The following is a 56181-nucleotide window of genomic DNA, read 5'->3' on the forward strand; positions in this document are numbered from 1 at the left end:
GATCGGTGAGCTCCCGGCACAGGTACATGGCGATCTGGCGCGCCGTCACCAGGACCCGGCTGCGCGAGGATCCGCAGAGGTCTTCCACGGTGAGGCCGAAGTAGTCCGCGGTGGCCGCCATGATGGCCGGTGCGGTGATCTCCGGGGCCGACTCCTCGCCGCCCGGGATGAGGTCCTTGAGCACGATCTCGGTCAGCCCGAGGTCCACCGGCTGCCGGTTGAGGGAGGCGAAGGCCGTCACCCGGATCAGGGCGCCCTCCAGCTCACGGATGTTGCGGGAGATCCGCGAGGCGATGAACTCCAGCACCTCCGGCGGGGCGTTGAGCTGCTCCTGCACCGCCTTCTTACGGAGGATGGCGATCCGGGTCTCCAGCTCGGGCGGCTGTACGTCGGTGGTCAGGCCCCACTCGAACCGGTTGCGCAGCCGGTCCTCCAGCGTCACCAGCTGCTTGGGCGGCCGGTCCGAGGAGAGCACGATCTGCTTGTTCGCGTTGTGCAGCGTATTGAAGGTGTGGAAGAACTCCTCCTGCGTCGACTCCTTGCTCGCCAGGAACTGGATGTCGTCGACCAGGAGGATGTCGACGTCGCGGTACCGCTTGCGGAAGGTGTCGCCCTTGCCGTCGCGGATCGAGTTGATGAACTCGTTGGTGAACTCCTCCGAGCTCACGTACCGCACCCGGGTCCCCGGGTAGAGGCTGCGCGCGTAGTGCCCGATGGCGTGCAGCAGGTGGGTCTTGCCGAGCCCCGACTCCCCGTAGATGAAGAGGGGGTTGTACGCCTTCGCGGGGGCCTCGGCGACGGCGACGGCCGCGGCGTGCGCGAACCGGTTGGACGCGCCGATGACGAAGGTGTCGAAGAGGTACTTCGGGTTCAGCCGGGCGTGCGGCTCGCCGGGTCCCGGCGCGGGAGCCGGCTGGGCGCCCATCGGCCCGGGCGCCGAGCCGCCGGTGCGCCCGGGACCCGGGCCGCCCTGGCGGTGCTGCGGCTGCTGGTCGTGCCGGTCGCGCTGCTGCTCGTACCCCTGGCGCTCGGGCGGCTGCGACCGGTAGTCGTGCTGCGGCTGCTGGGGGCGGCCCGTGCCGTACGGCTCGCGCCACTGCTCGGGCGGCTGCTCGCGGTACGGCTCGCTGTCGCGGTAGGTGTCGGAGGCGGGCTGCTCGCGGTCCTGGTAGCCCCCGTGGCGCGGCTGCTGCCAGGAGAGGTCGTCCTGGGTGCGCGGCCAGGCGCCCGGCTCGGGGCGCTGCTGCTGGTAGTCGGGGTAGGCGGGGCGGGCCGTGGGCATGCCGTCGTCGGAGGGCCGGTGACCGTAACCGTCGTACCCGTCGTCGCGGGCGTCGTCGCGCGGCTGCCCCTGGTAGCGGTGGCCCTGCTGGCTCTGGTGCGACGGGTGCATCGGGGGCGCCGGCGGGGAGGGCGGTTCGCCCGCGGAGTCGTCGACGGTGATCGCGATGCGGATGGGACGGCCGCACTCGCGGGTCAGGGTCTCGCTGATGAGCGGCGCGAGGCGGCCTTCCAGGACGCGCTTGCCCCATTCATTGGGGACGGCCAGCAGCGCGGTGTCCGCGACGAGCGCCAGCGGCTGGCACCGCTCGATCCACTGCTTGTCCTTCGGCTCGATGCCCTGCTGGCCCTCCCCGAGGAGTTGTTCCAGCACTCGTGGCCACACTGCGGCAAGATCGGCAGGTACGTCAGCCACAAGGCACGCTCTCTCGCATGTCCCACGAATGTGTGGTTCTCGGGACGGGATGGGTCGGGATGGGTGAGGCCCGGCAGTCGGGAAGGAAAAGAACCGGAGTTCAGCCACGGTAGTCAGGCCGGGCCGCGCGGTTCAAGTTGTTGTCCACAGGCTGTGCACAATGGGGGGTCGCGCGGAGCCGGTTTGACCGGATGGCGTAGCCGCGCGTACCGTGACCAGGTCGAGTTGTCGATGGCTGCTGCCGCCTGCCTCCGATGGGCAAAGATCACGATCTGTGATTGTGAAGCGGTGCACTAAGGCGTTTACGCGAGTTCCTCGTGGGCGCACGGTGACAGCCAGGCGATGTCCCGCCAAGACACGAATCATTTCTGGAGCCCCCGAGTGAGCAAGCGCACCTTCCAGCCGAACAACCGCCGTCGCGCCAAGACCCACGGCTTCCGTCTGCGCATGCGTACCCGTGCCGGCCGTGCGATCCTCGCGAACCGCCGCGGCAAGGGCCGCAGCAGCCTGTCCGCCTGATCGCTTACAGGTCCATGACGTGCTGCCTACCGAGAATCGGCTGAGGCGGCGCGAGGACTTCGCGACCGCGGTACGACGAGGACGTCGAGCCGGACGTCCGCTGCTCGTCGTCCATCTACGCAGCGGTGAAACGGACCCGCACGTGACTGGGGAGACTGTTCCCCCGCCGCGTGCGGGTTTCGTCGTCAGCAAGGCGGTGGGCGGCGCTGTCGTCCGCACCTCGGTGAAGCGGAGGCTTCGCCATCTGGTCCGCGACCGGCTGGCGCTGTTGCCCCCCGGTAGCCTTGTTGTCGTACGAGCGCTGCCCGGTGCGGGCGACGCCGACCATGCACAGCTGGCCCGAGACCTGGACGCCGCCCTTCAGCGGCTGCTGGGAGGGGGCGCGCGATGAAGTACCCGCTGCTTGCTCTCATCAAGCTGTACCAGTGGACGATCAGCCCACTGCTCGGGCCTGTCTGCCGCTACTACCCGTCGTGTTCCCACTATGGATATACGGCTATCGACCGGCACGGTGCGATCAAGGGAACAGCGCTGACCGCCTGGCGCATCCTGCGGTGCAATCCGTGGTCACCCGGCGGTGTGGACCATGTCCCGCCGCGCAAGCGTCCGCGGTGGCACGAACTGCTGCGCAACGGCCTGCGCGGTGGCAAGGGCGGGGAGCCCGCCGCTGATGTGCCGCCCGGGGGGTCGGTCTCCGAACCCCCGAGCCCGGCCACAGAGACCTCGCCCAATGCTCAAGGAGCCTGATTAGTGGACACGATTGCCAGTCTGTTCAGCTTTATCACCACGCCCGTCTCGTGGATCATCGTCCAGTTCCACAAGGTCTACGGAGCGCTGTTCGGCGATGACTCCGGGTGGGCCTGGGGCCTGTCGATCGTGTCCCTGGTGGTGCTGATCCGGATCTGCCTGATCCCGCTCTTCGTGAAGCAGATCAAGTCGACCCGCAATATGCAGGTGCTCCAGCCGAAGATGAAGGCGATCCAGGAGCGCTACAAGAACGACAAGCAGCGTCAGTCCGAAGAGATGATGAAGCTGTACAAGGAGACGGGCACCAACCCGCTCTCCTCGTGCCTTCCCATCCTGGCGCAGTCCCCGTTCTTCTTCGCCCTGTACCACGTGCTGTCGTCCATCGCCTCGGGCAAGAAGATCGGCGCGATCAACCAGGACCTGCTGGACAGCGCCCGTGAGGCCCATATCTTCGGCGCGCCGCTGGCCGCGAAGTTCATGGACAGCGCCGACAAGGTCACCTCGCTCAACGCCGATCTGACCGATGTCCGCATCGTCACCGCGCTCATGATCGTGCTGATGTCGGCCTCGCAGTTCTTCACCCAGCGCCAGCTGATGACGAAGAACGTCGACCTGACGGTGAAGACCCCGTACATGCAGCAGCAGAAGATGCTGATGTACGTGTTCCCGATCATCTTCGCCGTGATGGGCATCAACTTCCCCGTCGGTGTCCTCGTCTACTGGCTGACCACCAACGTCTGGACCATGGGTCAGCAGATGTACGTGATCAACCAGAACCCGACTCCGGGCAGCAAGGCGCAGGACGCCTACCTCCAGCGGGTGCTCAAGCGCGTGGACTCCAGCGGCCAGGTCCGCGGCCGGACGCAGCGCAGGACCGTCAAGGCGATCGTGGCCAAGGGACCCGACCGCAATGACATCGAGCGCAAGTTCATCACCGGACTGAGCAAGATGGGGCTGGCCGCTCAGGAGGACGGCACCGTCGAGAAGAGCGAGACGGCCGTCGCCGAGGCCGAGGGCGGTGCGCCCAAGCGTCAGCAGCCCAAGCGCCAGACCAAGGCGAAGCGCCAGACGGCCGCCACCGCCGGCGGGGCCAAGGAGGAGCCCGCGGCTGCCGGCTCCAAGACCTCGCTGCAGAAGCGGGACGCATCGCAGGACGACCAGCCGAAGCCGGCGGGCAAGCCCGCCTCCGGCTCCTCACGCCAAGCCAAGTCCGGACAGCGCAAGGGCCCGCAGCGGCCCAAGCACCCGTCCAAGAAGTAAGAAGGAGTCCACCCGTGACGGAAGGCACCACCTCCACGGCCGCCGCTGAGGGCAGCGACACCCTGAGCCGCCTGGAGCAGGAGGGGGAGATCGCAGCCGACTACCTCGAAGGTCTGCTCGACATCGCCGACCTCGACGGCGACATCGACATGGACGTCGAGGCGGACCGGGCCGCGGTTTCGATCATCAGCGACTCCGCGCGTGAACTCCAGAAGCTCGTGGGCCGCGACGGTGAGGTGCTGGAGGCGCTCCAGGAGCTGACCCGGCTGGCCGTTCACCGGGAGACCGGTGACCGCAGCCGTCTGATGCTGGACATCGGCGGCTTCCGGGCCAAGAAGCGCGAGATCCTCGCCGAGCTGGGCGCCAAGGCCGCGAACGACGTCAAGACCTCGGGCCAGCCGGTCAAGCTGGACCCGATGACGCCGTTCGAGCGCAAGGTCGTGCACGACGCGATCGCCGCAGCCGGTCTCCGGAGCGAGTCGGAGGGCGAGGAGCCGCAGCGCTTCGTCGTCGTACTCCCGGCCTGACCGGATCCTTGTACTGTCGGCCCCGTCTGTTCGCAGGCGGGGCCGATCTTTGTCAGCCTGATAGTCAGCCACCCACAGTGCGCTAGTCGGTACGGAAGGACGGTCCCCGTGACGGACGCTGCAGAGCTCCCCCAGGCACCTGAAGAGGCGCAGGCGGTGTTCGGAGAGCTCTTCCCGGAGGCTGTCCGGTACGCGGAGCTTCTTGCGGATGCCGGTGTGAAGCGCGGCCTGATCGGTCCGCGTGAGGTGCCGCGGCTGTGGGAGCGGCATCTGCTCAACTGCGCGGTGCTCTCCGAGGTGGTGCCGGAGGGCGTCACGGTCTGCGATGTGGGCTCGGGGGCGGGTCTGCCGGGCATCCCGCTGGCCCTGGTGCGCCCCGACCTCAAGATCACCTTGCTGGAGCCGCTGCTCCGGCGCACGAACTTCCTCCAGGAGGTCGTGGAACTGCTCGGCCTGGACCATGTGACGGTGGTGCGGGGGAGGGCCGAGGAGGTCCTCGGGACGTTGCAGCCCGTGCATGTGGTGACGGCCCGGGCCGTGGCGCCGCTGGACCGGCTGGCGGGCTGGGGTGTGCCTCTGCTGCGGCCTTACGGAGAGATGCTGGCGCTGAAGGGCGACACCGCCGAGGAGGAGATCAACGGCGCCAGGGCCGCTCTGAGCAAGCTCGGTGTGCTGGAGACCGAGGTGCTCCAGGTGGGCGAGGGTGTCGTCGATCCTCTGTCCACGGTGGTGCGCGTGGTGGTGGGCGAGAGCCCGGGCGGTGTGAGGTTCGCCGCAAAGAGGGCCAAGGCGGCACGGGTGGGACGGACGCGCAGGCGTCGCTGAGTGGCCGCCCCGCGCGTCGCGGAGGCCCGGTCGAGTGGGGCCCGACAGCCGGCCGGCTTGGCCCTTTCCGGATGATCTCCACCGTCTAGCAGCGATATGCCGGGGAGGCGGCCATATGCACCCCCTGCGGAGTGTCGTGGCCTGGTAGTTGCCCTGCGGGGGCATCGTGTTTCACGTGAAACGTCGCTCTCTGCTGCAGGGAATCATCGGCCGCGGTCGTGCGGCTGCCACACCGCGCGACCGCAAGCCCGCAAGGGTTGCCGAGTTGTCCACAAGCGCGGATTCATCCACAGAACAGCGGGCCTCGCTGGTTCACGACCCCGAAAGCATGGCAGGCTCTGCTCATTGCGAGCCTGAAGTCGAGGAGAGTGAATCCTTGCGGTCCGACGCCAACATCGCGGGACCGATGACCGATCCGGTCCCCGGTCCCCGAACCGAGTCCGCGGCGGACGGTGTTTCACGTGAAACACCGCCACCGATGGACGACACACCCATCGGTCGTGCCGCCCAGCTGGCGGTCGAGGCCCTCGGCCGCGCCGGCGAGGGGCTGCCTCGCCCTGACCGGACACGCGTCATGGTGGTGGCCAACCAGAAGGGCGGGGTCGGTAAGACGACCACGACGGTCAACCTCGCCGCTTCGCTGGCGCTGCACGGTGCCCGTGTTCTGGTGGTCGACCTCGACCCGCAGGGCAATGCCTCTACGGCCCTGGGGATCGATCACCACGCCGATGTCCCCTCGATCTACGACGTTCTGGTGGAGAGCCGCCCGCTTTCCGAGGTGGTGCAGCCGGTCCCGGACGTCGAGGGTCTCTTCTGCGCCCCCGCCACGATCGATCTCGCCGGTGCGGAGATCGAACTCGTGTCGCTGGTGGCGCGTGAGAGCCGGCTGCAACGGGCCATCCAGGCGTACGAGCAGCCCTTGGACTACATCCTCATCGACTGCCCGCCCTCCCTCGGCCTGCTCACGGTGAACGCGATGGTGGCCGGGGCCGAGGTGCTGATCCCCATCCAGTGCGAGTACTACGCGTTGGAGGGCCTGGGCCAGTTGCTGAAGAACGTCGACCTGGTGCGGGGCCATCTCAACCCGGAGCTGCACGTCTCGACGATCCTGCTGACGATGTACGACGGCCGGACCCGGCTCGCTTCCCAGGTCGCCGAGGAGGTGCGGACCCACTTCGGCAAGGAAGTGCTGCGCACGAGCATTCCGCGATCGGTGCGTATCTCCGAGGCGCCGAGCTACGGGCAGACCGTGCTGACCTATGACCCGGGATCCAGCGGCTCGCTGTCCTACCTCGAAGCCGCCCGGGAGATCGCCCTGCGGGGCGTCGGGGTGCACTACGAGGCCCAGCACGCCCACACGAGCAGTCAGAACAGCCAGCAGAACGTTTCGGAGGGCATTCAGTGAGTGAGCGACGTAGAGGGCTGGGGCGTGGACTCGCCGCACTGATTCCCGCCGCTCCCCAGGAGAAGCAGGTGTCGGGGCCAGGGAGCGGTGCGTCGGCATCCGGCAGTGGGCCGGTGCTGACGGCGGAGCGTGGCGTGGCCGCCGCGAAGGTGACCGCGCTTCCGGCGTCGCCGGTGGTGCCGGAGCCGGCGTCCGCGCCGGAGGACCGGCCGGAGCAGGAGGTGGGGGCGACCGGTGCGTACTTCGCCGAGCTGCCCATCGGGTCGATCACGCCGAACCCCCGGCAGCCCCGTGAGGTGTTCGATGAGGACGCCCTGGCCGAGCTGGTCACCTCCATCAAGGAGGTCGGTCTCCTCCAGCCGGTCGTCGTGCGCAAGGTGGGAACGGACCGCTACGAGCTCATCATGGGCGAGCGCCGCTGGCGGGCCTGTGAGGAAGGGGGCCTGGAGCGGATCCCGGCCATCGTCCGGGCCACGGACGACGAGAAGCTCCTCCTGGACGCGCTGCTGGAGAACCTGCACCGGGCTCAGCTGAACCCGCTGGAAGAGGCCGCCGCCTACGACCAGCTCCTCAAGGACTTCAAGTGCACCCATGACCAGCTGGCCGACCGGATCGGGCGGTCCCGGCCCCAGGTGTCCAACACGCTGCGGCTCCTGCGGCTCTCGCTTCCGGTGCAGCGCCGGGTGGCCGCGGGCGTTCTCTCGGCCGGTCACGCGCGGGCCCTGCTGTCGGTGGACGACTCCGAGGAGCAGGACCGGCTGGCCCACCGCATCGTCGCGGAGGGACTGTCGGTCCGGGCGGTCGAGGAGATCGTGACGCTCATGGGCTCGCAGCCCACGAGCTCGTCGAAGCCGAAGGGCCCCCGGGCCGGTGCGCGGGTGTCGCCCGCCCTGTCGGACCTGGCGACCCGGCTCTCCGACCGCTTTGAGACCCGGGTGAAGGTCGACCTGGGCCAGAAGAGGGGAAAGATCACCGTCGAGTTCGCCTCGATGGAGGATCTGGAGCGGATTCTCGGCTCCCTCGCCCCGGGCGAGGGACCCGTGCTGGAGCGTCGACTGTCCGAGACGTCCGACGAGGACGACGAAGGCTGAGTGCGGCAGGGCCCACTCGACTGGGCAGGACCGCGTCGAGGGCGGGCGGTGTACCGGTGCTCACCGGAACACCGCCCGCCCTTTGCCGTCTCTCGGTGTCCGCTTCACCTCTGGGTGGATACGATGCGTTCTGGGATGGTGCATCCACGGTGATCGACCTCGGAGGAGGGCGGGGACCTTGCGAACAGTGAGCCGCAGCCGGCTGGTGACGGTCGGGCTGGGCCTGGGAGCCGTCGGGGGATTCGTCGGCAGTCTGTTCCACGAACGGAACGCGCTGACGGCCGCCCGAGATGCGGCGGGCGAGAGAAGTGAGGAATCGCCGCCATGGGGCGTCGGCTTGTACCGCTCACCTTGGACAACCTTCAGGACCTTCCCGAGCGCTGCCGTTCGTGCGTCTTCTGGGAGCTTGACCCGGTCAGCGGAGAAGCAGCGGTAACGGCGGGAAAGCCGCAGCTGGAGAAGGAAGCCTGGATCTCCGGGGTGCTTCTGGAGTGGGGCTCCTGCGGCCGGGTGGCCTATGTGGATGATGTGCCGGTCGGGTTCGTGCTCTATGCGCCGCCCGCCTATGTGCCGCGCTCCACGGCCTTCCCGACCAGCCCGGTCTCCCCCGACGCCGTTCAGCTCATCACCGGGCTGATCATTCCGGGATACCGGGGTCAGGGACTCGGTCGCGTCCTGGTGCAGACGGTGGCCAAGGACGTACTGCGCCGGGGATTCAAAGCGATCGAGGCGTTCGGCGACGCCCGCGCGGAGGAGCTCGGCTGTGTGCTCCCGGCGGACCATCTGCTGGCGGTCGGCTTCAAGACCGTGCGGCCCCACTCCCGGTACCCGCGTCTGAGGCTCGAACTGAGGACGACGCTCTCCTGGAAGGAGGACGTCGAGATGGCGCTCGACCGGCTCCTGGGCGCGGTCCAGAAGGAACCCGCACTGCGTCCGCTCTGACGACCGCTCCTCGGGCTGACGCCTCACGACATACGGAACGGGCCCACCCCCGGAGCGGGGGTGGGCCCGTTTCACGTGAAACATCGCGCCGGGGCGCGCGTGACTACTTGGCGCTGATGAAGCCTTCGAGGTCGCGGAGGATCGCGGCCTTCGGCTTGGCGCCGACGATGGTCTTGGCGACCTCGCCGCCCTGGTAGACGTTCAGGGTGGGGATGGACATCACGCCGTACTTGGCGGCGGTGGCCGGGTTCTCGTCGATGTTGAGCTTGACGATCTCGATCTGGTCGCCGTGCTCTGCGGCGATCGCCTCCAGCGAGGGGGCGATCTGCCGGCACGGGCCGCACCAGGCAGCCCAGAAGTCGACCAGAACGGGCTTCTCGCTCTTGAGGACGACCTCGTCGAACGTGTCGTCGGTTACGTGCTTCAGGTCGCCGGCCACGGCGGCCTCCTTAGTCTCTCGGGGTGGGCGTGCGGTGGGGGAAGCTCAGACAGCCGGGGTCTTCTCCGGCTCGGCGGGCTCGGCGTCGGCCAGCGCGGCGAGGAAGCGCTCGGCGTCCAGGGCCGCGGAGCAACCGGTGCCCGCGGCGGTGATCGCCTGCCGATAGGTGTGGTCGACCACGTCTCCGGCACCGAAGACACCGGGGAGGTTGGTGCGGGTGGAGGGCGCCTCGACCTTGAGGTACCCCTCGTCGTCGAGCTCCAGCTGACCCTTGAAGAGCTCGGTGCGCGGGTCGTGTCCGACAGCGATGAACAGTCCGGTCACGGGGAGCTCGGAGGTCTCACCGGTCTTGGTGCTGCGCAGGGTCAGGCCCGAGAGCTTCTGGTCCCCCTTGACCTCGGCGACCTCGCTGTCCCAGGCGAACGTGATCTTCGGGTCGGCGAAGGCCCGGTCCTGCATCGCCTTGGAGGCGCGCAGGGTGTCACGGCGGTGGACGATCGTGACGGACTTGGCGAAGCGGGAGAGGAAGGTCGCTTCCTCCATCGCGGTGTCGCCGCCGCCGATCACGGCGATGTCGTGGTCCTTGAAGAAGAAGCCGTCACACGTGGCGCACCAGGAGACGCCGCGTCCGGAGAGGGCGTCCTCGTTGGGCAGGCCCAGCTTGCGGTGCTGGGAGCCGGTGGTCACGATGACGGTCTTGGCGCGGTGCACGGTGCCGGCGGTGTCGGTGACGGTCTTGATGTCACCGGTGAGATCGACCGCGACGACATCGTCGGGGACCAGCTCGGCGCCGAAGCGCTCGGCCTGGGCACGCATGTTGTCCATGAGCTCGGGGCCCATGATGCCGTCCTGGAAGCCGGGGAAGTTCTCCACGTCGGTGGTGTTCATCAGAGCGCCGCCAGCCGTGACCGCACCCTCGAAGACCAGCGGGCTCAGTGAGGCACGGGCGGTGTAGAGCGCGGCGGTGTACCCGGCCGGTCCGGAGCCGATGATGATCACATTACGGACGTCGCTCACGGGTTTCTTCCTCGTCTCTGCAGACTGCCTACTGCCTACGGGGTCGGTTCAACGACTCTCACCCCACCCAACGGATCCTACGGGTGATGCATTCCCTGTGTTGCAACCCCGTGTCGCAACAGCCGACGTGCCGTAGCGGTCCTCAGGGGCGGTCGTAGACCTTGGTGAGCAGCAACTGCCCTGTGGACTTGGGCGCGGTGTCCACGCAGGAGGCGGCGACGACATAGGCGTTGACGCGCGAGGGGTCGTTCGCGTGCGGGAGGACGACGAGGAAGGTGTCCGTCCCCCGGTAGGTCCCCTCGTCGAGGGCGAGAGCGGGCGTCGTACGGCCGGTCGCCTTCTGGACGCACGGCGGTACGGCGACGGCGGGGGCGCTCAGCGGGCTTTCGGGCGTCGCGACCTCCGGCGACGCCGCCTCGGACGCCGATGGATCGTCCCTCTGCGGTGACACCTTCTTCCCGCCGAAGTCCTCCTTGCCCACGCTCCCGGTCAAGAGCTCGTCGACTCTGGCTTCGAGCGTGTCCGCGGAGTAGCGGTGCGCCCCGCTCTCGTCGGCGCTGACCGCCCGGTCGGAGGCTTCGCTCAAAGCGCCCGGGGAGGACGAGAGGTTCTGGAGGAGAAGGACGCTCATACCGAGGAGTGCGGCACCGCACGTCGTGCCCAGGATCGCCGCACGGCGTCGGCGACGGGCGGAGCGGCGGCCGGGACCCGTGGCGGCCTGAGGGCGGCCTGCCGGACGGTCCGGGGAGGACGCGTCGATGCGCCGGTCGGCGACGGAGTCGGCGCGGGGAGGCACGAGGGGCGCCCCATCGGGCTCGACGGCCTCTGTTTCACGTGAAACATCGGTTTCACGTGAAACATGAAGCGGTTCATCGGCTGCGGGATCATCCGTACGGGCCTCGGCCGCGAGAGCCGCGTCGATGCGGGCGGCGATGTCCTCGGGCATCGGCTCGGGATCCGGCAGGGTGCCGAGCAACCCGCGGATCTCCTCCAGCGAGTCCCGTACCTCCGCGCAGAGGGCGCACCCCGCGACATGGCGGCGGACTTCCGCCGCACGGGGGTCGGGGAGCAGCCCCTCGGTGAGATCGGAGATCTCGGAGACCTCCGGATGCTGAGCCGTGTCGGTCGTCGATGTCACGGGCGTCCACCTCCTCCCTTCGCAGCGGCAGGGTTGCTTGCTCCCGCGTCCTTCGGTCCGGACGCAGGTGGGACGGATGCCCCGGGCGTCCGGTTCCTTCCAGTGGTGCGGTCCTCCCCGCCCGGACTCTCGTCCCCGGTCCCGCCGCGCAGATGGCGGACCAGGGGCGCGAGTCTCGCCCGGCCCCGGGCGCACCGGCTCTTCACGGTCCCGGTCGGCACGTCCAGGACGGCGGCGGCCTCTGCCACGGGGTATCCCTGCATGTCGACCAGGACGAGGGCCGCGCGCTGTTCGGCGGGGAGCGTGGCCAGGGCGGCGATGAGCTGGCGGTGCAGCTCATGCCGCTCGGCCGGGACCTCGGCCGACTCGTGGGGTTCCAGGAGCTGGTCGAGGCGTTCCGCGTCGTCCACCGGTGACGTCTTGCGGGAGGCGGCCTTGCGGATCCGGTCGAGGCAGGCGTTCACGGTGATGCGGTGCAGCCAGGTGGTGACGGCGGACTGGCCGCGGAAGGTGTGGGCCGCCCGGAAGGCGGAGACCAGGGCGTCCTGGACGGCGTCGGCGGCCTCTTCCCTGTCCCCGAGGGTGCGCAGCGCCACGGCCCACAGCCGGTCGCGGTGGCGGCGTACGAGCTCACCGAAGGCGTCGGGATCACCCGCCACATGCAGGGCGATCAGGTCCGAGTCGCTCGGCGTCTCTGGTGGAACGGAATCCACCGTGCTCCCCCTCCGAACCGGATCCGATGTCAGGTGCCACATTAACGGGCCCGCTCGCGGTCATCACGGGTCGGTGCGGATGGTCCGCACCGACCCGTGGATCAGCCGAGTACGGAGATGTCGGTGATCCCGCCGCGGTAGCCGCCGGTGCCGTCCGCCGGGAGCTCGGTGATGTGGACCAGGACGTACCGCGTGCGTACGGGCTTGTCCAGCTTCTCCTTGATCGTCGAGCCCGCGACCTGCTGCTTGACGATCGACTGACTGAACTCCGCCAGGGTGGAGGGCGTCGAGGCGTCCGGGCCCGCTGCCAGCACGGCCGCCGTCTGACCGCTGCGGTACAGGGACACGTCGATGCCGGAGACGTCCCGCACTTTCCCGAGGTCGACGATGATGCCGCTGCCCTGCTTGCGGTTGGGGTAGTTACCGAAGTTGGGGAAGCCCTTGTAGCGGGGGGTGATCCAGGACGTCTCCGCATTGTCGTCGACGGCGTTCGACACGAGTTCCGGCTTTATCCCGGAGCCGCCCGGCATGAACTCCGTCGCGCCCGCGATGGTCAGTGGTTCGGCCGGCGGAGCAGGGCGCTTGTCCTTGTTCTTGTCCTCCTCGCTCGTCTGCGTGACGCCGGTGTCCTCGGATCCCTTGCCGTGGTCGAGCAGGGTCTCCGCGAGCTGCCAGCTGCCGAGCCCGAGGGCGGCGATGAGGAGCGCCGAGACACCCCACTTGAGTACCCGTCCGGTGCGGCTCTGGAGCGGGGCCGGAGGGGCCGCCATCACTGGTTGCGGCACGGACGAGGGGTGCGAGGACGGCCGTCCGTAGGTGCCCTGCTGATACGTCGTCCGCTGGTAGGCGGGCTGCTGGTAGACGGGCTGTGCGGCGAACGTGGGCTCCGGCGGCAGGACGCGCGGCATGGCCGCGACCGCCCTGGCCAGTTCGTCCGGGGTGGTGCAGGGCGGTTCCTGACGGGATGCGGTGGCCCCGTCGTTGGCGAGCGCGCGCATGGCGAGTTCGGACAGGCCGCGGTGGACGCCCGCGCGGACCTGGTCGGGGGCGATGAGCCCCATGCCCTTGGGCAGCCCGGAGAGGCCGTACGCGTCGTTCTCGTACGGCCAGCGCTGGGTCAGCGCCGCGTAGAGCAGTGCGCCGATCGCCTCGGTGTCCTGGCGGAGGGGGCGTTCGGAGGTGATGCCGCGCAGTGCGGCGTTCACGGCGAGGCCGCGGATCCGGTACTGGCCGGTGGAACTGCGCAGGACGGCGCCGGGGGTGAGGCGCAGGTGCGTCAGCCCTTCGCGGTGGGCGGCGGCCATCGCCAGGGAGAGCTGGCTGACGAGTTGGTAGGCGTCGTGGGCGTCCATGGGCCCGGCGGCCAGCAGAGCGGTGAGCTCGGTGGCGTCCGGGAGCCATTCGTGGACGACGTAGACGAGTTCGTTCTCCTCGACGGCGTCCAGGACCTGGACGAAGCGGGGGTCGCCGAGCAGGGCGGACGACCGGGCCGCGGCCAGCACGGAGCGGGCGCGCGGGTGGTCGGCCGGCAGCAGGTGCACGCCGACCGCGCGACGCAGTTTCTCGTCGACCGCCCGCCAGCTGCTGAAGCCGTCCAGACGGGTGACGCACTCCTCCAGGCGGTAACGCTCGGCCAGTTTGTGGCCGCTGTGCAGATCGGGGGTCGCCGGAACGGCCTCGGACCGTTCCGGTCCGCCGCTTTCGCCCTTGGGATCCGCGGGCTTCTCGGGGCTCGCGCCCTCGGCTTGCGTCGTTCCGTCGGTCGTGGCCTCGTCCGCCTTGGCGGTCAGCGGCTCGTCGCCGCCGTTGTCGGCCACGCCGACGGCAGCCGTGCTACGTTCCGCCACCGTCGTTCCTGCCTCCCCATCCGTTGCGCGATGCCGGCCGGCTCGCTCACAGTCACGCCAATTGTGCCCACACTCCGGCGCTATGCACGACACGCAAAGCCCGCCCATGGTTGTGCGGCCGTGTGTTCATTCAGCGTCCGAGCCGCCCGCGGACCATGCCGACCAGGCCGTTGACCTCTTCGATGCGCATCTTCTTCGCGGCGACGAAGAAGACGCCCATGAGGAGGACGCCGCCGCAGACCAGCGCGACCAGTGATCCGAGAGCGCCGGTGCCGAGAAGTTCGAGAAGTGCGAACCCGATCCCGCCGCCGACCACGGCCGCGGGCACCGCCGCCATGCAGAGCCGGGCGTAGGTCCGCACGATGTGGGAGCCGTCCAGGTCGCCGCCCAGCCGGCTGCGCAGTCGGCGCCAGGCGACGCCGACGCCGACCGCGTAGGCCAGACCGTAGGAGAAGGCCATGCCGACGACGGCCCAGCGGGCGGGCAGGACGACGTAACAGAGGGCGGAGGCGGCGGCGTTGACGGCGGCCACGATGACCGTGTTGTAGAAGGGGGTGCGGGTGTCCTCGTACGCGTAGAAGCCACGGAGCACGACGTACTGCACGGAGTACGGGATCAGTCCGAGGGCGAACGCCATCAGGATGAAGCCCATGGACCGGGCGGCCTCGGCGCCGCTGGAGGCGTACAGCAGGGTGCACATCGGCAGACCGAGCGCGAGGAAGGTGAAGGCGACCGGGACGATGGCGACGGCGGAGTTGCGCAGCCCCTGCGAGATGTCGTCGCGGACCGCGCCCGGGTCGTTGTCGTGGGCGGCGCGGGAGATGCGGGGCAGCAGCGCGGCCATGACGGAGACGGTGATGATGGCCTGCGGCATGCCCCAGATCAGCTGGGCGTTGGAGTAGGCCAGGAACCCGGTGCCGTCCTTGCCGGCCAGCTTGCCCGCCGAGGTGGCGAGCTGGGTGACGACCAGGACGCCGGCCTGGTTGGCGAGGACGAACAGCACGGTCCACTTGGCCAGCTTGACCGTCTTGCCGAGCCCGTGGCCCCTCCAGTCGAAGCGGGGGCGGAAGCGGAAGCCCGCCTCGCGCAGGTACGGGATCATCGCCAGCGCCTGGACGACCAGCCCGAGAAGGGTGCCGATGCCCAGCAGCCGCACGCCCTCCGGCGGGATGGTGTCCACGCCCATCCGGGATTCGGCGGAGGTGCCGTAGACCCAGATGAAGAGGCCGAACGTGATGATCATGACGATGTTGTTGAGGACCGGGGTCCACATCATCGCGCCGAACTTGCCCCGGGCGTTGAGGATCTGACCCATCACCACGTGCACGCCCATGAAGAAGATGGTGGGCAGGCAGTACCGGGCGAAGGTGACGGCGACGCTGTTGGCGGCCACGTCGTCGGCGATCGTGTTGGACATCAGCTGGATCAGCACCGGCGCCACCAGCACCGCGGCGGCCACGATCAGGCCGAGCGCGACCATCACCAGGGTCAGCAGCCGGTTGGCGAACGCCTCGCCGCCGTCCTCGTCGTCCTTCATGGCACGGACGAGCTGCGGTACGAAGACCGAGTTGAGGCCGCCGCCCACGGTCAGGATGTAGATCATGGTCGGCAGGGTGTACGCGATGGTGAAGCTGTCACCGAGGAGCGCGGCCCCGAGGGCCGCGGTGATCACCAGGGACCGGATGAAGCCGGTGAGCCGGGAGACCAGGGTGCCGGCCGCCATCAGCGCGCTGGACTTCAGCACTCCGGACATCTTGCCGCCGCCGGACTTCGGCGGGACGGGCGCGGGCGCCGGTTCCGGCTCGGGCGGTCCCGGGACCTTCCCCGACGCCTCCTGGTCCCGGAAGAGGTGGGCGAAGGCGTCCGGCTCCCGCCGGTCGTCCGACGCCCGGGTGACCAGGTCGTCGACGCCGACGAACTGCGTGGTCGCCGGACGGTCGCCGTACGGGAGGTGGCGGGAGGGCCCCGAGGGCTCGGGAGGCGGCGTCTGGGCCCAGATGCGCGGGTCGGGGGCGTGCGGGGCGGGTGGAGGCTGCTGGTAGAGCGCCTGCGGCTCCTGGTAGGCGCCGGGGGGCGGCGGCGGGTGGGACGCCCGGTCGTAGAGCGCCTCGCCCACCGGGTCCTGGGCCGCCAGGTCCTGCGCGAGGTAGGGGTCGTCCTCGTAGGCGTGCTGGAGGTACGGGTCGGGCGGCGCCTGCCGGCCGTCCTGGCCCGCGCCCGGAGGAACCGGGGGCCCGGACGGAGAGCCTGCTCCGCCGGCGCCCTGGCCGCGGTCACCGTCGTACGGCGCGTTCATCGAAACCCCTACCTCATCGTCCCCGGCCGACCGGCCACGACAGACATCGCTCAACGGTCCACTTTCTCACCCGTTTCCGACGGGGCCCCGCTTTCCGGTCCGGTGTCCGGGGTCGGGTCACTCGGCTGCTCGGGTTCGCCGCCGTCGCCGTTCGTCGTGTCGCTTGCCACGGCGCGCTTGCGGTGGGCGTACATCCGGACGCCGGCCAGCACCAGGAGCAGCAGTCCGCCGGCGATCACGAGGAGCACGGTCGGCGTCACCTCGGAGACCTTGACGGTGAAGGTCATCTTCTTGCCGTACGGAGTGCCGTCCTCGGTGAACAGACGGGCGGTGACCTGGGCCCGGCCGTTGGCGCTGGTCGCCGTGTCGAACTTCAGCGACTGGCTGTGCCCGCCCGCGATCCGGACCGGCAGTTCGGTCCTCGATCCGTCGTCGTTGAACTTGAGGCGGATGTTGTCCGAGGTCAGTCTCAGGACGAGCCGGTCGACGCCCTGCACCAGCTTGTTCTGCACCGTCACCGGGATCGTCGCGCTGCGGCCGGAAAGGGTGACGTCGGACTTCTCGATCAGCTGGACCTCGTTGGTGAGGCTCTTCAGGTAGCCGCGAACGTCGTCCCGGTAGCTCTCCGCCTCCAGCGGGCGGCCCCGCCAGGACGTCGACATCGAGCGGTTGACCGCGTTGCCGAAGGGCGTCACCACGCGCTCGGGCTGCGTGAGGATCGTCTCGAAGCTGTCGACGGAGCCCTGGGTGATCCGGATGTCCTGGAACGCCTGGGTGGGCAGTTCCTGGCGGCGGAGCTTCTTCGGGTACGCGGAGGCCCGCGGCACCTCGGTGACCGCCAGCGGGTCCGGCTTCACCTCGGAGGCGGAGACCAGGTCCAGCGGCTGCGTCCAGCGGTCACCGGACAGGCCCTCCAGGGCGCGGGCCATCGACTGGGCCTGGGCGGCAGTCGGCATCCGCTGCGGCGCCACGACGATGCTGCGCTCGTTGTCCGGGGCCTGCTCGGTCAGCGCGAGGGTCTGCGCGAGGAACTTCTGCACCGCGAGGGTCGAGGTGTCCGCCCGCGCCATGCTGGAGGAGAACGCCGTCGACAGCCGGGCGTCGGACACGACCGCGGTGGTGCCTCCGCCGATCGGCCGGGCCGCGGTCGGGGTGTACGGCAGCCCGCCGGTCTCCTGGAAGCTGTCGCTGCGGGCGATCACGTGGTGGGCGCCCGCGGAGGTCGCCACATCGACGATTCCCGGATCCACGGCGCCGTTCACGGGCCAGGCGAAGTCCGTGGAGGGCTTCACATGCAGGATGGTCTCCACCGTGGTGGCGGCCACCGCCGAGGCGTTCTGCAGACGGCTGAGCGTGCCGGAGACGTTCTTGCCCCGGTGGGCGATGGACGCCAGGTCCGGGTCGGCGAACGGCAGTGCGATCACGTTGTCGTCGTCGACGACCTTCCCGAGGGCGGCGAGCCACTGCCTGGCGATGGTCTGGTTCTTGCCCGGGACCGTCGTCTCGCCCGACCGGATCTCATAGGCTCCGGCCATCGCCGCGACGCTCGCCAGCAGGTCCGGGTCGATGACCCAGGTGACGGGGAGGCGGCCGCCCAGGGCGACCATCTGCTCCAGCCGTCCGCCCGGCGCGAGCTCCTTGGCCAGGTCGTCGTCGGCGAACACCTGCGTCTGCTGTTCGTCCGAGCGCGTCTCCGCGGTGACGTGCGGGGAGGCGATCAGCGGCCACAGGAACGTGAGCTTGGTCCTCTTGTCGCTCTTCTCGGGCTGCCACGGAAGGAACGAGCGCTGGATGCCCAGGACCTGTTCGTAGGGGGCGGCCGCCGTACGGCCGGAGACCGAGACGCCCAGCTGATAGACGCCCGAGGCGTTCAGGTCCAGCTTGTCGACGGGAACGGAGAGGGTGAAGTTCTGGCTGATCCCCCGCTGGAGCTTCGGGATCTTCACCGCGTACTTGTCGTCGATCGCGGCCGGGTCGGCTCCGGGGACGTAGTCCGTGCGCTTGGCGGCGTCGTCGACCTCGCCCCGGCCGGTGAGCCGGGGACCCACGCGGAGGTCGACCTCGGCGTCGCTGATCGTCTCCTTGCCCCGGTTGGTGAGCGTCCCGGAGACGGTGAGGGTATCCCCCTCCACGGGAGCGCTGGGGGAGAGCGTGTTCAGGGACACAGCGACCGTGCGGGAGACCGAGGGGGCCTTGACCGGCTTGGCGGGCTTGGCCGCCCCGGTGGTCCCGGCGGCCGGACCGGCCAGCAGACCGGCCAGCAGCGGTGCCCCCAGAACCACGGAGACCGTGCGCCGCAGCCACCGGCGGGCAGGAGAGGGACGCATCCCCTGGATGTCTGCCGCCTGGGCCACGCGCCTACCCGTCCCTCGTCGTCATCGGTGTTCGTCGATCGTTGTCGGTCCTGCGTCCCCGCATGGTAACGAGGTGCGGCGGGCCGAAGTGCTGGGGTCCGGCTCACATGATCGCGGCAGGCCCGCAGGGCCCGGATAAACGATGACGCCCCGGCCGGTGCGGGCACGTACCCTTTTCTGTTGTGCCGAACGCCAACGAAGAGAACGCCAGTGCACTGAGCCAGGTGCAGCATCGCGCGGTGAGTGAGCTGCTGCGAGTGTCCCCGGTCGCCGACGACCTCGCCCGCCGATTCCAGGAGGCCGGATTCGGCCTCGCGCTGGTCGGCGGCTCGGTCCGCGACGCGCTGCTCGGCAGGCTCGGGAACGACCTGGACTTCACCACCGACGCCCGCCCCGAGGACGTACTCGCCATCGTCCGCCCGTGGGCCGACGCGGTGTGGGAGGTCGGGATCGCCTTCGGCACCGTGGGCTCCCAGAAGAACGGCTACCAGATCGAGGTCACCACCTACCGGTCGGAGGCGTACGACCGGACCTCGCGCAAGCCGGAGGTCTCCTACGGCGACTCCATCGAGGACGACCTCGTACGCCGCGACTTCACGGTCAACGCGATGGCCGTGGCGCTGCCGGAGAAGGAGTTCATCGACCCGCACGGTGGCCTGAAGGACCTCGCCGAGCGCGTGCTGCGCACCCCGGGCACGCCTGAGGAGTCCTTCTCGGACGACCCCCTGCGCATGCTGCGCGCCGCCCGGTTCGCGGCGCAGCTGGACTTCGAGGTCGCCGCCGACGTGGTCACCGCGATGACGGAGATGGCCGGACGAATCGAGATCGTCTCCGCCGAGAGGGTCCGGGAAGAGCTGAACAAGCTCCTGCTCTCCGGCCGGCCCCGCAAGGGTCTGGGGCTCCTCGTCGACACCGGGCTGGCCGATCATGTGCTGCCCGAGCTTCCCGCGCTGCGTCTGGAGAGTGATGAGCATCACCGCCACAAGGACGTCTATGAGCACTCGCTGACCGTGCTGGAGCAGGCCATCGACCTGGAGGAGGACGGTCCCGACCTCGTCCTGCGCCTGGCCGCGCTGCTCCACGACGTCGGCAAGCCGAGGACTCGGCGCTTCGAGAAGGACGGCCGGGTCTCCTTCCACCACCACGAGGTGGTGGGCGCCAAGATGACCAAGAAGCGCATGACCGAGCTGAAGTACTCCAACGACCTGGTCAAGGACGTGTCGAAGCTGGTCGAGCTCCACCTGCGCTTCCACGGGTACGGCGACGGCGAGTGGACCGATTCCGCCGTCCGCCGCTATGTGCGCGACGCCGGACCGCTCCTCGGACGTCTCCACAAGCTGACCCGGTCGGACTGCACGACCCGGAACAAGCGCAAGGCGAACGCCCTGTCCCGGACCTATGACGCGCTGGAGGAGCGCATCTCCCTGCTCCAGGAGCAGGAGGAGCTTGACTCCATCCGCCCGGATCTGGACGGCAACGAGATCATGCAGGTCCTCGGCGTCGGCCCCGGACCGGTGATCGGCAAGGCGTACGCGTTCCTGCTGGAGCTGCGCCTCGAGCACGGTCCGATGGAGCGGGACGCCGCCGTGACGGCGCTCAAGGAATGGTGGGCGGGCCAGAGCTGAGCGCGGCGGGTGATGTTTCACGTGAAACATCACCCGCCGCCGATGTGCTGAGGGGCGTTGTTTCACGTGAAACAACGCCCCTCAGCACATCCGCCTCCGGCTACCGGGGGCCATCCGTGCGCCGCCAGCGGAACATCGCCACCGCGACGGCCGCGTACAGCACGGCCACCGATGCCACCAGAGCGGTGGACCTGCCGTCCGGTGGAAGCATCAGCGCCGAGACCCCCGCGGCGCTCACGAACGCGACGTTGAAGAGCACGTCGTAGAGCGAGAAGACCCGGCCGCGGAAGGAGTCGTCGACCGAGGTCTGTACGACCGTGTCCGTCGCGATCTTCGAGCCCTGGGTCACCACGCCGAGAACGAAGGCGGCGATCAGCATCGGCACGAAGGCGAAGGGGAGCCCCAGGGCCGGTGTCAGGACCGCTGCCGCTCCGGTGCAGGCCACGATCCACCCGTACCGTCCGAGCCGCCCCACGGCCCACGGGGTCGCCAGGGCGGCGATGAAGAAGCCCGCGCCCGAGACCCCCACCGCCAGCGCGAGCAGGGCCAGTCCATCGGACTCGTCGTCCGACCAGGCGTACCGGCACAGCATGAGCACCATCACGGTGAGCGCGCCGTAGCAGAAGCGGATCACCGTCATCGCGGCCAGGGCGCGGGCCGCCCGGGGTCGCTCTCCCAGGTGGTGCAGCCCGGCGACGAGTCCACGGGCCGTGATGGACAGCGCGGCCCGCAGGCGGAGGGGGTTTCCGTCAGGGTCGGGGCCCAGCAGCGTGCGCGGCAGGCTCAGCGATGCCAGAGCGGACAGCAGGTAGAGCAGGGCGCCCAGCAGGACGACCGCGGCATCGGACTCGTCGGCCACCAGCCGTACGAGGAAGGCGAGGCCGCCGCCCGCGGTGGCCGCGAGGGTGCCGGCGGTCGGGGAGAGCGAGTTGGCGACGACGAGCCGGTCGGCGTCGACCACGCGCGGCAGAGCGGCGGAGAGCCCGGCCAGCACGAAGCGGTTGACGGCGGTGACGCAGAGGGCCGACGCGTAGAAGAGCCAGTCCGGGACCGAGGCGAGGATCAGTAGGGCCGTGCAGCAGGCCAGGGACGCCCGCAGGAGGTTCCCGTACAGGAAGACCTGGCGGCGGGACCAGCGGTCCAGCAGGACGCCTGCGAAGGGGCCGATCAGGGAGTACGGGAGGAGGAGTACCGCCATGGCCGAGGCGATGGCGGCCGCCGACGTCTGCTTCTCCGGGGAGAAGACGACGTACGAGGCCAGGGCGACCTGGTAGACGCCGTCGGCGGACTGGGAGAGGAGCCGCACGGTGAGCAGGCGGCGGAAGTTCCGCAGGCGCAGCAGCAGGCGCAGATCACGCGCGACAGACATGGGAGCAAGCGTCACACACGTCGGGGGCCCTCGGGCGGATTGCCCGGGGACCCCCGATGTGCGGCAGGTGAAGGAGCGTTGCCGCTCATCGCCCTGGTGGGGCGGTCAGCCGTGAGGGCCGGTTCAGCTCTCGGTGTCGCCGTTGATGAACTTCTCGACGTTCTCGCGAGCCTCGTCGTCGAAGTACTGCACGGGCGGGGACTTCATGAAGTAGCTCGAGGCCGAGAGGATCGGGCCGCCGATGCCGCGGTCCTTGGCGATCTTCGCCGCGCGGACGGCGTCGATGATGACACCGGCCGAGTTCGGGGAGTCCCACACCTCGAGCTTGTACTCCAGGTTCAGCGGGACGTCACCGAAGGCGCGGCCCTCGAGGCGCACGTACGCCCACTTGCGGTCGTCCAGCCAGGCCACGTAGTCCGAGGGGCCGATGTGGACGTTGTCCGCACCGAGCTCGCGGTCACGGATCTGCGAGGTGACGGCCTGCGTCTTCGAGATCTTCTTGGACTCCAGGCGCTCGCGCTCGAGCATGTTCTTGAAGTCCATGTTGCCGCCGACGTTCAGCTGCATCGTGCGGTCCAGGACGACGCCCCGGTCCTCGAAGAGCTTCGCCATCACGCGGTGCGTGATGGTGGCGCCCACCTGGGACTTGATGTCGTCGCCGACGATCGGGACACCGGCCTCGGTGAACTTGTCCGCCCACTCCTTGGTGCCGGCGATGAAGACCGGGAGGGCGTTGACGAAGGCGACCTTGGCGTCGATGGCGCACTGCGCGTAGAACTTCGCGGCGACCTCGGACCCCACGGGCAGGTAGCAGACGAGGACGTCGACCTGCTTGTCCTTGAGGACCTGGACGACGTCGACCGGGGCGTCCACGGACTCCTCGATCGTCTCGCGGTAGTACTTGCCCAGACCGTCGTGGGTGTGGCCGCGCTGGACGGTGACGCCCGTGTTCGGCACGTCCGCGATCTTGATGGTGTTGTTCTCGCTGGCGCCGATGGCGTCCGCGAGGTCAAGGCCGACCTTCTTCGCGTCGACGTCGAAGGCGGCGACGAACTCGACGTCGCTGACGTGGTAATCGCCGAACTGGACGTGCATCAGGCCGGGCACCTTGCCGGCCGGATCTGCGTCCTTGTAGTACTCGACGCCCTGCACCAGCGAGGCGGCGCAGTTGCCCACGCCTACGATGGCTACGCGAACCGAACCCATTCCGGTTGCTCCCTGTGTAATCGGTGATTCCGATGAAGTCGCCGCGGAGTGCGGTGACTTCACTTGGCGGTGTCGACGGACGGATCCGGCGGGGTGTCACCCCGGCGCCGGGGCAGGCCGTCCGTCTCTCCTGATGTGTCCTGCTGAGCCGAGCCCTCGGGCCCGGACCGTCTCCGGTCCCGTCCCGACCGCTCGCTCTCGATGAGCTCGTTCAGCCAGCGCACTTCGCGCTCCACGGACTCCATGCCGTGCCGCTGCAGCTCAAGTGTGTAGTCGTCGAGTCGTTCACGTGTGCGGGCGAGGGAGGCGCGCATCTTCTCCAGACGCTCCTCCAGCCTGCTGCGCCGGCCCTCGAGCACCCGCATGCGCACCTCGCGTTCGGTCTGGCCGAAGAAGGCGAAGCGTGCGGCGAAGTGCTCGTCCTCCCAGGCGTCCGGACCGGTGTGCGAGAGCAGTTCCTCGAAGTGCTCCTTACCTTCCGGCGTCAGCCGGTAGACGATCTTCGCCCGCCGTCCCGTGAGGGAGGTGGCGGGCGCGGCGTCCGCGGCCTCGTCGGCCGGTTCCTCGATCAACCAGCCGCTGGCCACCAGCGTCTTGAGGCAGGGATAGAGCGTGCCGTAACTGAACGCCCGGAAGATCCCCAGCGAGGTGTTGAGGCGTTTGCGCAGCTCATAGCCGTGCATCGGGGATTCGCGGAGCAGACCGAGCACGGCGAACTCGAGGATGCCGGAGCGTCGGCTCACGGGCGCCTCCTCCTTCTGCCGTCGCTTCCGCGGGACCGTCCGCGGGGATGCACTGCTGCGGTTATGCCGCACTGATGTATCGACTCGATACATCAGCACGATAGATCGCGCCGTGCGGTTCGACAAGGGTGACCTTCGTGAGCGACGTCACATCGCCAATTCGTAGGAAGTGACTTGCGTTGTTTGGGGTGAACTTCGGCCCTAGGAGGGTTTTGACGGTGCGTAGTCTGTGCGGCATGCAGACCACCGGGAACCGCGAGGCGCCGTTGTGCGTCAGTCATCGCGGACTGCCGGATGTACTGCGGATGGGCCTTCCGCAGGGCTTGTCCGTCATTCGGGGGGACCGGATCTCAACTGCCGCTTCCAGGCGCTCTCGCCTGCCCGAGGAGTAGTCGTTCCATGAGCGAGCACCGTCGCAAAACGCCTCAGTCACAAGGTGGCGGGCGCGCCGCGGCCAGAAAAGCCGCCCAGCAGTCGGCGGGACGCCGAACAGCTCCATCACGGAGAGCCACCTCCGCGTCACCTTCCGAATCGCCGTCCGAGTCGTACGGCGAAGAGCGCCCGCATGTCGGCCGCGCCGAGGCCCGTCGCGCCGCCCAGCGAGGCGGCCGGCGTCGTGGCGCCGAGGCGGACGGCGCGTCCGGAGGCCACGGGGCCGGCGGTGGGGGCAGACGGCGTGGCGGGGGCGGCGGTTCCGAGGGGCCGCGCGACAGGGGCGACGGCGGGCGGCCGGGCAAGAAGCGCTTCATCGACTACCCGCGGATCGGCAGGCGCGGCTTCCGCCGCTGGGTGCCCTCGTGGAAGCTGGTCTCGGGCCTCTGTCTGGGCTTCCTGGCGCTGTTGATCGGCGTGGCGGGCCTTTCGTACGCCTGGGTCGAGAAGCCCGACATCAATAAGACGGCGAAGGCGCAGAACAACGTCTACTACTGGGCCGACGGCTCGCAGATGGTGGCGACCGGCGGTGCGATCAACCGCCAGGAGATCAAGATCGACCAGATCCCGGTGGCGATGCGCAACGCCGTGATCTCGGCCGAGAACAAGAGCTTCGAGACGGACCAGGGCATCGACCCCAAGGGCATGGGCCGCGCGCTGTTCAACATGGCGACCGGCGGTGACACCCAGGGCGGGTCGACCATCACCCAGCAGTACGTGAAGAACTCGTGGCTCAGCCAGGACCAGACGCTCACCCGTAAGTTCAAGGAACTCTTCATCACGCTGAAGGTCGGCAGCGAGATGGAGAAGGACGACGTGATGGCGGGCTACCTCAACGTCTCGTACTACGGGCGGGGCGCCTCCGGTCTCCAGGCCGCGGCCCGCACGTATTACGACAAGGACGCCACCGACCTGGACGCGAGCGAGTGCGCCTTCCTGGCCACCCTGCTCAAGGGCGCGAGCTACTACGACCCGGCCGGCGCCCCCGACGTCGACGCGAAGAACGCGACCAAGAAGAAGAACACCGACCGGGCCAAGGCGCGCTGGAGGTGGATCCTCGACGAGCAGGTCAAGGACGGCCGGATGACGGCGGAGGAGCGGGCCACGTACAAGAAGTTCCCCATGCCGCTGCCGCCGAAGAAGGACGCCAAGCTGGGCGGTCAGACGGGTTACCTGGTGGAGCTCGCCAAATGGAACTTCCTCTCCAACAACGACCGGGGCTTCAACGCCGAGCAGCTCGGCATGGGCGGCTTCGAGATCCACACCACCTTCGAGAAGGAGAGGGTGGAGGAGCTCGCCGCCGCGGTGGACAAGGTCTACAAGGCCAAGATCAGGCCCAAGGAGCGTCCGAAGACGGACACCCACGTCGAGTTCGGCGGCGCCTCGGTGGACGCGAAGACCGGGGCGATCATCGCCACCTACGGCGGGCAGGACGCCACCAAGCACTTCACCAACAACGCCGACGCCACCGGCGCGCAGGTCGGCTCGACGTGGAAGCCCTTCGTCCTGGCCGCGGGGATGCAGTACGGCGTGCGCGATCCGGAGCTCGGACGGGAGCAGAGCGACTCCCAGCGGACCAAGATCTCCCCGAAGAGCGTCTACAACGGCGACGACAAGCTCCAGATCAAGGACTACAACGGCGAGGTCTGGAAGAACGAGGCCGGCAAGGAGTGGCGCCAGACGAACGACGGCGATGAGAGCTACGGCGACATCGACCTGCGGTACGCCATGGAGAAGTCGGCCAACTCCCCCTTCGTCCAGCTCGGCATGGACGTCGGGACGGACAAGGTGAGGGACGTCGCCGTGGCGGCGGGCCTCAAGGACGACAAGTTCATGGCGAACTCCTCCGTTCCGTCGTTCTCCATCGGAACCTCCTCGCCCAGCGCCATCCGGATGGCGGGCGCCTACGCCACCTTCGCCACGAGCGGCCAGCAGAACGACACGTTCTCGGTCACCGAGGTGAAGAAGGGGGGCGAGGTCGTCTACCAGCACAAGAAGAAGTCCAAGCGCGCCTTCACCCCGCTCATCGCGGACAACATCACCGATGTGCTGAAGAACGTGGTGGAGAACGGAACGGGCACCCCCGCCCAGCTCCCCGGCCGGGAGGTGGCGGGGAAGACGGGTACGACGGACGGCAACAGGTCCGCCTGGTTCGTCGGCTACACCCCGCAGTACTCGACGGCGATCAGCATGTTCCGGCTGGACGACGACGAGACCAACGCCGACCGTCAGTTCGAGAAGATGTTCGGTACCGGCGGCGAGCAGAAGATCCACGGAGCCTCGTTCCCGGCCTCGATCTGGCACGACTACATGTCCGGAGCGCTGAAGGGGAAGAAGGCCCTGTCGTTCCCGAAGCCGCAGCCCATGGGCGACACCATCTGGGGCGGCGGAGCGGTCAGCCCGACGCCGAGCCCGACGCCGAGCCCGACGCCCTCCCCGACGCCTTCCACCGAGGAGCCGCCGCCGCCCCCGTCCCCGACGCCCACGACGCCCTCGCCCACGCCCAGCAAGACCTGTGACACCTGGGACTGGCCGTGCCAGAACCCCAACGGCGGGGCGAACGCCGGAGCGGACGGCGGGGCGAACGCCGGCGCCGATGGCGGTGCGGACAACGGCGGCACCGTCGACGGCGGGGCGAACGCCGGAGCGGACGGCGGTACGGCCGACGGCGGCACCACCGAAGGCACGACCGAAGGCGCCAACGGGTGGAACGGCGGCAACAACAACGGCGGCGGCAGCCTGTGGAGCGGCCCCAGCGGATAGCCGCACCCGTCCGGAGTCCGCGAAAGCCCGGACGGCCGCAGGCGAGGGCCGCCGCACCCCACCGGGTGCGGCGGCCCTCGCCGCGTTCCGGGCGGCGACAGGCCGCGCCTCGCGCCTTCCCGGCGGCTTTCCCGCCCGGCCCGGGCTGCCCTCGCGCCTTCCTGGCGGCTTTCGTACGCGCGCCCTCCCAGGGGCTCTCCGGTCCGGTCCCGCCCCGCGCTCGTCGCGCCCTTTCGCGCGAGCCCCTCCCGTGTCCCCGGGCGGTCCAGGCCCGTGCCACAGCCCCGTACGGCAGGATGTGCGGCATGCCTAGCCCCAGCGCAGAGGACACGAGCGTGCAGCAGCAGGAGCGGCCCGTCGTGCGGCCCACCGATCAGGACGAGGTCGCGGCGGCGGGGAGCGAGCTGTTCGGCGGTCGGGCAGGACGCTGGGCGCGGCTCGGCGACGGTCCGCTGACGCCCGTGCGGGTCGTCGCCCTCGTCGCCATCGGGATGTTCGCCCTCGGCATGGTGCAGAAGATCCCCTGCTACGAGTGGGCCTGGTTCCGCGGAGCCACCTCGCAGTACACGCACGCCTGCTACTCCGACATCCCGCACCTCTTCCTGGGACGCGGCTTCGCCGATGGGCTCGTGCCGTACTTCGACCGGCTGAGCGGCGACATGCAGTACCTGGAGTACCCCGTACTGACCGGGCTGTTCATGCAGGTCGCGGCCTGGCTGACGCTGACGCCGGACAGCGACCCCATCCAGCAGCGCGAGCAGATGTACTGGATGGTCAACGCGGGCATGCTGATGGTCTGCGCGGTGGTCATCGCCGTGTGCACCGTACGCACGCACCGCCGGCGTCCCTGGGACGGCCTGCTGGTCGCGCTGGCCCCCGCCTTCGCGCTCACCGCCACCATCAACTGGGACCTGCTGGCCGTCGCCCTGACGGCCGCGGCGATGCTCATGTGGTCCCGGAGCCGGGTGCTCGCATTCGGCCTCCTCATCGGCCTCGCGACGGCCGCCAAGCTGTACCCCGTCCTGCTGCTCGGCCCGCTCCTGGTGCTCTGCTGGCGCGCGGGCAGGTGGCGCGAGTTCGCCACGGCGCTGCTCGGCGCGGGGGCGGCCTGGCTGACGGTGAACCTGCCGGTGATGCTCTACGCCCCCGAGGGGTGGCGGAAGTTCTACACCTTCAGCCAGGAGCGGCCCATCGACTTCGGCTCGTTCTGGCTGATCATCACCCAGCGCACCGGCAGGCCCATCGACGTGGAGACGGTGAACACCGCGTCCGTGGTCCTGATGGTCGTGTTCTGCGCGGGCATCGCGGGCCTGGCGCTGACCGCCGCGCGCCGGCCGCGCTTCGCCCAGCTGGCGTTCCTGGTGGTGGCCGCGTTCGTCCTGACGAACAAGGTCTACTCACCGCAGTACGTCCTCTGGCTGATCCCGCTCGCCGTGCTGGCCCGGCCGCGCTGGCGGGACTTCCTCATCTGGCAGGCGTGCGAGGTCATGTACTTCCTCGGGATCTGGTCCTACCTCGCCTACACGGGCGACGGCGACCAGAACAAGGGGCTGCCGCAGGAGGGGTACCAGGTGGCGATCGCCCTGCATCTGCTGGGCACGCTGTACCTGTGCGCCCTGGTCGTACGGGACATCCTGCGGCCCGGGAAGGACCCGGTGCGCGCCGACGGGTCGGACGACCCCTCGGGCGGGGTGCTCGACGGGGCCCCGGACGCGTTCGTGCCGGCGCGCGAGGCCCGCCGAACGTCCGGATACGCGGCCTCGACGGGGGCCGGGCCTCAGGGGGAGTGGGACGCGCCGCCCACCCGGGAGGGCTGACGCTCCGGCCCGGGAGCGGCCCTCAGGACGAGGGCCGCGCCGCCCGGCTCAGCGGTCGACGAGCCGGTCGTACTGGGTGGTGGTGTGGCGCAGATGGGCGACCAGCTCGTCGCCGACCCGCGGCTCCTGCGCGTCCGAGGGCACGAACAGGATCGACACCTGCATGTGCGGCGGCTCCGCGAACCACCGCTGCTTGCCCGCCCAGACGAACGGCGACAGGTTCCGGTTGACCGTGGCCAGACCGGCGCGCGCGACGCCCTTGGCCCGCGGCATCACCCCGTGCAGCGCCTTGGGCGCCTCCAGGCCGACCCCGTGGGACGTACCGCCCGCGACGACGACCAGCCAGCCGTCCGACGCGGCCTTCTGCTGGCGGTAGCCGAACCGGTCGCCCTTGACGACGGGCGTCACGTCCAGGACGGCCCCCCGGTACTCGGTGGCCTCGTGGTCGCCGAGCCACAGCCGGGTCCCGATCCGGGCGCGGAAACGGGTCTGCGGGAACTGCTGCTGGAGCCGGGCCAGTTCCTCGGCGCGCAGATGGCTCACGAACATGGTGTGCAGCGGCAGCCGGGCGGCGCGCAGCCGGTCCATCCAGCCTATGACCTCCTCGACGGCGTCCGAGCCGTCCGTGCGGTCCAGCGGCAGGTGCAGCGCGAACCCTTCGAGGCGTACGTCCTCGATCGCCGCGTGCAGCAGCCCGAGCTCCTCCTCCTTGACCCCGTGGCGCTTCATCGAGCTCATGCACTCGATGACCACCCGGGCGCCCACCAGGGCGTGCACCCCGTCGACGGAGGAGACGGACCGGATGACGCGGTCCGGCAGCGGCACGGGCTCCTCGCCCCGCCGGAACGGGGTCAGCACGAGCAGGTCGCCGCTGAACCAGTCCTTGATCCTGGCGGCCTCGTAGGTGGTGCCGACCGCGAGGGTGTCGGAGCCGAAGCGGATCGTCTCGTCGGCGAGCCGCTCGTGGCCGAAGCCGTAACCGTTGCCCTTGCAGACCGGTACGAGCCCGGGGAACTGGTCGATCACGGACTTCTGGTGCGCCCGCCAGCGCGCGGTGTCGACGTAGAGGGAGAGCGCCATGGCCGGCCCGGGACCTTTCTGGTGGCTGCGGTGAATGCTGCGGTGAATGCTGCGGTGAATCAGGAACGTACGGCGGGTGCCGCGAAGGTTGTCGGCGTGTGCCGCGAGGGCTATTGAAGCGGGTCAGCGGCGAGACATGTAGATGTCGAGCGCCTTGTGGAGCAGCTTGTTGAGCGGGAAGTCCCACTCGCCGACGTACTCCACGGCCTCGCCGCCCGTGCCGACCTTGAACTGGATCAGGCCGAAGAGGTGGTCGTTCTCGTCCAGCGAGTCGCTGATGCCGCGCAGGTCGTAGACGGTGGCGCCCATCGCGTAACTGTCGCGCAGCATCCGCCACTGCATGGCGTTCGACGGCCGGACCTCACGCCCGATGTTGTCGGACGCGCCGTACGAGTACCAGACGTGCCCGCCGACGACGAGCATCGTGGCGGCGGAGAGGTTCACGCCGTTGTGCCGGGCGAAGTAGAGCCGCATCCGGTTGGGGTCCTCGGAGTTGAGGACCGTCCACATGCGCTGGAAGTACGAGAGCGGGCGCGGCCGGAAGCGGTCGCGGACGGCCGTGATCTCGTAGAGGCGCTGCCACTCGGCCAGGTCCTCGTAGCCGCCCTGGACGACCTCGACGCCGGCCTTGTCGGCCTTCTTGATGTTGCGCCGCCACAACTGGTTGAAGCCCTTGAGGACGTCCTCCAGGGAGCGGTTGGCCAGCGGCACCTGGAAGACGTAACGAGGCTGTACGTCCCCGAATCCGGCGCCGCCGTCCTCGCCCTGCTGCCAGCCCATCTTCCGCAGCCGGTCCGCGACCTCGAAGGCGCGCGGCTCGATGTGGGTGGCCTCGACGTCGCGCAGCCGCTTCACGTCCGGGTCCTGGATGCCGGACTTGATGGCCGCCGAGTCCCAGCGCCGGATGACCACCGGCGGGCCCATCTTCACGGAGAAGGCGCCCTGCTGCTTGAGGTGGGCGAGCATCGGCTGGAGCCAGTCGTCCAGGTTGGGCGCGTACCAGTTGATGACCGGGCCCTCGGGCAGGTAGGCCAGATAGCGCTTGATCTTGGGGAGCTGGCGGTACAGGACGAGGCCCGCGCCGACGATCTCGCCGTCTCTGTCGAACCAGCCCAGGCTCTCCGAGCGCCACTCGGTCTTCACGTCAGCCCACGCCGGGACCTGGCAGTGACTGGCCGAGGGCAGGCTCTGGATGTACGCCAGGTGCTGCTCTCGGCTGATGGTCCTCAGGGTCAGGCTCATGCGGGGGGCTCCTCGGCAGGTGTGTCCCCATCGGTCAGGGGCTCCGGCTCTCGCGCCGAAGCCTACTGTGACCGGGGAGCGCCTGGCCTGGCCGCGTGGGCCCCGGACGCCCGCCGGACAGCCGCGACCGCCTTCGCGGCCGCGGCGGCCCGGTGCGACGGGCCCGGTGCGCCGGTCAGGTGATGACGCCGCCGAACAGGCCGCCGTGCGCCATGCCGAGGTAGAAGCCGACCGCGGAGGCGCCGAGCCCCATGATCAGGCCGAACCGCTCCCAGGTGGTCTTCGAGATGTACTGGCCGTAGAGGCCGGTCAGAATCCCGATCAGTCCCGCCCAGGAGCTGATCAGGTGCAGATGGTGGAACATCGCCGTCACGAAGGCGAGGACGCCGAGCACCCCGGTCACCGCCATCAGGACGTCCTGGACGGGGTGCGGCCTGCCGTCCGTCGCGAAGAGCGAGCCGGTGGCGGGGCGGCCGGCCGAGGACCGGGAGCCGGCGGGACGAATGGTCTGTGCCATGGATGACCTCCTGGCCGGACGGGCGGTGGGATGTCGCGCCTGTCACACCGCATCTGTCTCGATTGTGCTCCCGCGGCCGCGGATCCGCCCTTCGTGCCCGCGCCAGCCGCCCCCCTTCGGGCTCCGGCGGCCACGGGCGCATCCTCCGGAATGCGGTCCGCGTGTGCCCGCTGACCTCCGGATTTCAACCGGAAGCCGGTCTGCGGGTAGTCTGTACGGTCTGCACCGGTGTCTGCCCAGGCCAGCGCGGCGAACCCCTCCCTCAGGAACATCGACGGGAGCGGATCGTCAGTGCCGGGTGTTCTCCTCGGGGACGCCGTTGCGACACGCATCACGACCCTCCTGCCACGGAACGACCGTGGCCGCTGAGTCCAAAGGAGGTGGGTTCCACATGCGTCACTACGAGGTGATGGTCATCCTCGACCCCGATCTCGAGGAGCGAGCAGTCTCCCCGCTGATCGAGAACTTCCTCTCCGTCGTCCGTGAGGGCAACGGAAAGGTGGAGAAGGTCGACACCTGGGGCCGTCGTCGGCTCGCTTACGAGATCAAGAAGAAGCCCGAGGGCATCTACTCGGTCATCGACCTGCAGGCCGAGCCTGCGGTCGTCAAGGAGCTCGACCGCCAGATGAACCTGAACGAGTCGGTCCTCCGGACCAAGGTCCTCCGTCCCGAGATCCACTGAGCTTTCGGCTCAGCGGTTTTCGGGTCCGAGTAGCAGCAAGCAGCCAGCAGCAATCCCGCCGAGAGGTTCACCCATGGCAGGCGAGACCGTCATCACGGTCGTCGGCAATCTCGTCGACGACCCCGAGCTGCGCTTCACCCCGTCCGGTGCGGCGGTCGCGAAGTTCCGTGTCGCGTCCACTCCCCGCATCTTCGACCGGCAGACCAACGAGTGGAAGGACGGCGAAGGTCTGTTCCTCACCTGCTCGGTCTGGCGTCAGGCGGCGGAGAACGTCGCGGAGTCGCTTCAGCGAGGCATGCGCGTCGTCGTGCAGGGCCGGCTGAAGCAGCGGTCCTACGAGGACCGTGAGGGCGTCAAGCGCACGGTCTACGAGCTGGACGTCGAGGAAGTCGGCCCCAGCCTCAAGAACGCCACGGCCAAGGTCACCAAGACCACCGGTCGCGGCGGTCAGGGCGGCCAGGGCGGATACGGCGGCGGTGGCCAGCAGGGCGGCGGCAACTGGGGCGGCGGTCCCGGTGGCGGTGGCCAGCAGGGCGGCGGCGGTGCTCCCGCCGACGACCCGTGGGCGACCGGCGCGCCGGCAGGCGGCCAGCAGGGCGGGGGCCAGCAGGGCGGCGGAGGCAGCTGGGGCGGAAGCTCCGGCGGTTCCGGTGGCTCTGGCGGTTCCGGCGGCGGCTACTCGGACGAGCCCCCCTTCTAGGGCGGCTCGTACCCCACTTCTTGATCACACAGGAGAAACACCATGGCGAAGCCGCCTGTGCGCAAGCCTAAGAAGAAGGTCTGCGCGTTCTGCAAGGACAAGACCCAGTACGTGGACTACAAGGACACGAACATGCTGCGGAAGTTCATTTCCGACCGCGGCAAGATCCGTGCCCGCCGCGTCACCGGCAACTGCACGCAGCACCAGCGTGACGTCGCCACGGCTGTCAAGAACAGCCGTGAGATGGCGCTGCTGCCCTACACGTCCACCGCGCGATAAGGGAAGGGTGACAACAGCATGAAGATCATCCTTACCCACGAGGTCTCCGGCCTCGGCACCGCCGGCGACGTCGTCGACGTCAAGGACGGGTACGCCCGTAACTACCTGGTTCCGCGTGGCTTCGCCATCCGCTGGACCAAGGGTGGCGAGAAGGACGTGGCGCAGATCCGCCGCGCCCGCAAGATCCACGAGATCGCGACGATCGAGCAGGCCAACGAGATCAAGGCCAAGCTCGAGGGCGTGAAGGTCCGTCTGGCTGTTCGCTCCGGCGACGCCGGCCGGCTCTTCGGCTCGGTCACCCCGGCCGACGTCGCTTCGGCGATCAAGGCCGCCGGTGGTCCGGACGTCGACAAGCGTCGCGTCGAGCTCGGTTCGCCGATCAAGACGCTCGGCGGGCACCAGGTGTCCGTCCGTCTGCACCCCGAGGTCGCAGCGAAGCTCGCCGTCGAGGTCGTTGCTGCCTAAGGGCAGAGCTCAGCAGAGCAGGTGAAGGGCCGCACCCCGTTGGGGGTGCGGCCCTTCACTGTGTCCGGGGGATTGTGGGCCGGGTGCTCGGGTGCTCGGGTGCTCGGGTGCTCGGGTGCCCGGGTGCCCGGGGGTTTGTGGGCCGGGGCTGTTTCACGTGAAACAGTGTTCTGAGGGCGGGGCTCAGGCGGACCGTCCTCCGTGACGGGCGCGGACCGTTTCACGTGAAACAGTCCGCAGGGCCCGCGGCTCAGCGGGTCGCCCCGGTGACGATCCACCGGCCGGAGCGGGTACGCACCCACAGGGTGATCAGTCGGACGGCCATCATCAGCGTCATCGCCCACCACAGTGCGGTGAGTCCGCCGCCGAGGGAAGGCACCAGAAGCGCGACGGGGGCGAAGGCGGCCAGCGTCACCAGCATGGCCCATGCGAGATAGCGTCCGTCCCCCGCTCCCATCAGGACGCCGTCCAGGACGAAGACGACTCCGGCGATCGGCTGCGAGAGCGCCACGACCAGGAGTGCGGGGAGCAGGGTGTCCTTCACGGCGGGATCACTGGTGAAGAGCGGGATGAAGAGGGGCCGGGCGAGCATGATCAGCACCCCGAGTGCGATGCCGCAGCCGATGCCCCACTCGACCATGCGGCGGCATGCCTCGCGCGCCCCCTTCTCGTCGTTCGCTCCCAGATAGCGGCCGATGATCGCCTGGCCCGCGATGGCGATGGCGTCCAGGGCGAACGCCGTCAGGCTCCATAGGGAGAGGATGATCTGGTGCGCGGCGATGTCGGTGTCACCGAGCCGGGCGGCCACGGCGGTGGCGATCATGAGGACGGCCCGGAGCGACAGCGTACGGACCAGGAGGGGCACGCCTGCCCGAGCGCTGGCTTTGATGCCGGCGGCGTCGGGGCGCAGGGAGGCTCCGTGTCTACGGGCTCCGCGCACGACCACGACGAGGTAGGCGACGGCCATGCCTGCCTGGGCCAGCACCGTGCCCCAGGCGGATCCGGCGATGCCGAGCCCGGCTCCGTAGACGAGGACCACGTTGAGGATGCCGTTCGCCGTGAAACCGCCGATGGCGACGTACAGCGGGGTACGGGTGTCCTGGAGTCCGCGCAGCACGCCGGTGGCGGCGAGGACGACGAGCATCGCCGGGATGCCGAAGCTGGAGATGCGCAGATACGTGATGGCGTACGGGGCGGCGGTGTCGGATGCGCCGAAGACGTCCACGAGCCAGGGGGCCGAGGGGATGGCGAGCGCCACGACGACGGCGCCGAGCAGCAGGGCGAGCCAGATCCCGTCCATGCCCTGGCGGATCGCGGCGGGCAGATCGCCCGCTCCGACGCGGCGGGCGACGGCGGCCGTGGTGGCGTAGGCGAGGAAGACGAAGACGCTCACGGCGGTCATCAGCAGGGCCGCGGCGATCCCCAGTCCGGCCAGTTGCGGGGTGCCGAGGTGGCCGACGATGGCGCTGTCGACCATGACGAACAGGGGCTCGGCGACCAGTGCGCCGAACGCCGGTACGGCGAGGGCGATGATCTCGCGGTCGTGGCGTCGACGGCCTGTTCGGGGAGTGGTGGGGGCCGGGGTCATGGGGGTCAATCTAATCTTCCACAGGTAAGAGATGCAATGGCCTTGTGTCCCTTACGCAGGGTCCGGTGGGACGTTCATTCGGGCGCCGTTTGCCGTGATCTTGAAATCGGGGTGAAAGTTTTTCTCCCCCACAGTCAGTGGATGGAGAACGTGCAGGTCAGGCAGGTGGTGGTGGTTCCGCTATGAGTTTGTCCACAGTGCTGTCCCCCGTTCCGTGCACAGGTTCCGAGGAGTTCTCCACAGCATCTGGTCCGTCATCCACATGCCCTGTGGATAACCAGATTGGCTGACGGTGGAGACGGGCCTACCGTGGTCCGGCGCCCGCACTCCGTTCCGGCACCGGAATCAGAAGAACCAGACGCGCCGGAAGCGGAGTCGGGCGACTTGTTTGTCGGTGCCGTGCCGTAAGAAAGAGTGGCACGGCTAGGTCCGCGAAGCGGACGGGAGGAGGTGGGCCCGGTGAGCATTCCCGAGCCTTTGGACGACCCCTGGACCGAGGCCGGTCCCGGCGACCGTCTGCCTGTCTCCCGCCCCCGCCGCGGGGACCGCAAGGGCAGTCGCGAGGACCGGCACGACCGGGGCTCGGACGAGGGCTGGGACGGCGGCTCGCCCGGGTTCGAGCGGGTGCCTCCCCAGGACCTGGACGCGGAGCAGTCGGTGCTCGGCGGCATGCTGCTGTCCAAGGACGCCATCGCCGAGGTCGTCGAGGTCATCAAGGGCCACGACTTCTACCGCCCGGCGCACGAGACCGTCTTCACGGCGATCCTCGACCTCTACGCGAAGGGCGAGCCGGCCGACCCGATCACGGTCGCCGCCGAGCTGGTCAAGCGCGGGGAGATCACCAAGGTCGGCGGGGCACCGTACCTGCACACCCTGGTGCAGTCCGTGCCGACCGCCGCCAACGCCTCGTACTACGCGGAGATCGTCCACGAGCGGGCGGTCCTCCGGCGGCTCGTCGAGGCCGGCACGAAGATCACGCAGATGGGATACGCGGCGGACGGGGACGTCGACGAGATCGTCAACTCCGCGCAGGCCGAGATCTACGCGGTCACCGAGCAGCGCACCAGCGAGGACTACCTCCCCCTCGGCGACATCATGGAGGGCGCGCTCGACGAGATCGAGGCCATCGGGTCGCGCAGCGGCGAGATGACCGGCGTCCCGACCGGCTTCACGGACCTCGACGCCCTGACCAACGGCATGCACCCCGGCCAGATGATCGTCATCGCGGCCCGCCCCGCGATGGGCAAGTCCACGCTGGCGCTGGACTTCGCGCGCGCCGCGTCGATCAAGAACAACCTGCCCAGCGTCATCTTCTCCCTCGAGATGGGGCGCAACGAGATCGCGATGCGCCTGCTGTCGGCCGAGGCGCGGGTGGCCCTGCACCACATGCGCTCCGGCACCATGACGGACGAGGACTGGACGCGCCTCGCGCGCCGGATGCCCGAGGTCTCGGCCGCCCCGCTCTACATCGACGACTCCCCCAACCTGTCGATGATGGAGATCCGCGCGAAGTGCCGCCGGCTCAAGCAGCGCAACGACATCAAGCTCGTGATCATCGACTATCTGCAGCTGATGCAGGCCGGCGGGTCGAAGCGTTCCGAGAGCCGTCAGCAGGAGGTCTCGGACATGTCCCGAAACCTGAAGCTGCTGGCCAAGGAGCTGGAGGTCCCGGTGATCGCGCTCTCGCAGCTGAACCGTGGCCCCGAGCAGCGCACGGACAAGAAGCCGATGGTGTCCGACCTGCGTGAGTCCGGCTCCATCGAGCAGGACGCCGACATGGTCATCCTGCTCCACCGCGAGGACGCGTACGAGAAGGAGTCACCGCGCGCGGGCGAGGCCGACATCATCGTCGGCAAGCACCGTAACGGCCCCACGGCCACCATCACCGTGGCCTTCCAGGGGCATTACTCGCGCTTCGTGGACATGGCGCAGACCTGACGGTGGCGTCCGCTGCCGGATAGTCCAGCGCATCAGCGGCCTTCCCGCTGAAGCCGCCCCCGGCCACTCCCGCGTCGGCGAAGCACGCTTCCGAGCCGAGGACGTCCGCTCCGCCATCATCCAAACTCCGGATCCGGCCCACGCGTTGGCCGAGTCAGCAGCGAGGTGGCCGCCGCCGTCAAGCGTCTTATCGGCCCAGGCGAGCGGCCTTGATCGCGCGTTGGGCGAAGACCTCCTCCCGGCGGTCTTCCATCTGCCGCAATGCGTCCTTGCGGTCCCGCCTGGAGAGCCGATCAAGATACGTGCGGCCCGCGAGGTGATCGGTCTCGTGCTGCAGACACCGGGCGAAGTAACCCGTTCCCTCGATGACGAGGGCGTTGCCGTCCTTGTCGAGCCCACGAGCGACGGCACGATCGGTGCGGGGAACCGCCATGCCCGCACCGGGCACGGACAGGCAGCCCTCGAAGTCGTCGACGAGTCGGCGGGCACCCGGATCGGGCAGGTCCAGAACCGGGTTGATGATGTGACCGACGTGCCGGATCCCATCGTCGTCGGGGCAGTCGTACACGAACAAGCGCAGGTCAACGCCAACCTGGTTGGCAGCCAGGCCGGCACCGTCAGCTACCTGCATGGTCACGAACATGTCGTCGATCAACGCCGACAACTCGGGAGTCCCGAACTCGGTCACCTCCCGGCAGGGACGGCTCAGCACCTCCTCACCCACCACGGTGACCCTGCGAACCGAACCCCGTTCCGCCTCCGGTGGCAGAGCAGGACACGTGTCCACCGGGCGGCCTTGCACACGGGCTCGCCGGTCAACGGGACCGGACCGCTCGTGACGAACAGACATGGCCGTCTCCTTCTCACGCACGCCACAGCCGCGGAGGTCACCGCGGCTGATGCCCTCAGCAAGGATTGCCGCTTGCCAAGGTCTTTGCAAAGTAGCAGACTTTGCAAAGTGACTGAAGATGACGTCAACACCCCGGACGACCGGACAGCCGGCACCGGCGAGGAATTGCGTGAGCACGAGGTACGCACAGCCTTGCTGGACCTGCTCGCCGAAGTCGGCGCCGTCACGGCGACCGAAGCCGCCTCCCGGCTGGGCTACAGCTCGGGGCTCTGCTCATTCCACCTACGGCAGCTCGCACGTCACGGGTACATCGAAGAGGCCCCCCACAGCGGGGGCCGCGCACGGCCCTGGCGTCTGAGGCAGCACACCCCCGCTGCCGAAGGTCCTGCGGAGGAGCGGTTCGGCGACTTGGCCCGCGGGCTGGAGGACGAGAGCTGGCGGCGATGGCTGACCCAGCGAGATGAAGCGCCGTCCGAATGGCGCCACGAGGAAGCCTTCAGCGCCGTCGCCTATCTGACGCCCGAAGAGATGAGCCGGGTCGCGAACGTGATCCGACGGGCGCTTGCGCCCTACCAGGACCGTGAACAACGCCCCCTGGCCCGACCCGATGGCGCTCGACCGGTGGCCCTCATCACCCGACTGTTCCCCCTGCTTCCCCACACGGCGGACGACGTGGACCAGGACTGAGGAGCCGCCGGCCTTTTCCACCTCTCATGACGACATCGGTCGACGCCGGGCCGGGGCGGGTGAACCGTTTGGGCGCCGGCGGCGGCCGACGCTTCCGACAGACGCAGAATCCGGGATGCGGCCTCCGGCAGGGAGGCGCATGACCTGGGCGGCCGGGCAACGCTTTCTAGCGACTGGCCCGACGTTCGGCTCGCGATCATGGCAGAGCTCCTTCGCGCGAAGTTCGCTCAGCACGCTGAACCCGCCCAGGTCCTCGTGGCCACAGGGGACGCCAGAATCAGCTACACCGGCTGGTCGGAGTCGCCCTCTGGACAGACGTTCCGGACGGCCGGGGACGGAACTGGGTGAGGCGATTGCTCGAGCTGACCCGTTCCGAGCTTGTCGCCCAGCGATCGCTCCGGCCTCTGGACCCCAGCGTGCTCAACCCCGTGGACCCCAGCGTGCTGAACCCCGTGGACCTCAGCGTGCTCAACCCCATGGACCCCACCGTGCTGAACTGGGAAGAGCTGCTGAGCGCGTCGGCGGTGCCGCGCCCCGACCGCTCGACAGCGCCGACACGATCGGTGCCGGTCGGCGCTGCCGAGAACCCGGTGACAAGTGCGGCGACGTCACATCACGTGCGACGTCCCATCACGCGACGGCGGTCCCCTCCAGCTCGACCAGCTGTCCGGGGATCGCCAGCCGCGTCACTCCGAGCATCGTGGTGGTCGGAGCTACCTGGGCGGCGCCCAACCGCGCCGCCAGCACGCCGTAGTGCTGGAAGAGCAGATCGACGTCGGTCGTGTAGACGTTGAGCCGGACCAGGCTGGCGAGCGACATGTCGGCCTCGCCGAGCACGGCCTCCACGTTGTCGAGGCTCAGCGCCAACTGCGCCGCCATGTCGCCGTCGTGCTGGGGCTTGCCGTCGCCGCTCATCGCGGTCTGCCCCGAGATGTAGAGGGTCCGGGTGTGCCCGGAGACGACCTCGCCCTGATTGAACCCCATCTCCACGGACCAGGTCACCGGGTTGACCGCTGTTCGTCGCATCGCCATGTCAGCTCATTTCTTCGTAGGAAGTACGCACGGCCATCGGCTCCTTGGCCGGTGGCTTCGACGTCGTGCTGACGAGCCTCCCAACAAAACATGACACCCTTGGTCATGCATACGCACCGGGTTCGGGCGGCTCGGGGGCCGGTGTGGGCGAACCCTCAGGCGGAAGCCGGCGCGCTCTCGGCCTCATTTCCGCCGCTTGGGCCGTCGAGTCGGCCCTCGTGTGAGCCCCGGGTGGTGAGGGCCGCGGTGAAGTGGTGCGATCAGAGCGGCGGCCGGGCAGCGGGCAGCGATATTCGGTCCGCCGGTGCGGCCCGTGGCGGCCGGTATACCTCTCGTCAGAGCGGGGTGCGTCCGGTATGGGTTGACCATGAACTCTCCTGATGAAGAACTGCTTCCCAGCACCCGCCGTGCCCTCCTCCACCGCATCGCCACTGCCCAGCGGGACGGCCGGGCGCCCTCGCTCGTGGCCGCCGTGCGACGGGAGGGCCGGATCGTGTGGAGCGGAGCGCGTACGGGGATCGAGGGCCACGCCCCCGACGCGGATACGCAGTACCGGATCGGCTCGATCAGCAAGACGTTCACCGCCGTTCTGGTCATGCGGCTCCGGGACGAAGGGCTGATCGACCTGGACGACCCGCTGGAGAAGCACCTCCCGGGCACCGGGGTGGGTGGTGTGACCGTCTTCCAACTCCTCGGGCACAGCGCGGGGCTGAGTGCCGAGGCGCCTTCGCCCTGGTGGGAGCGGACCCCGGCGAGCCTGCGGCCCGAGCTCTCCGATGTGCTCGGCGAGCGGCCGCGGACGCACTCGGCGGGCCACCGCTTCCACTATTCCAACCCGGGCTACACCCTGCTCGGTTCCCTGATCGAAGCCGTACGCGGCGTCTCCTGGGAGGAGGCGCTGCGCCGGGAGATCCTGGAGCCGCTGGGCATGCGCCGTACGACGTCCGGGCCGGTGGCGCCGCATGCTGACGGCTGGGCGGTCCACCCCTGGGCCGATGTGGTGCTGAGCGAGCCGGCCGAGGACCTCGGACTGATGGCGGCCGCCGGGCAGCTCTGGTCGACCGCCGCCGACCTGTTGCGGTTCGCCGCCTTCCTGGCCGAGGGCGACGACCGGGTCCTGTCGGCCGCGTCCGTACGGGAGATGCGGACGCCCGCATCTCCCGCCGCCGAGGTCGGGACCACCGGTTACGGGCTGGGCCTCCAGGTCGCGAAGACCGACAGCCGCCTCATCTTCGGCCACACGGGTTCGCTGCCGGGATTCGTCGCCGGCCTGTGGTTCAGCGAGGACGACGACATCGCGGTGGTCGCCCTCGCCAACGCGACGTCGGGACTGCCGGCCGCCTATGTGGCCGCCGAGCTCCTGACCATCGTCGCGGACGCGGAGCCGCGGATCCCGGAGCCCTGGCGTCCGCTGCCCGAGGTAGACGATGAGCTGCTGGCCCTGACGGGGGTCTGGCACTGGGGGACCAGCACGTTCACGCTGAGGCTGACCCCGGGCCGGGGGCTGGTGCTCAAGCCGCTGGACGGCAACGGTCGCGGGACGGCCTTCGAAGCGCGGCCGGACGGCACCTGGACGGGGCTCAGCGACTACTACGCGGGGGAGACCCTCCGTGTCGTACGCAAGGACGACGGTTCGGTGGACCACCTCGACCTCGGCTCGTTCGCCTTCACCCGCGAGCCCTACGAAGCGGGGGCGGACGTTCCCGGTGGTCGGGACCCGCAGGGCTGGCGCGGGCTCGGCGGCTGACGCCCGGGGATTCTGACGGGCTGTCGCGCAGGAGGGCGGCGGGGTGGATGTTTCACGTGAAACATCCACCCCGCCGCCCTCCGGGCCGCCAGAAAGTGCGTCCCGCACCGGTCCGCCGGCGGTCAGAGAGTGAGCTTGAAGCCCACATGGCTGGCCGTGAAGCCGAGCCGCTCGTAGAAGCGGTGCGCGTCCTCGCGGGTGACATCCGAGGTCAGCTGGACCAACTGGCAGCTCTGGCGGCGGGACTCGTCGACCGCCCACTGGATCAGCTGCGTGCCGAGCCCGCTGCCCCGCTCGTCGCTGTGGACGCGGACGCCCTCGATGATCGAGCGGGTCGCGCCGCGCCGGGACAGCCCGGGGACGACGGTCAGCTGGAGGGTCCCGACGACACGGCCCTCGCGGACGGCGACGACGACGTGCTGGTTCGGGTCGTCGGCCAGACGCCGGAACGCGGCGCGGTACGGGGTGAGGTCGTCCGGTGACTCGCGCTGCGCGCCGAGCGGGTCGTCGGCCAGCATGGCCACCACGGCCTCGATGTCGGCGTCGGCAAGAGATCGTATTCCAAGATCGCTCATGGTCGGCAGCGTATGCGGTGCGCTGCGGTCAGACCGGAGTCCTCAGCTCCTCGACCGCCCGGACGAGAGGGGCGAGCTCGACGTTCTCCGACGCCTCGTCCAGGGCCGCCCGCAGTGCGCTGTCGTTGGTCGGCCGGGCCGCCGCGAGCAGGGCGAGGCCGGCCTCGGTGACGTCGGTGTAGATGCCCCGGCGGTCGGTGTCGCACAGGTACCGGGTCAGCAGTCCGCGGTCTTCCAGCCGGGTGACCAGGCGGGTGGTGGCGCTCTGGCTGAGCACCACGGCATCGGCCACCTGCTTCATCTGAAGGTGACCACCGGGGCCGTTGTGCTGCCGGCTGAGCACGTCGAGCAGCGAGTATTCGCGCGCACTGAGCCCGTGGCCCGCCTGGAGGGCGCGCTCGATGCGGGCCTCGATCCTTCCGTGGAGCAGGGAAAGAGCGCACCAGCCCTGGGCGAGGGCGGTCAGGGCGGGGTCGGTCGCGGTCATGGTCTCTCCTCCGTGCGGGAGCTGCGCTGCGTGGTTCCAGGATAGGGGACGTCTGCAATAGCCCGCGTTTGCAATTAACCAGCGCATGCAATTATTGTGTACGCCTGTAAGGCGCAGACGCAATCTCCAGGGAAGGTGAAACCCATGCCGCTCGCGCTCCTCGCCCTCGCCATCGGGGCATTCGGGATCGGAACGACCGAGTTCGTGATCATGGGGTTGCTCCCCGAGGTCGCCGCGGACTTCCAGGTCTCGATCCCGACCGCGGGCTTCCTGGTGACCGGCTACGCGCTCGGTGTCGTCCTCGGAGCTCCGCTGATGACCTTGCTGGGCACCCGGGTCACCCGTAAGCGGATGCTGATGCTCCTGATGGGGCTGTTCATCGTGGGCAACGTGGTGTCCGCCCTCGCCCCCGTCTTCGGCGTCATGCTCGCCGGACGGGTGATCGCCTCCCTCGCGCACGGCGCGTTCTTCGGCATCGGCTCGGTGGTCGCCGCCGACCTGGTCGCCCCGCACAAGAAGGCCGGGGCCATCGCCATGATGTTCACCGGGCTCACCGTCGCCAACGTCGTCGGCGTACCGCTCGGCACCCACATCGGGCAGTCCGCGGGCTGGCGCACCACCTTCCTGCTCGTCGCCGCACTCGGCGTCCTCGGCCTCGTCGGAGTCGCCAAGCTCGTCCCCGAACAGCCCAGGGCCGAAGGCGTCCGGATCCGTCACGAGCTGGCCGCGTTCCGCAACGTCCAGGTCCTGCTGGCGATGGCCATGACCGTCCTGGGCTTCGGCGGAGTCTTCGCCGCGATCACCTACATCACCCCGATGATGACCGAGGTCGCCGGCTACTCGGCCTCCTCCGTCACCTGGCTGCTGGTCCTCTTCGGCCTCGGCATGGTCGGCGGCAACCTGGTCGGCGGCAGGTTCGCCGACCGCCATCTGATGCCGCTGCTGTACGTCTCGCTCGGCGCGCTCGCCCTCGTCCTCGGCCTGTTCACCGTGACCGCCCACAACAAGGCCGCCGCCGCCGTCACCGTCGTCCTGATCGGCGCCCTGGGCTTCGCGACCGTGCCCCCGCTCCAGAAACGGGTCCTCGACCAGGCGGCGGGCGCGCCCACACTGGCCTCCGCCGTCAACATCGGGGCCTTCAACCTCGGCAACGCCCTCGCCGCCTGGCTCGGCGGCCTCGTGATCGCGGCGGGTCTCGGCTACACCGCCCCCAACTGGGTCGGCGCGGCCCTCGCCGCCTCGGCCCTGGTCCTGGCGGTGATCTCCAGCCTGCTGGAGCGCCGCGCCTCCACCGGGGGCCGGATCGTCGCGGAGAACATCCCCGAGCCGGCCGCCGACTCCGGGAACATCCCCGATCCGGCCTCCGCCACGGTCACGGCCCGGCACTGACCACCGGGTCGGCCCCGCGACGCAGCCGCACCGCCGGAAGGGCGGTGCGGCTGTCGTGCGTCATCCCGTCGCGATCGTGAGCGGAGCGAACCTGCGGGCGGCGTCGCCCGGCAGATCCGCGAGGCCGTACGTCATCAGCGCAGTGCGGGAGCCCGGCTCCAGCCCGTGGTCCACCAGCCAGCCGAGCAGTTCCTCGTGGCGCGCGTCGACGTCGGCCCGCAGCGGCCGGTCCGTCGTGGCGGCCAGCGCGGCGACCAGGGCCTTCGCGGTCGCGGTGTCCCGTGCGATCAGCGGGCCGACCACATGGGAGTCGCCGCTGGGCCAGAGGCCCGCGTATCCGGTCAGCTCGCCGTCCTCCTCGGCCACCTGGAGCCGGTCGCAGAAGGCCGGGAGCCGGGCGATGAGGTGCGTCCGGTCGGCGCCGAACACCGGAAGGTCCAGCCGGACCATCGCCCGCAGATCGTCCGCCGTGGCCGGGCGGGTGGTCACGCCCGGGGCCGTCCCGGCCCGGCCCGCCGCGCCGTCGCCCCGGAAACGGCCGCCGACCCGGTCGGCCCGGCCCACGTGGGCGAAGCCGAGCTCTTCGTAGAGCCGCTGCCCCTGGGCCGTGGCGTACAGCGCGAGCGGGGTGCTCCCGGCCTCGTCCATCACCTGGCGCATGAGCCGGCGGGCGACCCCCTGGCGGGCGTGGCGGCCGGCGACGAGCAGCATGCCGACGGCGGCCAGCTGCGACCCGTACGACGTCGTCACGCACGCGGCGACCAGGCCGTTCCCATCGGGTTCCGCGATCCCGTACCCCGTGCCCGCGGAGAGGAGCAGGCCCCACCGGTGCTCGTCGCGGGGCCAGCCGCGGTCCTCGCTGAGATCGGCGCAGTGGACCAGGTCCGCCCGGCTGAGACGCCGCACGGGCAGGTCGACGAGGGGCGTGGATGAGGGGCTCGGCATGGAACCAGGCTGTCCGACGCGGTGATCACCCGTCCACCGGTTTCCCCGAAACGCCACCGGTTTTCCGGAACCGTCACCCGATTCCAGAGCCGTCACCAGCCGGAGCCGTCACCCCTGCGTGGTTTCACGTGAAACACGGTCGGGCCGTCAGCCCAGATCAGGAGCGTGCAACGCCCGTACGCCCTCGATGTTGCCGTCCAGATAGTGGCGCAGGGAGAGCGGGACGAGGTGAACGGCGGCGATCCCGACCCGGCTGAACGGCACCCGGACGATCTCGTACTCCCCGCAGGGTTCTTCGACCTCCGGGCCGTGCCGCAGGGAGGAGTCCATCGCCGCCAGCCGGCAGACGAAGAAGTGCTGGACCTTCACCCCCGCCACTCCGGTGTCCGTGATGTGCTCGACGGTGTCGACGAAGCACGGGACGACGTCGACGATCTTGGCGCCGAGCTCCTCGTCGACCTCCCGGTGCAGGGCGTCGACGACAGTGGCGTCCTCCGGCTCGACCCCGCCGCCGGGGGTGACCCAGTACGGATCGACCCCGGGCTTGGTGCGCTTGATGAGGATGAGGTGGTCGCCGTCGAGCAGGACGGCGCGGGCGGTGCGCTTGACCACAGGGCGTTCGGTCATGGCAAGAGCGTGGCCCGTGGAACACCGTCTGAAACTCCCGGCGGCCACCGGAGGGAGCCGCCAGGTGCCCGCAGCGCGCCTTCGCCGTCGCGCACGCGCCCCAAGCGGGCCTCCGCCGCCGTCGCGCTCCCCAGCAGCAGCCAGTAGCACCCGGCAGCACCCGGCAGGGTCCGCTAGCGGACCGCTTCGTCCAGCGCCTGCCCGACGTCGGCCAAGAGGTCCTCCGGGTCCTCCGCGCCGACCGAGAAGCGGATGAAGCCCTCCGGGACGGCGTCGCCGCCCCAGCGGCCCCGGCGCTCGGCGGTGGAACGTACGCCGCCGAAACTCGTCGCGTCGTCGACCAGCCGCAGCGCGGCGAGGAAGCGCTCGGCGGTCTCCCGGTCGGCCAGCTCGAACGACACCACCGAACCGAAGCGCCGCATCTGGCGCACGGCGGTGCCGTACGACGGGTCGGTGGGCAGTCCCGGATACCGCAGCCCGGTGACCTCGGCCCGCTTGCCCAGCGCCTCGGCGAGGGCCAGAGCGGTGGTGCACTGCCGGTCGATGCGCAGCTGGAGGGTGGCGAGCGACCGGTGGGCGAGCCATGCCTCCATCGGACCGGGGATCGCTCCGACCACCTTGCGCCAGCGTCGTACGTCGGCGGTCAGCCGGGGATCGCGGCAGGTGACGTGGCCCAGCAGGATGTCGCCGTGCCCGGTCATGCCCTTGGTGTCACTGGCGACGGAGAAGTCCGCGCCGAGCTCCAGCGGGCGCTGGCCGATCGGGGTGGCCAGGGTGTTGTCGACGGCGACCAGCGCACCCGCCTCGTGCGCCGCCGCCACGAGCCGCCGGATGTCGCAGACGTCCAGGCCCGGGTTGGAGGGGCTCTCGATCCACAGCAGCTTCGCCCCCGCCAGCAGCGCCAGCTGGGCGTCGCCACCGGTCGGGGCGGTCCGAACCTCGACGCCGAAAGCCGTCAGCTGCTCCCGTACGAGCGGCAGCGCCTGGTAGCCGTCGTCCGGCAGCACCACCGTGTCGCCCGCGCGGACCTGGGAGAGCAGCACCGCCGTGATCGCCGCCATGCCGGACGCGAACACCGTCGTGGAGACGTCCTCGCCGGGCGCCTCCAGCTCGCCGATGGCCCGCTCCAGATGGGTCCACGTCGGGTTGGTGTCCCGTCCGTAGGTGTACGGTCCCACCGGTTCGCCGGAGAGGTGGAAGTGCGCGGCGAAGACCGGGCCGGGGAGGGTGGGCTCGTACTGCTCCGGTTCGGGAAGCCCGGCGCGTACCGCACGCGTCCCGTCGCCCATGGTCGTCATGCTGCTCCTTCGCTGCTCTCCCCGGTGAGTACGGGGCTCCGTCCGGTGACTACGGTGCTCCGCCCGGCGGCCGGGACCTCCTGGCGGGGTGCCGGTCCGACCCGCACTCTCTCAGAGGCCGGGCCCCCGCACTCCTTCAGGGGCCGGGTCCCCGCTCTCACTCAGCGGCCCGGGACTCAGTCCTCGTCGGGCAGGACCACGTTGAGGGCCCAGGACACGACCGAGATGATCAGGCCGCCGAGCAGCGCGGTCCAGAAGCCGTCGACATGGAAGCTGAGCTCGAACACTCCGGCCAGCCAGGAGGTCAGCATCAGCATCAGCGCGTTGACCACCAGGGTGATCAGCCCCAGCGTCAGGATGAACAGCGGGAATGTCAGCAGCTGGACCACGGGCTTGACCAGGAAGTTCACCAGGCCGAAGATCAGTGCGACCAGGATCAGGGTGAGGATCTTGCGGCCGGTGGAGCCGCCCTCCAGCGTGATGCCGCTGATCAGCCAGATGGCCACGGCCAGCGCACCCGCGTTGGCGATCGTCTTGACTACGAAATTCTTCATGTGTCTGATCGTGGCAGACATGATCGGTGGTGCACACCGACAGCGCGGGCACGACCGGCGGAGCACGCGACCGACCGGGCGGACGACCGCGGAGCAGGCAACCGGCAGTACGGGTCACAAGGGGCGGACGGGCCATGAAGGCATTCAGACTGGACGAGCTGGAGGCGGAACGGGCCGCCAACGACGGGGCGTACCTCCAGTTCGTGCGGGAGCGGAACATGTCCGTCGGCCTGTACGCCCTGGACGCCGGCGCGCTCGATCCGCAGCAGCCGCACCAGCAGGACGAGGTGTACTTCGTCGTCAGCGGGCGCGCGTCGATCACGGTCGGCATGGAGACGACGCAGGTCGGCCGGGGGAGCGTCGTCTATGTGCCGGCCGGAGCGGCCCACAAGTTCCACCACATCACCGAGGACCTCCGGGTGATGGTCGTCTTCTCTCCGCCGGAGGGCTGAACCCCCGGGTTCCCTAAGGGTTCGATCAGGGGTCTTCAAGGGCTGCGAGGCCCCCGCCGGGGTCTCCCGCGCCCTTAGCATCGAGGCAGGAACTCAGAGAGACGAGGTAGATGGCGATGGCCGTGCGGGAGATATTCGCGGGGATGCCCTGGTGGGTGAAGTGGATCGCGGTGCCCGTCATCGCGATCTTCGTGTTCGGCGGGCTGATCGCCAGCGTGGTCGGCTTCGTGATCGGCCTGCTCTTCAAGGCCCTGGTCTTCGTCGTGGTGGTCGGCGGACTGGTCTTCGTCGTACGCAAGTTCACGTCCTCGTCGTCCTCGCGCGGTGACTGGTAGCGGCTGACCAGGGCTGTCCGGCGGTAGAGGCCCGGCGGGCAGCGGCGAGCTCCGCCCGGGCGGTGAGGGATTAGCCCAGCTGAGCTAAGTCCAGGATGAAAACCCCCTCCTGCCGGAAGCGGCCGATACAGTGACATGACGCTGCCGCCATCCGGAATGTGACCTTCTGTCACCGAATTGACCGAGTGACATGGTTTGCACGACAGTTCGGTCGTTGATCTCCATGCGGTGATCTCCGATGGGTTATTTCCGGTCGTTGGTGTCCGGTTCGTCGGTGTCCGCGCCCCGGTCCTCGCCGGTCACCGGAATGCCGGTCGCTCCGGCTCCTCCGGTTCTCAGGATCGCGGCAGACCTGTGGGGGCGGCCCCCACGGGAGGGCTGATGGCCCGTCACCATGCCTGGGGGCGACCTTGACCACGGCATCGACCACCGCCGTCCCGACGCTGATCGGTTCGGTACAACGGGCATTGAGGCTGCTGGAGGCTGTGGGCGCCCATCGGGACGGGGCACCGGCCAAGCAACTCGCCCGTGAGGCGGGCCTCCCGCTGCCGACCGCGTACCACCTGCTGCGCACCCTCACCCATGAGGGCTATCTCCGCCGGGAGAACGGCGTCTTCCTCTTCGGCGCTGCCGCCGAGAACCTGACCGCCGCTCAGGCCGTGAGACCCCGCCCCGCCACCGTCACCGACTCCCTCGCGCACTGGCGGGACGCCATCGGGGTCCCGGTGTACTGCGCCGTCTACCGGGAGGGCGAGATCGAGCTCATCGCGGTCGCGGACGCCCCCGACGCCCCGGCGGTGGGCGAGTGGGCCTCCTTCCGGGAGACCGGGCACGCGCATGCGATCGGGCAGTGCCTTCTCGGCCAGTTGGACGAGAAGGGCCGCGAGGACCACCTCGACCGGTACCCCGTACGCCCGCTCACCCGTTACTCAGTGCGAGATCGCGCGGCGTTTCTGGAGCGGCTGCGCTCGTTACGTCAGGGTGAACCGGTCATCGAACGCCAGGAGTACGCACTGGGGACCGTCTGCGCCGCCATTCCCGTGACGGCCGGTGCGACCCTTGCGGCCATGGCCATTTCCGTACCTCTGGACGACGAAGAACGGTTGCTGCCCGCAGTCGAACAGCTACGCTGCGAAGTGGCGCGCCTCTTGCGCTCGTTCGTGTTCTCTATCAGTATCTGAAAAATCACTCCTTGTGATCTGCTATCGCGTGCACCACGATGGCGTCAATAGGGCCATAGGGGATCATTCCTGGCCAGTTTCATCTACTGCGGGGTTGAACGATGCGCGAGTCGGTTCAAGCAGAGGTCATGATGAGCTTTCTCGTCTCCGAGGAGCTCTCGTTCCGTATTCCGGTGGAGCTCCGGTACGAGGTGGCTGATCCGTATGCCATCCGGATGACGTTCCACCTGCCCGGCGATGCCCCTGTGACCTGGGCATTCGGTCGTGAGCTGCTGCTGGACGGGCTCAACAGCCCCAGCGGCGACGGCGATGTGCACATCGGGCCGACCGAGCCCGAGGGCCTGGGCGATGTGCACATCCGGCTCCAGGTAGGGGCGGACCGCGCGCTGTTCAGAGCCGGTACGGCGCCGCTGGTGGCGTTCCTCGACCGGACGGACAAGCTCGTGCCCCTCGGTCAGGAGCACACGCTCGGTGACTTCGACGGCAACCTGGAGGAGGCACTGGGCCGCATCCTCGCCGAGGAGCAGAACGCGGGCTGACCGGGCACGTCCGGCCTCCCGCGCCTCGCGGCGGCCCGGGCCGGGGATGTGGACCGCGTCCCGGCCCGCCGACGCCCCGGCCGCGCCCTACGCCTTGCGGCGGCGACCCCTGCCGGTGCGTGCGGGGGCGGCCGCCGTGGACGAGGAGGCGCCGGCGCCCGGGCGGTCCGCGGAGACCACCAGCGCGGCCAGCACCGTCGTCACCGGCACCGACGCGACGAGCCCGATCGAGCCGACCAGCGTCCGGACGATCTCCTCCGCGATCAGCTCGCTGTTGGCCACCGTCCCCACGCTGCTCTGGGCGATGGAGAAGAGCAGCAGCAGCGGCAGCGCCGCGCCCGCGTACGCCAGCACCAGGGTGTTCACGACCGAGGCGATGTGGTCCCGTCCGATGCGGATGCCGGCCCGGTACAGCCCGCGCCAGCCCATCCGCGGGTCCGCCTGGTGCAGTTCCCAGACGGCGGATGTCTGGGTGACCGTCACATCATCGAGCACCCCGAGCGACCCGATGATCACACCGGCCAGCAGCAGGCCGCTCATGTCGATGTCCGGGTAGAGCCCGTGGATGAGGCCGGTGTTGTCGTCGGTGTTGCCGCTCAGGCTCGCCCATCCGATGAAGAGGGAGCCGAGCAGCCCGATCAGCAGCAGCGAGATCAGCGTGCCGATGACCGCGACGGACGTACGCGCCGTCACCCCGTGGCACATGTAGAGCGCGGCCAGCATGATGGCACTGGCCCCGATCACCGCCACCACCAGCGGATTCGAGCCCTGAAGGATCGCCGGCAGGATGAACAGGGTCAGTACGGCGAACGAGACGGCCAGCGCCACCAGGGCCATCACCCCCCGCAGCCTGCCCACCGCGACCACCGCCAGCGCGAAGATCGCGGCCAGCAGCGCCAGCGGGACCTTCCGGTTCACGTCGGTGACGGAGTACTGGAGGTCGCGGGGCGCGTCGGGGGCGTACGCCACGACCACGCCCTGGCCCTCGCGCAGTTGGCGGGGCGCGTCCGGCTGGACGACCTCGACGAACCTGCGGCCCTTGTCGTCGCCCGTGGTCACCTCGACGGTCGCCTTCGCGCACTCCCCCTCCTGCTCGTTGACGGCCTCGCGGCCCGAGGGGGTGGAGGTGTCGCCGGTCGGGGGCACCTGCGCGGCGTTGACGTCCGCGCAGTCGACCTGGACGACCTGGACGACCTTGCCGTCCTGGGTCTGCCGGTCGAAACCGACGCCGGTGCGCTCGTGGTCGGGGGCGCCGCCGGGCCAGAAGGCGATCAGGCCGACGACGACCGCCGTGGCGAACGGGATCAGCACGGCGGCGATGACCTTGCGCAGGTGCTTGGAGACCGGGGCGGCGGGTCCGTGGCTGTGCGTGTGGCCGTGGGTGTGGCCCGGGGGCGGCGGCTGGGGTGCGGGGTCGCTTTGGGGGGAGGTCACGGGGCGATCATCGCAAGAACGAGGGGGCCCTCTGGTCAGCTCGCCGGAAAGGACGCTAGCGTGGAGGCACTTTGCACACGCGGGAGCTCGGAGCACCGGGCTGAGAGGGCGCTGATCGCCGTACGTCCGTACGGGAAACGCTGCGCCGACCGCCGAACCTGTTACCGGGTAATGCCGGCGTAGGGAGTAGGTCTCATGACCACAGCGGACGCACGCACGCCTGCCTCGAAACAGAACGACGAGCCGCGCACCGGCGGGACGTCGAACGACGGGGCCGGGAAGTCCATCGGCTGGCACAAGGGATACGTCCAGGGCTCGCGCCCGGACCTCCGGGTTCCGGTCCGACAGGTGCACCTCACCAACGGCAAGGACGTGACGCTGTACGACACGTCGGGGCCGTACACCGATCCCGCCGTCGACACCGATGTCCGCCGGGGGCTCGCGCCCCTGCGGGAGAACTGGATCATCGCCCGCGGCGACACCGAGGAGTACGCGGGCCGCCCGGCCCGCCCCGAGGACGACGGGCTCAAGCACACCTCGCCGCGCGGCGGACTGCGCAACCTCGACGCGGTCTTCCCCGGCCGCCCGCGCCAGCCGCGCCGCAGCCGCGACGGACGGCCCGTCACCCAGCTCGCGTACGCCCGGCGCGGGGAGATCACCCCGGAGATGGAGTACGTCGCGATCCGGGAGAACGTCGAGCCCGAGGTCGTGCGCGAGGAGATCGCGGCGGGCCGGGCGGTGCTGCCGGCCAACGTCAACCACCCCGAGATCGAGCCGATGATCATCGGCAAGCGGTTCCTGGTGAAGGTCAACGCCAACATCGGCAACTCGGCCGTCACCTCCTCCATCGAGGAGGAGGTGGACAAGATGACCTGGGCGACCAAGTGGGGCGCCGACACGGTCATGGACCTGTCCACCGGCCGCAACATCCACACCACCCGCGAGTGGGTGCTGCGCAACTCCCCCGTGCCGATCGGCACCGTCCCGCTCTACCAGGCCCTGGAGAAGGTCGACGGCCGGGCCGAGGAGCTGACCTGGGAGATCTACAAGGACACCGTCATCGAGCAGGCCGAGCAGGGCGTGGACTACATGACGGTGCACGCCGGCGTGCGCCTGCCGTACGTCCCGCTGACCGCCCGCCGCAAGACCGGCATCGTCTCGCGCGGCGGCTCGATCATGGCGGCCTGGTGCCTCGCGCACCACAAGGAGTCCTTCCTCTACGAGCGCTTCGAGGAGCTCTGCGAGATCCTCGCGGCGTACGACGTCACCTACTCCCTCGGTGACGGGCTGCGGCCCGGGTCGATCGCCGACGCCAACGACGAGGCGCAGTTCGCCGAGCTGCGCACGCTGGGCGAGCTGAACACGATCGCCAAGCGGTTCGGCGTACAGACGATGATCGAGGGCCCCGGGCACGTCCCGATGCACAAGATCAAGGAGAACATCGACCTCCAGCAGGAGATCTGCGAGGAGGCGCCGTTCTACACGCTCGGCCCGCTGACCACGGACGTCGCGCCCGCCTACGACCACATCACCTCCGGCATCGGCGCGGCGATGATCGCCTGGTGGGGCACGGCGATGCTCTGCTACGTCACGCCCAAGGAGCACCTGGGGCTGCCCAACCGGGACGACGTGAAGACGGGCGTGATCACCTACAAGATCGCCGCCCACGCGGCCGACCTCGCCAAGGGGCACCCGGGCGCGCAGGAGTGGGACGACGCGCTCTCGGACGCCCGGTTCGAGTTCCGGTGGGAGGACCAGTTCAATCTGGCCCTCGACCCGGACACGGCCCGGGAGTTCCACGACGAGACGCTGCCCGCCGAACCGGCGAAGACGGCGCACTTCTGCTCGATGTGCGGGCCGAAGTTCTGCTCGATGAAGATCTCCCAGGACATCCGCCGTCAGCACGGCGGTTCGCAGGAGGAGATCGAGGAGGGCATGGCGGAGAAGTCGAAGGAGTTCGCCGCCGCCGGGAACCGGGTCTACCTGCCGATCGCGGACTGACCCCCGCCGCACCGGAGCGGCTCCCCCGGCCGGACCGGCCGGGGGGCCGCCGTGGGCCCGTGAGGGCCCGCGCCCCGGGCGGGGGCCCTACAGGGAGTCGGACGGTCCGAGGTCCGCCGCTGCCGGCTCTCCCCGCCCGATCGTCAGGGACCAGCGCACGGCGGAGGAAGCCCGGACCGTGACGGCGCCCGGGCCGCCCGCGCCCCGCAGGGCCAGCTGGTTGTACGTGGTCGTCACCTCGCCCTCGACGCACGTCAGGGGGAACGTGACGTTCACCGGCTTCACGGTGACGTCGACGGTCCCCTCGCCCCGGCAGCTCGCCGCGACGATCAGCGCATCGCCCTTCCGCCCTTCGCCGAACGCGAGGATGCGGTTCCCCCGCGTCTCGTCCTGGCGTACGACGACGGTCTCGGTGTCGTCCAGTGCGGGGGGCCGTGCCACGGCGGGTTGCGCGCGACCGGTCGCGGCGGTGGGGGCCGGCGCGGCGGTCGCCGGCTTCGTCGGCTCGGGGGGCTGTGGGCTCCCGTTCCCGCCCGTACCGGCCGGCGAGCAGGCCAGGACCAGCGGGAACACGATCACCGAGAGGACGGTCAGCTCGGCCAAGGGGCGACGTCGTGACATGAGGTGATCTCCCGAATGGCGCGGTCGGAGCGGCGAGCACGGCCCATGAGCCCTGATCCTGCTGCGAGGACGCTGGGGGGACAAGGCCGTTCGGGGAACTCTGAGGAGAACTTGACGTTCCACATCGGGCTGCCGTCACGCTGCCCGCCCCCGCGCTGCCGTGCGTTCACGAGGAGCGAGAACCTCGGGCGAGGACCTCAGGAGCCGTGCGCTCCGCCGAACGGGTTGTCGATGACGTACCGCCAGAATCCGTCGCGACCACGGCGCGCGACGTCCGTCGCCGTGCCCGCGATACGGGTCGGAGCACCGTCCGCCGCCGTGCCCTCCACCGTCCAGTCGACGATCAGGAGCGCCAGATCGCCGGAGACGTAGGTGTGGCGGGGAGTCACACGGATCGGCACGCGCAGCGCGAGGAAGCCCTCATGGGCCGGGAGCCGCCCCGGCCCGGCCGTGGGTGCGCCGGGCCGGGGGACGAACAGGGCCTCCTCCTCGTACAGCTGGTCGATGATCCGGGGGTCGAAGGTGTTGAACGCCCGTTCCAGGACGTACGGGTGCTCCGCGGCCTCGGTGGTGAGCCGCACACTGGTGGGATGCGTCATATGGTCAGCCAACAGCCCGCCGACGTGGGTCACCAAGCGGATACCTTCGCGGACTGGGACCCGGAGCTGGCGCCCACCGCCCCCGGCCGCACTCGGCGACCCGAGGGGGACTGTCCGGTCGAGGTGGCGCTCGCCGCGGTCTCCGGGCGCTGGACCACCCTGATCCTGCGCGAACTCATGGGCGGGCCGCGCGGGTTCACAGAGCTGCGGGAGCGGCTGCCGGAGGTGTCGGCGAAGGTCCTCAGCCACCGCCTGAGGGAGCTGGGGGAGGGCGGCCTGGTGTCGGTGGAGCGGCAGCGGGGCTTTCCCGTACGCAGCCGCTACGCGCTGACGGCGTCGGGGCAGGCGCTGCGGCCGCTGCTGGTGGAGCTCTACGCGACCGGTGAGGCGCTGCTCGCTCTGGGCGGCGGCCCGGGCCCGGATGCGGGCGCTCGGGGTGCGGCGGGCTGACGGGCTGCGGTGCTGTTCGGCGTGCGGCGGGTTGACCGGTTGCGGTGCTGTTCGGCGTGCGGAGGCTGACCGGCTGCCGTGCTGTTTCGGCGTACGGGACGGGCTCGGGCTCGGCGTCGGGGCGGGTCCGGCCGTGCGCGCCGGCTACTCCGGCCGGTGCTCGGGGCCCCCGAAGTCCGGGCTGGTGAAGTCGGGGCTGGTGAAGGTCGGCCGGGGGCCCGCCGACGGGCCGTCCTCGGGGCCGGCGAAGTCCGGCCTGCTGTAACCGATCTTCGGGATGCGGTTGGGCGAGCGGAGCGGGGTCCGCGCGGCGGGGCCCGCCGCGGGGTCGGCCAGGGCGTCCCGGAGGAAGGGCAGGATGCCGCGCTCCAGCAGGGCGTGCCGCCACGCCTCCCTGGCCCGGGCGACCTCCTCCGGCAGCTCCTGCTCCTCGTCCTCGGCGACCGACGAGGAGGAGCCGTTGCGCAGGGCGGCGACGAGCAGGCCCACGGCGGCGACCAGGATGGCCGCGGCGGCGACGGCCGCGAAGAACCACCCGGCCGCGATCATGGTGGCGCCGAAGGCCAGGGAGGGGCTGACCGCCTTCAGCACATAGCCGATGAGCAGGAATATCACCGCCGCGGTGCCGGCGAGGAGCGGCGTCAGGACGGTGAGGACCGCCCCCACTCCGGCACCCGGGCCGGGCGCTCCCGAGGCGTCCGCGTACGACTCGCCCTCCGGGACGGTGGCCCTCGCAGCGCGCAGATCGGCGCGGGCCTTGACGTAGTGCTCGTACTCGGTGGCGGCGGCCGTGGTGATCAGCGCCGTGGCGTTGAGGGCCATGGTGCGCAGCTGTTCGGTGTTGAGCCGGTCACCGACGCCCTCCAGGTCCGGGCGTTCGTGGGCGTGGCGCAGTGCGTCGCCCAGGATCCGCGCGTACTCGGGGCCGTCTTCGGCCAGCAGGTGCGGAGCATTCGTCATCTGCATCCCCCGATGCTCCGTCGTGCCCGGCGGCCCGCGTGGACCGGGCGATCGGGCGGAAACGGAGGAGAGCCTGCTACTGATGAGCCGATGGTAGAGCGGTCACTGCATGGGGTGACAGAGGGTTTCCTGAAATAGACCCGCCGATCGGCGTGA

At 69.9% G+C, this 56181-nt stretch carries 53 protein-coding genes and 1 riboswitch (1 of these 54 running past the window's edge); of the genes, 26 read left to right on the top strand and 27 right to left on the bottom strand.

What is annotated here, in order from left to right; genetic code table 11:
- A protein-coding gene (gene dnaA, locus ACLJPL_RS16740) for a chromosomal replication initiator protein DnaA (RefSeq protein WP_411081632.1) crosses the window boundary here: on the bottom strand, window positions 1-1696 show its 5' portion. The gene continues 149 nt to the left of window position 1, outside the view; only the first 1696 of its 1845 coding nucleotides appear in the window; the start codon lies at window positions 1694-1696; the stop codon falls past the left edge of the window.
- A 381-nt stretch (window positions 1697-2077) separates the two neighbouring features.
- Between dnaA and rpmH the strand changes: the two genes are divergently transcribed.
- The 9 genes from rpmH to ACLJPL_RS16785 all read left to right on the top strand — a co-directional run bounded on the left by rpmH (window position 2078) and on the right by ACLJPL_RS16785 (window position 9012).
- Window positions 2078-2215 carry a 50S ribosomal protein L34 gene (gene rpmH / locus ACLJPL_RS16745; protein WP_003967884.1) on the top strand — a complete coding sequence of 46 codons (138 nt, stop codon included), beginning with the start codon at window positions 2078-2080 and terminating at the stop codon, window positions 2213-2215.
- Between the two features lie 19 nt (window positions 2216-2234).
- Window positions 2235-2606 carry a ribonuclease P protein component gene (rnpA, locus tag ACLJPL_RS16750; RefSeq protein WP_411081633.1) on the top strand — a complete coding sequence of 124 codons (372 nt, stop codon included), beginning with the start codon at window positions 2235-2237 and terminating at the stop codon, window positions 2604-2606.
- On the top strand, window positions 2603-2962 hold the full coding sequence (gene yidD, locus ACLJPL_RS16755) for a membrane protein insertion efficiency factor YidD (protein ID WP_411081634.1): 360 nt from the start codon (window positions 2603-2605) through the stop codon (window positions 2960-2962). The genes rnpA and yidD overlap by 4 nt, the downstream gene beginning before the upstream one ends.
- Before the next feature lie 3 nt (window positions 2963-2965).
- Window positions 2966-4222, top strand: coding sequence for a membrane protein insertase YidC (yidC, locus tag ACLJPL_RS16760; RefSeq protein ID WP_411081635.1), 1257 nt, complete (start codon window positions 2966-2968; stop codon window positions 4220-4222).
- Window positions 4223-4236: 14 nt separating this feature from the next.
- Window positions 4237-4749, top strand: a complete 513-nt coding sequence (locus ACLJPL_RS16765) for a protein jag (protein WP_411081636.1) — start codon at window positions 4237-4239, stop codon at window positions 4747-4749.
- Window positions 4750-4857: 108 nt separating this feature from the next.
- Entirely contained in the window at window positions 4858-5574 is a 717-nt protein-coding gene (gene rsmG, locus ACLJPL_RS16770) for a 16S rRNA (guanine(527)-N(7))-methyltransferase RsmG (RefSeq protein ID WP_018513875.1), read from the top strand.
- 328 nt (window positions 5575-5902) lie between these two features.
- Window positions 5903-6979 carry a ParA family protein gene (locus ACLJPL_RS16775; RefSeq protein ID WP_411081782.1) on the top strand — a complete coding sequence of 359 codons (1077 nt, stop codon included), beginning with the start codon at window positions 5903-5905 and terminating at the stop codon, window positions 6977-6979.
- A complete protein-coding gene (locus ACLJPL_RS16780) occupies window positions 6976-8070 on the top strand; it encodes a ParB/RepB/Spo0J family partition protein (protein WP_411081637.1) in 1095 nt (364 codons plus the stop codon). The genes ACLJPL_RS16775 and ACLJPL_RS16780 overlap by 4 nt, the downstream gene beginning before the upstream one ends.
- Window positions 8071-8394: 324 nt before the next feature.
- Window positions 8395-9012: a GNAT family N-acetyltransferase gene (locus tag ACLJPL_RS16785; RefSeq protein ID WP_411081638.1), complete on the top strand. Its 618-nt coding sequence runs from the start codon at window positions 8395-8397 to the stop codon at window positions 9010-9012.
- 103 nt (window positions 9013-9115) lie between these two features.
- Here the strand turns inward: ACLJPL_RS16785 and trxA are convergent, their stop codons facing one another.
- The 7 genes from trxA to ACLJPL_RS16820 all read right to left on the bottom strand — a co-directional run bounded on the left by trxA (window position 9116) and on the right by ACLJPL_RS16820 (window position 18816).
- A complete protein-coding gene (gene trxA, locus ACLJPL_RS16790) occupies window positions 9116-9451 on the bottom strand; it encodes a thioredoxin (RefSeq protein ID WP_084747604.1) in 336 nt (111 codons plus the stop codon).
- Between the two features lie 45 nt (window positions 9452-9496).
- Complete coding sequence (gene trxB, locus ACLJPL_RS16795) at window positions 9497-10468, bottom strand: thioredoxin-disulfide reductase (protein WP_411081639.1); 972 nt, start codon at window positions 10466-10468, stop codon at window positions 9497-9499.
- Between the two features lie 142 nt (window positions 10469-10610).
- Window positions 10611-11606 (bottom strand): hypothetical protein, encoded by a 996-nt coding sequence (locus ACLJPL_RS16800; protein WP_411081640.1) that lies wholly within the window; start codon window positions 11604-11606, stop codon window positions 10611-10613.
- Window positions 11603-12319, bottom strand: coding sequence for an RNA polymerase sigma factor SigM (sigM, locus tag ACLJPL_RS16805; protein WP_411081641.1), 717 nt, complete (start codon window positions 12317-12319; stop codon window positions 11603-11605). Before sigM ends, ACLJPL_RS16800 begins: the two co-directional genes overlap by 4 nt.
- Before the next feature lie 101 nt (window positions 12320-12420).
- Window positions 12421-14166 carry a protein kinase family protein gene (locus ACLJPL_RS16810; RefSeq protein ID WP_411081642.1) on the bottom strand — a complete coding sequence of 582 codons (1746 nt, stop codon included), beginning with the start codon at window positions 14164-14166 and terminating at the stop codon, window positions 12421-12423.
- Between the two features lie 130 nt (window positions 14167-14296).
- Window positions 14297-16462: a murein biosynthesis integral membrane protein MurJ gene (murJ, locus tag ACLJPL_RS16815; RefSeq protein ID WP_411081643.1), complete on the bottom strand. Its 2166-nt coding sequence runs from the start codon at window positions 16460-16462 to the stop codon at window positions 14297-14299.
- Between the two features lie 50 nt (window positions 16463-16512).
- Window positions 16513-18816, bottom strand: coding sequence for a DUF6049 family protein (locus tag ACLJPL_RS16820; protein ID WP_411081644.1), 2304 nt, complete (start codon window positions 18814-18816; stop codon window positions 16513-16515).
- A gap of 182 nt (window positions 18817-18998) precedes the next feature.
- On the opposite strand from ACLJPL_RS16820, the gene ACLJPL_RS16825 reads away from it, so the two are divergent.
- On the top strand, window positions 18999-20441 hold the full coding sequence (locus tag ACLJPL_RS16825; RefSeq protein WP_411081645.1) for a CCA tRNA nucleotidyltransferase: 1443 nt from the start codon (window positions 18999-19001) through the stop codon (window positions 20439-20441).
- A 100-nt stretch (window positions 20442-20541) separates the two neighbouring features.
- Here the strand turns inward: ACLJPL_RS16825 and ACLJPL_RS16830 are convergent, their stop codons facing one another.
- The 3 genes from ACLJPL_RS16830 to ACLJPL_RS16840 all read right to left on the bottom strand — a co-directional run bounded on the left by ACLJPL_RS16830 (window position 20542) and on the right by ACLJPL_RS16840 (window position 23759).
- On the bottom strand, window positions 20542-21810 hold the full coding sequence (locus ACLJPL_RS16830) for an MFS transporter (RefSeq protein ID WP_411081646.1): 1269 nt from the start codon (window positions 21808-21810) through the stop codon (window positions 20542-20544).
- 123 nt (window positions 21811-21933) lie between these two features.
- The gene (locus ACLJPL_RS16835) at window positions 21934-23016 is read right to left on the bottom strand and encodes an inositol-3-phosphate synthase (protein ID WP_411081647.1); all 1083 of its coding nucleotides are present in this window, start codon (window positions 23014-23016) and stop codon (window positions 21934-21936) included.
- A gap of 59 nt (window positions 23017-23075) precedes the next feature.
- Window positions 23076-23759, bottom strand: a complete 684-nt coding sequence (locus tag ACLJPL_RS16840; RefSeq protein ID WP_411081648.1) for a helix-turn-helix transcriptional regulator — start codon at window positions 23757-23759, stop codon at window positions 23076-23078.
- A gap of 399 nt (window positions 23760-24158) precedes the next feature.
- Between ACLJPL_RS16840 and ACLJPL_RS16845 the strand changes: the two genes are divergently transcribed.
- Both ACLJPL_RS16845 and ACLJPL_RS16850 read left to right on the top strand, forming a co-directional pair.
- Window positions 24159-26954, top strand: coding sequence for a transglycosylase domain-containing protein (locus ACLJPL_RS16845; protein WP_411081649.1), 2796 nt, complete (start codon window positions 24159-24161; stop codon window positions 26952-26954).
- Between the two features lie 305 nt (window positions 26955-27259).
- Entirely contained in the window at window positions 27260-28771 is a 1512-nt protein-coding gene (locus tag ACLJPL_RS16850) for a glycosyltransferase family 87 protein (RefSeq protein WP_411081650.1), read from the top strand.
- A 48-nt stretch (window positions 28772-28819) separates the two neighbouring features.
- Here ACLJPL_RS16850 and ACLJPL_RS16855 read toward each other — a convergent pair whose 3' ends face one another.
- The 3 genes from ACLJPL_RS16855 to ACLJPL_RS16865 form a co-directional block, all read right to left on the bottom strand.
- Window positions 28820-29851 carry an alanine racemase gene (locus ACLJPL_RS16855; protein WP_065482078.1) on the bottom strand — a complete coding sequence of 344 codons (1032 nt, stop codon included), beginning with the start codon at window positions 29849-29851 and terminating at the stop codon, window positions 28820-28822.
- Window positions 29852-29974: 123 nt separating this feature from the next.
- Entirely contained in the window at window positions 29975-31093 is a 1119-nt protein-coding gene (locus ACLJPL_RS16860) for a lipid II:glycine glycyltransferase FemX (RefSeq protein ID WP_411081651.1), read from the bottom strand.
- 175 nt (window positions 31094-31268) lie between these two features.
- Window positions 31269-31610: a hypothetical protein gene (locus ACLJPL_RS16865; RefSeq protein WP_411081652.1), complete on the bottom strand. Its 342-nt coding sequence runs from the start codon at window positions 31608-31610 to the stop codon at window positions 31269-31271.
- 391 nt (window positions 31611-32001) lie between these two features.
- Here ACLJPL_RS16865 and rpsF point away from each other — a divergent pair, with 391 nt between their 5' ends.
- The 4 genes from rpsF (at window position 32002) to rplI (ending at window position 33736) form a co-directional block, all read left to right on the top strand.
- On the top strand, window positions 32002-32292 hold the full coding sequence (gene rpsF, locus ACLJPL_RS16870; protein ID WP_015609864.1) for a 30S ribosomal protein S6: 291 nt from the start codon (window positions 32002-32004) through the stop codon (window positions 32290-32292).
- Between the two features lie 73 nt (window positions 32293-32365).
- Window positions 32366-32992, top strand: coding sequence for a single-stranded DNA-binding protein (locus ACLJPL_RS16875; protein ID WP_411081653.1), 627 nt, complete (start codon window positions 32366-32368; stop codon window positions 32990-32992).
- A gap of 42 nt (window positions 32993-33034) precedes the next feature.
- The gene (gene rpsR / locus ACLJPL_RS16880; RefSeq protein WP_003967857.1) at window positions 33035-33271 is read left to right on the top strand and encodes a 30S ribosomal protein S18; all 237 of its coding nucleotides are present in this window, start codon (window positions 33035-33037) and stop codon (window positions 33269-33271) included.
- An 18-nt stretch (window positions 33272-33289) separates the two neighbouring features.
- Window positions 33290-33736, top strand: coding sequence for a 50S ribosomal protein L9 (gene rplI / locus ACLJPL_RS16885; protein WP_018513854.1), 447 nt, complete (start codon window positions 33290-33292; stop codon window positions 33734-33736).
- A 250-nt stretch (window positions 33737-33986) separates the two neighbouring features.
- On the opposite strand, the gene ACLJPL_RS16890 is transcribed toward rplI, so the two are convergent.
- Window positions 33987-35324 (bottom strand): MATE family efflux transporter, encoded by a 1338-nt coding sequence (locus ACLJPL_RS16890; RefSeq protein WP_411081654.1) that lies wholly within the window; start codon window positions 35322-35324, stop codon window positions 33987-33989.
- A gap of 459 nt (window positions 35325-35783) precedes the next feature.
- On the opposite strand from ACLJPL_RS16890, the gene dnaB reads away from it, so the two are divergent.
- The gene (gene dnaB / locus ACLJPL_RS16895; RefSeq protein ID WP_411081655.1) at window positions 35784-37262 is read left to right on the top strand and encodes a replicative DNA helicase; all 1479 of its coding nucleotides are present in this window, start codon (window positions 35784-35786) and stop codon (window positions 37260-37262) included.
- Window positions 37263-37449: 187 nt separating this feature from the next.
- Here dnaB and def read toward each other — a convergent pair whose 3' ends face one another.
- Entirely contained in the window at window positions 37450-38112 is a 663-nt protein-coding gene (def, locus tag ACLJPL_RS16900) for a peptide deformylase (RefSeq protein ID WP_411081656.1), read from the bottom strand.
- Between the two features lie 108 nt (window positions 38113-38220).
- Between def and ACLJPL_RS16905 the strand changes: the two genes are divergently transcribed.
- Window positions 38221-38799 (top strand): winged helix-turn-helix domain-containing protein, encoded by a 579-nt coding sequence (locus ACLJPL_RS16905; protein WP_411081657.1) that lies wholly within the window; start codon window positions 38221-38223, stop codon window positions 38797-38799.
- Between the two features lie 630 nt (window positions 38800-39429).
- Here the strand turns inward: ACLJPL_RS16905 and ACLJPL_RS16910 are convergent.
- Window positions 39430-39825, bottom strand: a complete 396-nt coding sequence (locus tag ACLJPL_RS16910; protein ID WP_411081783.1) for a RidA family protein — start codon at window positions 39823-39825, stop codon at window positions 39430-39432.
- Between the two features lie 373 nt (window positions 39826-40198).
- Between ACLJPL_RS16910 and ACLJPL_RS16915 the strand changes: the two genes are divergently transcribed.
- Window positions 40199-41578 carry a serine hydrolase domain-containing protein gene (locus tag ACLJPL_RS16915; protein WP_411081658.1) on the top strand — a complete coding sequence of 460 codons (1380 nt, stop codon included), beginning with the start codon at window positions 40199-40201 and terminating at the stop codon, window positions 41576-41578.
- Between the two features lie 122 nt (window positions 41579-41700).
- Here the strand turns inward: ACLJPL_RS16915 and ACLJPL_RS16920 are convergent, their stop codons facing one another.
- Window positions 41701-42153, bottom strand: a complete 453-nt coding sequence (locus tag ACLJPL_RS16920; protein WP_411081659.1) for a GNAT family N-acetyltransferase — start codon at window positions 42151-42153, stop codon at window positions 41701-41703.
- Between the two features lie 28 nt (window positions 42154-42181).
- Window positions 42182-42640, bottom strand: a complete 459-nt coding sequence (locus ACLJPL_RS16925; protein ID WP_411081660.1) for a MarR family winged helix-turn-helix transcriptional regulator — start codon at window positions 42638-42640, stop codon at window positions 42182-42184.
- A gap of 144 nt (window positions 42641-42784) precedes the next feature.
- On the opposite strand from ACLJPL_RS16925, the gene ACLJPL_RS16930 reads away from it, so the two are divergent.
- Window positions 42785-44029 (top strand): MFS transporter, encoded by a 1245-nt coding sequence (locus ACLJPL_RS16930; RefSeq protein ID WP_411081661.1) that lies wholly within the window; start codon window positions 42785-42787, stop codon window positions 44027-44029.
- A 60-nt stretch (window positions 44030-44089) separates the two neighbouring features.
- On the opposite strand, the gene ACLJPL_RS16935 is transcribed toward ACLJPL_RS16930, so the two are convergent.
- The 4 genes from ACLJPL_RS16935 to ACLJPL_RS16950 all read right to left on the bottom strand — a co-directional run bounded on the left by ACLJPL_RS16935 (window position 44090) and on the right by ACLJPL_RS16950 (window position 47453).
- Complete coding sequence (locus ACLJPL_RS16935; protein ID WP_411081662.1) at window positions 44090-44974, bottom strand: GNAT family N-acetyltransferase; 885 nt, start codon at window positions 44972-44974, stop codon at window positions 44090-44092.
- A gap of 147 nt (window positions 44975-45121) precedes the next feature.
- Window positions 45122-45601, bottom strand: coding sequence for an NUDIX domain-containing protein (locus tag ACLJPL_RS16940; RefSeq protein WP_411081663.1), 480 nt, complete (start codon window positions 45599-45601; stop codon window positions 45122-45124).
- A 173-nt stretch (window positions 45602-45774) separates the two neighbouring features.
- Window positions 45775-46899, bottom strand: a complete 1125-nt coding sequence (locus ACLJPL_RS16945; RefSeq protein WP_411081664.1) for a cystathionine gamma-lyase — start codon at window positions 46897-46899, stop codon at window positions 45775-45777.
- A gap of 176 nt (window positions 46900-47075) precedes the next feature.
- Window positions 47076-47453 carry a phage holin family protein gene (locus ACLJPL_RS16950; RefSeq protein ID WP_411081665.1) on the bottom strand — a complete coding sequence of 126 codons (378 nt, stop codon included), beginning with the start codon at window positions 47451-47453 and terminating at the stop codon, window positions 47076-47078.
- Window positions 47454-47587: 134 nt separating this feature from the next.
- Here ACLJPL_RS16950 and ACLJPL_RS16955 point away from each other — a divergent pair, with 134 nt between their 5' ends.
- The 4 genes from ACLJPL_RS16955 (at window position 47588) to ACLJPL_RS16970 (ending at window position 49960) form a co-directional block, all read left to right on the top strand.
- Window positions 47588-47905, top strand: a complete 318-nt coding sequence (locus ACLJPL_RS16955; RefSeq protein ID WP_355082570.1) for a cupin domain-containing protein — start codon at window positions 47588-47590, stop codon at window positions 47903-47905.
- Window positions 47906-48027: 122 nt separating this feature from the next.
- The gene (locus ACLJPL_RS16960) at window positions 48028-48240 is read left to right on the top strand and encodes a DUF5326 family protein (RefSeq protein ID WP_411081784.1); all 213 of its coding nucleotides are present in this window, start codon (window positions 48028-48030) and stop codon (window positions 48238-48240) included.
- A 410-nt stretch (window positions 48241-48650) separates the two neighbouring features.
- Entirely contained in the window at window positions 48651-49421 is a 771-nt protein-coding gene (locus tag ACLJPL_RS16965; protein WP_411081666.1) for an IclR family transcriptional regulator, read from the top strand.
- 101 nt (window positions 49422-49522) lie between these two features.
- Window positions 49523-49960 carry an SsgA family sporulation/cell division regulator gene (locus ACLJPL_RS16970; protein ID WP_015609883.1) on the top strand — a complete coding sequence of 146 codons (438 nt, stop codon included), beginning with the start codon at window positions 49523-49525 and terminating at the stop codon, window positions 49958-49960.
- A gap of 87 nt (window positions 49961-50047) precedes the next feature.
- Here the strand turns inward: ACLJPL_RS16970 and ACLJPL_RS16975 are convergent, their stop codons facing one another.
- Complete coding sequence (locus ACLJPL_RS16975; RefSeq protein ID WP_411081667.1) at window positions 50048-51394, bottom strand: YibE/F family protein; 1347 nt, start codon at window positions 51392-51394, stop codon at window positions 50048-50050.
- Between the two features lie 69 nt (window positions 51395-51463).
- A riboswitch (TPP riboswitch) is annotated at window positions 51464-51597 on the top strand.
- Here ACLJPL_RS16975 and thiC point away from each other — a divergent pair.
- Window positions 51590-53395, top strand: a complete 1806-nt coding sequence (gene thiC / locus ACLJPL_RS16980; protein WP_411081668.1) for a phosphomethylpyrimidine synthase ThiC — start codon at window positions 51590-51592, stop codon at window positions 53393-53395. It overlaps the preceding riboswitch by 8 nt.
- 87 nt (window positions 53396-53482) lie before the next feature.
- On the opposite strand, the gene ACLJPL_RS16985 is transcribed toward thiC, so the two are convergent.
- Window positions 53483-54016, bottom strand: a complete 534-nt coding sequence (locus ACLJPL_RS16985) for a hypothetical protein (RefSeq protein ID WP_411081669.1) — start codon at window positions 54014-54016, stop codon at window positions 53483-53485.
- A gap of 197 nt (window positions 54017-54213) precedes the next feature.
- Window positions 54214-54615, bottom strand: a complete 402-nt coding sequence (locus ACLJPL_RS16990; protein ID WP_411081670.1) for a YybH family protein — start codon at window positions 54613-54615, stop codon at window positions 54214-54216.
- Here ACLJPL_RS16990 and ACLJPL_RS16995 point away from each other — a divergent pair.
- Entirely contained in the window at window positions 54607-55065 is a 459-nt protein-coding gene (locus tag ACLJPL_RS16995) for a winged helix-turn-helix transcriptional regulator (RefSeq protein ID WP_411081671.1), read from the top strand. The genes ACLJPL_RS16990 and ACLJPL_RS16995 overlap by 9 nt on opposite strands.
- 144 nt (window positions 55066-55209) lie before the next feature.
- Here the strand turns inward: ACLJPL_RS16995 and ACLJPL_RS17000 are convergent, their stop codons facing one another.
- The gene (locus tag ACLJPL_RS17000) at window positions 55210-56031 is read right to left on the bottom strand and encodes a hypothetical protein (RefSeq protein WP_411081672.1); all 822 of its coding nucleotides are present in this window, start codon (window positions 56029-56031) and stop codon (window positions 55210-55212) included.
- Window positions 56032-56181 lie beyond the last annotated feature (150 nt).

The organism is Streptomyces sp. cmx-18-6, from assembly GCF_046548915.1.
GTDB lineage: Bacteria > Actinomycetota > Actinomycetes > Streptomycetales > Streptomycetaceae > Streptomyces.

Excerpts from the sequence above, each read along its gene's own strand:
- yidD (WP_411081634.1), top strand. The coding sequence starts at position 2,603 with ATGAAGTACCCGCTGCTTGCTCTCATCAAGCTGTACCAGTGGACGATC.
- ACLJPL_RS16775 (WP_411081782.1), top strand. The coding sequence starts at position 5,903 with ATGGCAGGCTCTGCTCATTGCGAGCCTGAAGTCGAGGAGAGTGAATCC.
- ACLJPL_RS16785 (WP_411081638.1), top strand. The coding sequence starts at position 8,395 with ATGGGGCGTCGGCTTGTACCGCTCACCTTGGACAACCTTCAGGACCTT.
- murJ (WP_411081643.1), bottom strand. The coding sequence starts at position 16,462 with ATGAACGCGCCGTACGACGGTGACCGCGGCCAGGGCGCCGGCGGAGCA.
- ACLJPL_RS16830 (WP_411081646.1), bottom strand. The coding sequence starts at position 21,810 with ATGTCTGTCGCGCGTGATCTGCGCCTGCTGCTGCGCCTGCGGAACTTC.
- ACLJPL_RS16835 (WP_411081647.1), bottom strand. The coding sequence starts at position 23,016 with ATGGGTTCGGTTCGCGTAGCCATCGTAGGCGTGGGCAACTGCGCCGCC.
- ACLJPL_RS16845 (WP_411081649.1), top strand. The coding sequence starts at position 24,159 with ATGAGCGAGCACCGTCGCAAAACGCCTCAGTCACAAGGTGGCGGGCGC.
- ACLJPL_RS16850 (WP_411081650.1), top strand. The coding sequence starts at position 27,260 with ATGCCTAGCCCCAGCGCAGAGGACACGAGCGTGCAGCAGCAGGAGCGG.
- ACLJPL_RS16855 (WP_065482078.1), bottom strand. The coding sequence starts at position 29,851 with ATGGCGCTCTCCCTCTACGTCGACACCGCGCGCTGGCGGGCGCACCAG.
- ACLJPL_RS16860 (WP_411081651.1), bottom strand. The coding sequence starts at position 31,093 with ATGAGCCTGACCCTGAGGACCATCAGCCGAGAGCAGCACCTGGCGTAC.
- ACLJPL_RS16865 (WP_411081652.1), bottom strand. The coding sequence starts at position 31,610 with ATGGCACAGACCATTCGTCCCGCCGGCTCCCGGTCCTCGGCCGGCCGC.
- rpsF (WP_015609864.1), top strand. The coding sequence starts at position 32,002 with ATGCGTCACTACGAGGTGATGGTCATCCTCGACCCCGATCTCGAGGAG.
- ACLJPL_RS16875 (WP_411081653.1), top strand. The coding sequence starts at position 32,366 with ATGGCAGGCGAGACCGTCATCACGGTCGTCGGCAATCTCGTCGACGAC.
- rpsR (WP_003967857.1), top strand. The coding sequence starts at position 33,035 with ATGGCGAAGCCGCCTGTGCGCAAGCCTAAGAAGAAGGTCTGCGCGTTC.
- rplI (WP_018513854.1), top strand. The coding sequence starts at position 33,290 with ATGAAGATCATCCTTACCCACGAGGTCTCCGGCCTCGGCACCGCCGGC.
- ACLJPL_RS16890 (WP_411081654.1), bottom strand. The coding sequence starts at position 35,324 with ATGACCCCGGCCCCCACCACTCCCCGAACAGGCCGTCGACGCCACGAC.
- def (WP_411081656.1), bottom strand. The coding sequence starts at position 38,112 with ATGTCTGTTCGTCACGAGCGGTCCGGTCCCGTTGACCGGCGAGCCCGT.
- ACLJPL_RS16910 (WP_411081783.1), bottom strand. The coding sequence starts at position 39,825 with ATGCGACGAACAGCGGTCAACCCGGTGACCTGGTCCGTGGAGATGGGG.
- ACLJPL_RS16915 (WP_411081658.1), top strand. The coding sequence starts at position 40,199 with ATGAACTCTCCTGATGAAGAACTGCTTCCCAGCACCCGCCGTGCCCTC.
- ACLJPL_RS16920 (WP_411081659.1), bottom strand. The coding sequence starts at position 42,153 with ATGAGCGATCTTGGAATACGATCTCTTGCCGACGCCGACATCGAGGCC.
- ACLJPL_RS16925 (WP_411081660.1), bottom strand. The coding sequence starts at position 42,640 with ATGACCGCGACCGACCCCGCCCTGACCGCCCTCGCCCAGGGCTGGTGC.
- ACLJPL_RS16930 (WP_411081661.1), top strand. The coding sequence starts at position 42,785 with ATGCCGCTCGCGCTCCTCGCCCTCGCCATCGGGGCATTCGGGATCGGA.
- ACLJPL_RS16935 (WP_411081662.1), bottom strand. The coding sequence starts at position 44,974 with ATGCCGAGCCCCTCATCCACGCCCCTCGTCGACCTGCCCGTGCGGCGT.
- ACLJPL_RS16940 (WP_411081663.1), bottom strand. The coding sequence starts at position 45,601 with ATGACCGAACGCCCTGTGGTCAAGCGCACCGCCCGCGCCGTCCTGCTC.
- ACLJPL_RS16945 (WP_411081664.1), bottom strand. The coding sequence starts at position 46,899 with ATGACGACCATGGGCGACGGGACGCGTGCGGTACGCGCCGGGCTTCCC.
- ACLJPL_RS16950 (WP_411081665.1), bottom strand. The coding sequence starts at position 47,453 with ATGAAGAATTTCGTAGTCAAGACGATCGCCAACGCGGGTGCGCTGGCC.
- ACLJPL_RS16955 (WP_355082570.1), top strand. The coding sequence starts at position 47,588 with ATGAAGGCATTCAGACTGGACGAGCTGGAGGCGGAACGGGCCGCCAAC.
- ACLJPL_RS16970 (WP_015609883.1), top strand. The coding sequence starts at position 49,523 with ATGCGCGAGTCGGTTCAAGCAGAGGTCATGATGAGCTTTCTCGTCTCC.
- thiC (WP_411081668.1), top strand. The coding sequence starts at position 51,590 with ATGACCACAGCGGACGCACGCACGCCTGCCTCGAAACAGAACGACGAG.
- ACLJPL_RS16985 (WP_411081669.1), bottom strand. The coding sequence starts at position 54,016 with ATGTCACGACGTCGCCCCTTGGCCGAGCTGACCGTCCTCTCGGTGATC.
- ACLJPL_RS16995 (WP_411081671.1), top strand. The coding sequence starts at position 54,607 with ATGCGTCATATGGTCAGCCAACAGCCCGCCGACGTGGGTCACCAAGCG.
- ACLJPL_RS16990 (WP_411081670.1), bottom strand. The coding sequence starts at position 54,615 with ATGACGCATCCCACCAGTGTGCGGCTCACCACCGAGGCCGCGGAGCAC.
- ACLJPL_RS17000 (WP_411081672.1), bottom strand. The coding sequence starts at position 56,031 with ATGCAGATGACGAATGCTCCGCACCTGCTGGCCGAAGACGGCCCCGAG.